The 57671-nt window shown below is 65.1% G+C and carries 51 protein-coding genes and 1 pseudogene (1 of these 52 running past the window's edge); 41 read left to right on the plus strand and 11 right to left on the minus strand.

Annotated features, from left to right (window positions below):
* The first annotated feature begins 90 nt into the window (after window positions 1-90).
* The 9 genes from dnaA to murA all read left to right on the plus strand — a co-directional run bounded on the left by dnaA (window position 91) and on the right by murA (window position 12939).
* Window positions 91-1503 carry a chromosomal replication initiator protein DnaA gene (gene dnaA / locus XH90_RS00005; protein WP_194482907.1) on the plus strand — a complete coding sequence of 471 codons (1413 nt, stop codon included), beginning with the start codon at window positions 91-93 and terminating at the stop codon, window positions 1501-1503.
* Window positions 1504-1755: 252 nt separating this feature from the next.
* A complete protein-coding gene (gene dnaN, locus XH90_RS00010) occupies window positions 1756-2874 on the plus strand; it encodes a DNA polymerase III subunit beta (RefSeq protein WP_194478617.1) in 1119 nt (372 codons plus the stop codon).
* Between the two features lie 207 nt (window positions 2875-3081).
* Window positions 3082-3447 carry an endonuclease domain-containing protein gene (locus XH90_RS00015; protein ID WP_194478618.1) on the plus strand — a complete coding sequence of 122 codons (366 nt, stop codon included), beginning with the start codon at window positions 3082-3084 and terminating at the stop codon, window positions 3445-3447.
* An 87-nt stretch (window positions 3448-3534) separates the two neighbouring features.
* Window positions 3535-4671 carry a DNA replication/repair protein RecF gene (gene recF / locus XH90_RS00020; protein WP_194478619.1) on the plus strand — a complete coding sequence of 379 codons (1137 nt, stop codon included), beginning with the start codon at window positions 3535-3537 and terminating at the stop codon, window positions 4669-4671.
* Between the two features lie 118 nt (window positions 4672-4789).
* On the plus strand, window positions 4790-5548 hold the full coding sequence (locus XH90_RS00025) for a hypothetical protein (RefSeq protein WP_194478620.1): 759 nt from the start codon (window positions 4790-4792) through the stop codon (window positions 5546-5548).
* A gap of 98 nt (window positions 5549-5646) precedes the next feature.
* The gene (locus XH90_RS00030; RefSeq protein WP_194478621.1) at window positions 5647-7824 is read left to right on the plus strand and encodes a hypothetical protein; all 2178 of its coding nucleotides are present in this window, start codon (window positions 5647-5649) and stop codon (window positions 7822-7824) included.
* Between the two features lie 136 nt (window positions 7825-7960).
* On the plus strand, window positions 7961-8647 hold the full coding sequence (locus XH90_RS00035) for a hypothetical protein (RefSeq protein WP_194482542.1): 687 nt from the start codon (window positions 7961-7963) through the stop codon (window positions 8645-8647).
* Window positions 8648-8929: 282 nt separating this feature from the next.
* Window positions 8930-11365: a DNA topoisomerase (ATP-hydrolyzing) subunit B gene (gyrB, locus tag XH90_RS00040; RefSeq protein WP_194478622.1), complete on the plus strand. Its 2436-nt coding sequence runs from the start codon at window positions 8930-8932 to the stop codon at window positions 11363-11365.
* A 278-nt stretch (window positions 11366-11643) separates the two neighbouring features.
* Window positions 11644-12939: a UDP-N-acetylglucosamine 1-carboxyvinyltransferase gene (murA, locus tag XH90_RS00045; RefSeq protein WP_194478623.1), complete on the plus strand. Its 1296-nt coding sequence runs from the start codon at window positions 11644-11646 to the stop codon at window positions 12937-12939.
* Window positions 12940-13012: 73 nt separating this feature from the next.
* Here murA and XH90_RS00050 read toward each other — a convergent pair whose 3' ends face one another.
* Window positions 13013-14233 (minus strand): integrase core domain-containing protein, encoded by a 1221-nt coding sequence (locus XH90_RS00050; protein ID WP_371748261.1) that lies wholly within the window; start codon window positions 14231-14233, stop codon window positions 13013-13015.
* A gap of 277 nt (window positions 14234-14510) precedes the next feature.
* Here XH90_RS00050 and XH90_RS00055 point away from each other — a divergent pair, with 277 nt between their 5' ends.
* The 3 genes from XH90_RS00055 to XH90_RS00065 are packed head-to-tail and all read left to right on the plus strand — an operon-like array spanning window position 14511 to window position 17034.
* Window positions 14511-15902, plus strand: coding sequence for an MATE family efflux transporter (locus XH90_RS00055; protein WP_194478624.1), 1392 nt, complete (start codon window positions 14511-14513; stop codon window positions 15900-15902).
* Complete coding sequence (locus XH90_RS00060) at window positions 15899-16387, plus strand: DUF2867 domain-containing protein (RefSeq protein WP_194478625.1); 489 nt, start codon at window positions 15899-15901, stop codon at window positions 16385-16387. The genes XH90_RS00055 and XH90_RS00060 overlap by 4 nt, the downstream gene beginning before the upstream one ends.
* Complete coding sequence (locus XH90_RS00065; RefSeq protein WP_194478626.1) at window positions 16384-17034, plus strand: 2-hydroxychromene-2-carboxylate isomerase; 651 nt, start codon at window positions 16384-16386, stop codon at window positions 17032-17034. Before XH90_RS00060 ends, XH90_RS00065 begins: the two co-directional genes overlap by 4 nt.
* A gap of 15 nt (window positions 17035-17049) precedes the next feature.
* Here XH90_RS00065 and XH90_RS00070 read toward each other — a convergent pair whose 3' ends face one another.
* Together XH90_RS00070 and XH90_RS00075 are read right to left on the minus strand one after the other, a co-directional pair.
* Window positions 17050-17442, minus strand: coding sequence for a BLUF domain-containing protein (locus XH90_RS00070; protein ID WP_194478627.1), 393 nt, complete (start codon window positions 17440-17442; stop codon window positions 17050-17052).
* 24 nt (window positions 17443-17466) lie between these two features.
* Complete coding sequence (locus XH90_RS00075; RefSeq protein ID WP_194478628.1) at window positions 17467-18582, minus strand: aromatic acid exporter family protein; 1116 nt, start codon at window positions 18580-18582, stop codon at window positions 17467-17469.
* 124 nt (window positions 18583-18706) lie between these two features.
* On the opposite strand from XH90_RS00075, the gene XH90_RS00080 reads away from it, so the two are divergent.
* Window positions 18707-20077: an MmgE/PrpD family protein gene (locus XH90_RS00080; protein WP_194478629.1), complete on the plus strand. Its 1371-nt coding sequence runs from the start codon at window positions 18707-18709 to the stop codon at window positions 20075-20077.
* 4 nt (window positions 20078-20081) lie between these two features.
* Here the strand turns inward: XH90_RS00080 and XH90_RS00085 are convergent, their stop codons facing one another.
* Together XH90_RS00085 and XH90_RS00090 are read right to left on the minus strand one after the other, a co-directional pair.
* A complete protein-coding gene (locus tag XH90_RS00085) occupies window positions 20082-21509 on the minus strand; it encodes a serine hydrolase (RefSeq protein ID WP_194478630.1) in 1428 nt (475 codons plus the stop codon).
* A gap of 145 nt (window positions 21510-21654) precedes the next feature.
* Window positions 21655-22716, minus strand: coding sequence for a helix-turn-helix domain-containing protein (locus XH90_RS00090; protein ID WP_194478631.1), 1062 nt, complete (start codon window positions 22714-22716; stop codon window positions 21655-21657).
* Window positions 22717-23002: 286 nt separating this feature from the next.
* Here XH90_RS00090 and XH90_RS00095 point away from each other — a divergent pair, with 286 nt between their 5' ends.
* The 3 genes and pseudogenes from XH90_RS00095 to XH90_RS00105 form a co-directional block, all read left to right on the plus strand.
* Window positions 23003-23920 (plus strand): pirin family protein, encoded by a 918-nt coding sequence (locus tag XH90_RS00095; RefSeq protein WP_194478632.1) that lies wholly within the window; start codon window positions 23003-23005, stop codon window positions 23918-23920.
* A 76-nt stretch (window positions 23921-23996) separates the two neighbouring features.
* The gene (locus XH90_RS00100; RefSeq protein WP_194478633.1) at window positions 23997-24911 is read left to right on the plus strand and encodes a phosphoribosylaminoimidazolesuccinocarboxamide synthase; all 915 of its coding nucleotides are present in this window, start codon (window positions 23997-23999) and stop codon (window positions 24909-24911) included.
* A 174-nt stretch (window positions 24912-25085) separates the two neighbouring features.
* Window positions 25086-25379: pseudogene (locus XH90_RS00105) on the plus strand (cyclic nucleotide-binding domain-containing protein); the annotation flags it as partial.
* Between the two features lie 42 nt (window positions 25380-25421).
* Here XH90_RS00105 and XH90_RS00110 read toward each other — a convergent pair.
* The 3 genes from XH90_RS00110 to XH90_RS00120 all read right to left on the minus strand — a co-directional run bounded on the left by XH90_RS00110 (window position 25422) and on the right by XH90_RS00120 (window position 28536).
* Entirely contained in the window at window positions 25422-26507 is a 1086-nt protein-coding gene (locus XH90_RS00110; RefSeq protein WP_194478634.1) for an SbmA/BacA-like family transporter, read from the minus strand.
* 102 nt (window positions 26508-26609) lie between these two features.
* The gene (locus XH90_RS00115) at window positions 26610-28103 is read right to left on the minus strand and encodes an NAD-dependent succinate-semialdehyde dehydrogenase (RefSeq protein WP_194478635.1); all 1494 of its coding nucleotides are present in this window, start codon (window positions 28101-28103) and stop codon (window positions 26610-26612) included.
* Window positions 28104-28215: 112 nt separating this feature from the next.
* Window positions 28216-28536 (minus strand): hypothetical protein, encoded by a 321-nt coding sequence (locus XH90_RS00120; RefSeq protein WP_194478636.1) that lies wholly within the window; start codon window positions 28534-28536, stop codon window positions 28216-28218.
* 342 nt (window positions 28537-28878) lie between these two features.
* Here XH90_RS00120 and XH90_RS00125 point away from each other — a divergent pair, with 342 nt between their 5' ends.
* The gene (locus XH90_RS00125; protein ID WP_194478637.1) at window positions 28879-30072 is read left to right on the plus strand and encodes a serine hydrolase; all 1194 of its coding nucleotides are present in this window, start codon (window positions 28879-28881) and stop codon (window positions 30070-30072) included.
* 108 nt (window positions 30073-30180) lie between these two features.
* Window positions 30181-31887 carry an AMP-binding protein gene (locus tag XH90_RS00130; RefSeq protein ID WP_194478638.1) on the plus strand — a complete coding sequence of 569 codons (1707 nt, stop codon included), beginning with the start codon at window positions 30181-30183 and terminating at the stop codon, window positions 31885-31887.
* A gap of 164 nt (window positions 31888-32051) precedes the next feature.
* Here the strand turns inward: XH90_RS00130 and XH90_RS00135 are convergent, their stop codons facing one another.
* Entirely contained in the window at window positions 32052-33053 is a 1002-nt protein-coding gene (locus XH90_RS00135; RefSeq protein WP_194478639.1) for an adenosine kinase, read from the minus strand.
* Between the two features lie 124 nt (window positions 33054-33177).
* Here XH90_RS00135 and murJ point away from each other — a divergent pair, with 124 nt between their 5' ends.
* From murJ to trmB, 15 genes are all read left to right on the plus strand, one after another.
* A complete protein-coding gene (murJ, locus tag XH90_RS00140) occupies window positions 33178-34710 on the plus strand; it encodes a murein biosynthesis integral membrane protein MurJ (protein ID WP_194478640.1) in 1533 nt (510 codons plus the stop codon).
* An 81-nt stretch (window positions 34711-34791) separates the two neighbouring features.
* On the plus strand, window positions 34792-35844 hold the full coding sequence (trpS, locus tag XH90_RS00145) for a tryptophan--tRNA ligase (protein WP_194478641.1): 1053 nt from the start codon (window positions 34792-34794) through the stop codon (window positions 35842-35844).
* Window positions 35845-36120: 276 nt separating this feature from the next.
* On the plus strand, window positions 36121-36690 hold the full coding sequence (locus XH90_RS00150; protein WP_194478642.1) for a NifU family protein: 570 nt from the start codon (window positions 36121-36123) through the stop codon (window positions 36688-36690).
* Between the two features lie 90 nt (window positions 36691-36780).
* A complete protein-coding gene (gene tsaB / locus XH90_RS00155; protein ID WP_194478643.1) occupies window positions 36781-37473 on the plus strand; it encodes a tRNA (adenosine(37)-N6)-threonylcarbamoyltransferase complex dimerization subunit type 1 TsaB in 693 nt (230 codons plus the stop codon).
* Window positions 37470-37955 (plus strand): ribosomal protein S18-alanine N-acetyltransferase, encoded by a 486-nt coding sequence (gene rimI, locus XH90_RS00160; RefSeq protein ID WP_194478644.1) that lies wholly within the window; start codon window positions 37470-37472, stop codon window positions 37953-37955. Before tsaB ends, rimI begins: the two co-directional genes overlap by 4 nt.
* A 38-nt stretch (window positions 37956-37993) precedes the next feature.
* Entirely contained in the window at window positions 37994-38449 is a 456-nt protein-coding gene (locus XH90_RS00165; RefSeq protein ID WP_128948724.1) for a Fur family transcriptional regulator, read from the plus strand.
* A 5-nt stretch (window positions 38450-38454) separates the two neighbouring features.
* Window positions 38455-39135, plus strand: a complete 681-nt coding sequence (locus tag XH90_RS00170) for an HAD family hydrolase (protein ID WP_194478645.1) — start codon at window positions 38455-38457, stop codon at window positions 39133-39135.
* 210 nt (window positions 39136-39345) lie between these two features.
* Window positions 39346-40743 carry a tRNA (N6-isopentenyl adenosine(37)-C2)-methylthiotransferase MiaB gene (miaB, locus tag XH90_RS00175; RefSeq protein ID WP_194478646.1) on the plus strand — a complete coding sequence of 466 codons (1398 nt, stop codon included), beginning with the start codon at window positions 39346-39348 and terminating at the stop codon, window positions 40741-40743.
* Between the two features lie 64 nt (window positions 40744-40807).
* Window positions 40808-41806, plus strand: coding sequence for a PhoH family protein (locus XH90_RS00180; RefSeq protein ID WP_194478647.1), 999 nt, complete (start codon window positions 40808-40810; stop codon window positions 41804-41806).
* Window positions 41807-41866: 60 nt separating this feature from the next.
* Window positions 41867-42376, plus strand: coding sequence for an rRNA maturation RNase YbeY (gene ybeY / locus XH90_RS00185; protein WP_194478648.1), 510 nt, complete (start codon window positions 41867-41869; stop codon window positions 42374-42376).
* Between the two features lies 1 nt (window position 42377).
* Window positions 42378-43496, plus strand: a complete 1119-nt coding sequence (locus XH90_RS00190) for a hemolysin family protein (protein WP_246755664.1) — start codon at window positions 42378-42380, stop codon at window positions 43494-43496.
* Window positions 43493-45106 (plus strand): apolipoprotein N-acyltransferase, encoded by a 1614-nt coding sequence (gene lnt / locus XH90_RS00195; RefSeq protein ID WP_194478650.1) that lies wholly within the window; start codon window positions 43493-43495, stop codon window positions 45104-45106. Before XH90_RS00190 ends, lnt begins: the two co-directional genes overlap by 4 nt.
* Before the next feature lie 232 nt (window positions 45107-45338).
* Window positions 45339-45752 carry a helix-turn-helix domain-containing protein gene (locus XH90_RS00200; protein WP_194478651.1) on the plus strand — a complete coding sequence of 138 codons (414 nt, stop codon included), beginning with the start codon at window positions 45339-45341 and terminating at the stop codon, window positions 45750-45752.
* Window positions 45753-45867: 115 nt separating this feature from the next.
* Window positions 45868-46995, plus strand: a complete 1128-nt coding sequence (locus tag XH90_RS00205; RefSeq protein ID WP_194478652.1) for a M20 family metallopeptidase — start codon at window positions 45868-45870, stop codon at window positions 46993-46995.
* Window positions 46992-47702, plus strand: coding sequence for a tRNA (guanosine(46)-N7)-methyltransferase TrmB (gene trmB / locus XH90_RS00210; protein ID WP_194478653.1), 711 nt, complete (start codon window positions 46992-46994; stop codon window positions 47700-47702). The genes XH90_RS00205 and trmB overlap by 4 nt, the downstream gene beginning before the upstream one ends.
* On the opposite strand, the gene XH90_RS00215 is transcribed toward trmB, so the two are convergent.
* On the minus strand, window positions 47699-48781 hold the full coding sequence (locus XH90_RS00215) for a DUF2336 domain-containing protein (RefSeq protein ID WP_194478654.1): 1083 nt from the start codon (window positions 48779-48781) through the stop codon (window positions 47699-47701). The two genes, trmB and XH90_RS00215, sit on opposite strands and share 4 nt — an antisense overlap.
* Before the next feature lie 358 nt (window positions 48782-49139).
* Here XH90_RS00215 and rimP point away from each other — a divergent pair, with 358 nt between their 5' ends.
* From rimP to infB, 4 genes are all read left to right on the plus strand, one after another.
* Window positions 49140-49898: a ribosome maturation factor RimP gene (rimP, locus tag XH90_RS00220; protein ID WP_194478655.1), complete on the plus strand. Its 759-nt coding sequence runs from the start codon at window positions 49140-49142 to the stop codon at window positions 49896-49898.
* 2 nt (window positions 49899-49900) lie between these two features.
* Window positions 49901-51511: a transcription termination factor NusA gene (gene nusA / locus XH90_RS00225; protein WP_194478656.1), complete on the plus strand. Its 1611-nt coding sequence runs from the start codon at window positions 49901-49903 to the stop codon at window positions 51509-51511.
* Window positions 51512-51534: 23 nt separating this feature from the next.
* Window positions 51535-52218 carry an RNA-binding protein gene (locus tag XH90_RS00230; RefSeq protein ID WP_194478657.1) on the plus strand — a complete coding sequence of 228 codons (684 nt, stop codon included), beginning with the start codon at window positions 51535-51537 and terminating at the stop codon, window positions 52216-52218.
* Window positions 52219-52288: 70 nt separating this feature from the next.
* A complete protein-coding gene (infB, locus tag XH90_RS00235) occupies window positions 52289-54982 on the plus strand; it encodes a translation initiation factor IF-2 (protein ID WP_194478658.1) in 2694 nt (897 codons plus the stop codon).
* Window positions 54983-54991: 9 nt separating this feature from the next.
* Here the strand turns inward: infB and XH90_RS38790 are convergent, their stop codons facing one another.
* Entirely contained in the window at window positions 54992-55276 is a 285-nt protein-coding gene (locus tag XH90_RS38790) for a hypothetical protein (protein ID WP_246755920.1), read from the minus strand.
* On the opposite strand from XH90_RS38790, the gene rbfA reads away from it, so the two are divergent.
* From rbfA to pnp, 4 genes are all read left to right on the plus strand, one after another.
* On the plus strand, window positions 55193-55582 hold the full coding sequence (gene rbfA / locus XH90_RS00240) for a 30S ribosome-binding factor RbfA (protein ID WP_246755914.1): 390 nt from the start codon (window positions 55193-55195) through the stop codon (window positions 55580-55582). The two genes, XH90_RS38790 and rbfA, sit on opposite strands and share 84 nt — an antisense overlap.
* Window positions 55579-56697, plus strand: a complete 1119-nt coding sequence (truB, locus tag XH90_RS00245; protein ID WP_194478660.1) for a tRNA pseudouridine(55) synthase TruB — start codon at window positions 55579-55581, stop codon at window positions 56695-56697. Before rbfA ends, truB begins: the two co-directional genes overlap by 4 nt.
* A gap of 2 nt (window positions 56698-56699) precedes the next feature.
* The gene (gene rpsO, locus XH90_RS00250; protein ID WP_018644188.1) at window positions 56700-56969 is read left to right on the plus strand and encodes a 30S ribosomal protein S15; all 270 of its coding nucleotides are present in this window, start codon (window positions 56700-56702) and stop codon (window positions 56967-56969) included.
* Between the two features lie 377 nt (window positions 56970-57346).
* On the plus strand, window positions 57347-57671 hold the 5' end (the start) of the coding sequence (pnp, locus tag XH90_RS00255) for a polyribonucleotide nucleotidyltransferase (RefSeq protein WP_194478661.1). The gene runs 1838 nt beyond the window's last position; the window shows 325 of its 2163 coding nt (coding positions 1-325); the start codon lies at window positions 57347-57349; its stop codon lies beyond the right edge, outside the window.

The following is a 57671-nucleotide window of genomic DNA, read 5'->3' on the forward strand; positions in this document are numbered from 1 at the left end:
ATGGATTCGCTCGAGGTCGCGCCATGCATGGCAGGAACTCTGCATGGCGTTCACCACGCAACCTTATCTCTCGAGAAAAGTTTTCAAATGATGACGACATCGGAACAGGATCGCTGGTCCCGCGTGAAGAATCGGCTGCGCTCGAACGTCGGCGAAGACGTCTATACGAGCTGGTTTGCGCGCATGGACCTCGAAGGCGTACAGGAGGAGAGCGTGCGGCTCTCGGTCCCGACCCGCTTCCTGAAGAGCTGGATCCAGGCCCATTATGCCGAGCGCGTGCTGTCGTGCTGGCAGGCCGAGATGCCGGAGGTGCATCGCATCGATCTCACCGTTCGCTCCGCCGTGCGCCCGGTCGTTCAGCCGAAGGAAGCGCCGGCGCCGGTCGAAGCGCGCCGCGCGCCTGCGCCCGAGCTGCGCTCGACCGCGACCGCGCCCGTGTCCGCCAATCATGATGCGCTCGGCGGCTCGCCGCTCGATCCGCGCCTGACCTTTGCGAGCTTCGTCATCGGCCGTTCCAACACGCTGGCGCATGCCGCCGCGCGTCAGGTCGCCGAAGGGCGCCGCGGCGACCCCGTGATGTTCAACCCGCTCTACATTCATGCCGGCGTCGGCCTCGGCAAGACGCATCTCCTGCAGGCGGTGACCTGGGCCGGCAATTCCGGCAACGAGCGCAAGGTGCTTTATCTCACCGCGGAAAAATTCATGTACGGCTTCGTCGCCGCGCTGAAGACGCAGACGGCGCTGGCCTTCAAGGAAGCGCTGCGCGGCATCGACGTGCTCGTGATCGACGACCTGCAGTTCCTGCAGGGCAAGTCGACGCAGGCCGAGTTCTGTCACACGCTGAACGCGCTGATCGATGCCGGCCGTCAGGTCGTGATCGCGGCCGACCGTCCGCCGTCAGATCTGGAAAGCCTGGACGATCGCGTCCGTTCGCGTCTGGCCGGCGGTCTCGTGGTCGAGATGGGCTCGCTCGGCGAGGAGCTGCGCCACGGCATTCTCAAGTCGCGCGTCGCAGCCGCCCGCACCCATCACGCCACCTTCGACGTGCCCGAGGAGGTGCTGCATTATCTGGCGCGCGCCATCACCCATAACGGCCGCGACCTCGAAGGCGCGATCAACCGGCTGCTGGCTCACTCGAAACTCAATAACCAGCCGGTGACGCTGGAGATGGCCGAACGCGAGGTGCGCGACCTGATCCGCCCCTCGGAGCCGAAGCGGATCAAGATCGAGGACATCCAGCGCGTGGTGGCGCGGCAGTACAATGTCAGCCGCTCGGACCTGCTGTCCTCGCGCCGGACCGCCAATGTGGTGCGGCCGCGCCAGGTGGCGATGTACCTCGCCAAGACGCTGACGCTGCGCTCGCTCCCCGAGATCGGCCGCCGCTTCGGTGGCCGCGACCACACCACGGTGCTGCATGCCGTGCGCAAGATCGAGGCGCTCGTCTCCAAGGACAACGCGCTGTCCGAGGAGGTCGAGTCGCTCAAGCGCCAGCTTCAGGAATAAACGCCTAGAGTTCTCCTCCTCGACCTCCCGCCGCCCCGGCCATGCCGGGGCGGCGCCCTTTATTTCTGGCTGTAAATCGTGGGGAACCAGCCCCCGATCCCTTGAATCCCGGGGCCATCCGCGCCACCTTGCGCGACCCTGACGGCTTTGGTCATATCGGCTCGATGACCCGGCCTTCCGGGGTCTTCGGTGCCGCGGCGCGCTGTCCTCCGCCCGGCTTTTTCCATCTTTGGGGATCGGGCGAGTAGTGCAATGAAGGTTACGGTCGAACGCGCGCAACTCCTGAAATCGCTGGGCCATGTCCACCGCGTGGTCGAACGCCGCAACACGATTCCGATCCTGGGCAACGTGCTGGTGCGCGCCGAGAACGCGAAATTATCGCTGAAGGCGACCGACCTCGATCTCGAGGTGACGGAAACGCTGCCGGCGGAGACCGCCACGGCCGGCTCGACCACCGTGCCGGCGCACATGTTCTACGACATCGTGCGCAAGCTGCCCGACGGCTCGCAAATCGTGCTGGAGGCCGACGGCGACCGCGCCGTGCTGGCGATCCGCGCCGGCCGCTCGCGCTTCACGCTGCAGACGCTGCCGGAGAACGACTTCCCCGACCTCGCCGCCGGCGATCTCTCGCATTCGTTCAATCTCGCCGCCAAGGACGTCAAGCGGCTGATCGACCGCACCCAGTTCGCGATCTCGACCGAAGAAACGCGCTATTATCTCAACGGCATCTATCTGCACGCCGCCGGCACGGCGAAGGCCGCGACCCTGCGCGGCGTCGCCACCGACGGCCACCGCCTCGCCCAGCTCGACCTGGTGCAGCCCAAGGGCGCCGAGGGCATGCCCGGCGTCATCGTGCCGCGCAAGACCGTCGGCGAGGTGCAGCGGCTGATCGAGGACAGCGAAGCCGAAATGACGATCGAGCTGTCGCAGGCCAAGATCCGCTTCACGATCGGCAACGTCGTGCTGACCTCGAAACTGATCGACGGCACCTTCCCAGACTATGGCCGCGTCATTCCGCAAGGGAACGACAAGGAGCTCGTCGTCGACAAGAAGGATTTCGAGAACGCGGTCGACCGCGTCTCCACCATCTCCAGCGAGCGCGGCCGCGCGGTGAAACTGTCGCTGTCGCCCGGCAAGCTGGTGCTGTCGGTGACCAATCCGGATTCCGGCAGCGCGACCGAAGAGCTCGAGGTCGAATACGCCTCCGACGCGCTCGATATCGGCTTCAACTCCCGCTACCTCCTCGACATCGCCGCCCAGATCGAGGGCGACGTCGCAACGCTGAGGCTCGCCGATCCCGGCTCGCCGACCCTGGTCCAGGACCGCGACGACAAGAGCGCGCTGTATGTGCTGATGCCGATGCGGGTGTGAGGGAGGTGCCGCTCCGTTCGCGACACCGTCTATGCGGAGACAACCCCTCACCCGGCTTCGCGGAGCGATGCCCTCTCCCACAAGGGGGGAGGGTAAAACGACAGCTTTCCCCGTCGCAACAAGCGCGGTGCACGTTGTTGTGCCCTCTCCCCTTGTGGGAGAGGGCATCTCCGCTGGCGGATACGCACTCAGTCAGGTGAGGGGTTCGTGCCGCGGGAGCCGTCTCATCGGCAAGTCGCCAAGCGCCTCCGCCAATTCGCGAAGAACATGCGGCACGAGCCAACCGATGCGGAAGCCGCAATGTGGCGTTTGCTGAGGGATCGTCGGCTCTCCACTTTCAAGTTTCGCCGACAGGTGCCGTTCAAAAACTACATTCTCGACTTTGTTTGTTTCGAGAAGTCTCTCGTGATCGAGATCGACGGAAGTCAACACGCTGAATCGCAAGGAGACGCGACGCGTGAGGCGGCGCTTGCCGCCGAAGGGTTTTGGACATTGCGCTATTGGAACAACGACGTGTTACAGCAGCCCGCTTCCGTATTGGAGGATATCCTTGAAAAACTCGCTCAGCGGTAACATACCCCTCACCCGTCGCCTCACTTCGTGAGGCGCCACCCTCTCCCACAAGGGGAGAGGGGAAGAATCGCCTCCATCGAACATCACATGACCCCCTCCCGCATTCATCGCCTGACGCTGACGCATTTTCGGAACTATCGGGCGGCGGGGCTCGAGGCGGCGGCTGACATGGTGGCGCTGGTCGGGCCGAACGGGGCGGGCAAGACCAATTGCATCGAGGCGATCTCGTTCCTGTCGCCGGGCCGCGGCTTGCGGCGCGCGACGCTGGAGGATGTCGCCGACAACCAGGGCGACGGGTCCTGGGCAGTCTCCGCCCAGGTCGAGGGCGCGCTGGGCCTCGCCACGCTCGGCACCGGCATCGAGCCGCCGCGCGCGGACGCTGCGGTCAACCGCCGCTGCCGCATCGACCGCGAACCGGTGAATTCGGCGGCCGCCTTCGGCGACCACATCCGCATGGTGTGGCTGACGCCGGCGATGGACGGGCTGTTCATGGGCGGTGCGTCCGAGCGGCGGCGCTTCTTCGACCGCCTGGTGCTGGCGATCGACAGCGAGCATTCCAGCCGCATCAACGCGCTCGAACGTTCGCTGCGTTCGCGCAACCGCCTGCTCGAGACCCGCAATTACGACGACCATTGGTGTGACGCGATCGAGCGCGAGACCGCCGAGCTCGCGGTCGCAGTCGCCGCAACGCGCGGCCAGACCGCGGCGCGGCTCGCCGGCATGCTCGACGCGCGTGCGCAACGATCCGCGTTTCCATCGGCACAGATCGCGCTCGACGGCTGGATGGAGAACGCGCTGCTGACCGAGACCGCGACGTCGGTCGAGGACCGTTACCGCCAGATCCTGCGTGACAACCGCCCGCGCGATGCGATTGCCGGCCGCACCACCGACGGCCCGCATCTCACCGATCTCCAGGTGATCTATGCGCCAAAAAGCATGCCCGCGCGTGATGCCTCGACCGGCGAGCAGAAGGCGCTGCTGATCGGCCTCGTGCTGGCGCATGCGACGCTGGTCGCCGAGATGACCGGCATCGTGCCGCTGCTGCTGCTCGACGAGGTCGTCGCCCATCTCGATCCCAACCGGCGCGCCGCGCTGTTCGACGAGCTGCGCAAGCTCGGCGCGCAGGTGTGGCTGACCGGCGCGGACCCGGCCGCGTTTGCCGAGATCGGCGCGGGCGGCGAAGTGTTTGACGTCGAGAGCGGACGCGTTTCCGCCCGGCGATAGCCTGATGCGTTGAACCCGGCCTAACCGGGCCGCGACTAGGACTGTGAGGCCGCTGCTGGCGGTGTCGCAGCCGTTGCGATCGCGCGAACGACACGCGCGATATCCCTGGAGAGAAGCCATGATGACGGTAAGGCGAGGGGCGAAAGCCCCGGCACGATGGCGGCTGTTCGTGTGCGGCCTCGCCCTGCTCGCAAGCGGCCTCGCCGCCGCAAGCGCAACCGGCTGGATGCCGCATCTGCCGCCGCTGTTCTCGTCGGCGCTCACGCCGGATCCCGATGCCGCCCTGCCCGCCCCGACGCGGACCAGCTATCGCGAGATCGGCACCACGAAAATGCTCGGCATCGGGGTTCCGCTGCGGACCAAGCTCACGGCGCGCATCCCCGCGCAGCTCGGCGACGTGCTCACCTTCTACCGCGCCGAGTTCGGCAAGCTCGGCTGGCAGGAGCAGCGCGACGGCGCCGTGATCGCCAGCGATCACGTCCGGCTCGCCTTCGTCACGCCGCTGGGGCCGGCGGCGCTGGCGCTTGACCGCAAGGACGAGAGCACCCTCGTCAATCTGGTGCAGCGAAACAAGGAGGCCGCGACCATGGCGCATGTGATGCCGCGGCCCGGCCGCGCGGCACTGATGTTCACCAATCTTGGCGACAAGGAAGCCGTGCTCACGCTCGACCACCATACCGTCACGCTTCCGGCTCGCGCAGGCAAGGAGCGCCCCGAGGCGCCGCTGTTCAACATGCCGCCCGGCAAATATTCATACGCGTTGAAGATCGCCGGCGGTCCGGACCGCGACACGACGATCGAGATCGCGGCCGGCGATGCCTGGGAGGTCACGGTCGGTCCCGAAGGCGATTTGTGGTCGCCGCTGCAGCTGTATTGAGCGCGCGCCGCGGGATACCGCCGTTGAACCTGTCCGGCTCCATCAACGACTAGCTGTCTGGGCCGCGCCGATTCCCGCGAAATCCAGGAGATTTGCCGATGTCGATGACCAAGCGCGGGATGCAGGTCCCGGCACGTGGGCTGCTGCTTGCATGCGGCGTTCTGCTGACGGCGAGCACCGCGCACGCGGCGCAATTCGACGCCGGCTATGTCGATCCTCACGCGGTGCCGATGCTGCCAGGCGCGATCGAGGACACCTCGCGCCCCGATCCCTACCGGGTGCAATACGGCGTACCGACCGTGGTCGCCGTGACGGCAGCTGCGGTGAAGAAGATGCTCAGCACTGAGGGCTGGGTGTCCTATGTCCGCCCGCTCGACGAGACCAACACCAATCTCGCCTTCAAGAAGGGGCGGCAGGGACTGTCGGTTTCCTTCACGCAGGGCCTCGGCCGTCCCGATCAATCCGCGGTCACCTACTCGCCAAACCGGATCTATTCGAACGTGCCGTTCCCCGAAGGCGCCGTTGATCTCGTGTTCGACGAGACGCGGCCCTATCTCGGCTGCATCGCGCCCAGCGCGTTCGATGCGACGGTGGCGTTCTACCTCAAGGAAATGGCCGCGATCGGCTGGCGCAAGCTCACGCCCGAAACAGCCGCAAGCTGGCCGAACGCAGACCTGAGCGCGCCAATCCCGAACGGCGTCCGCGCCTTCTTCGACCACCCCGATGGCGATTCGACGCAATTCTACAAGCAGAAGCCGGTGATGCTGACCCTGACCCGCCGTGACGACGCACGCACCAATGTCGACATCAGGGTCGCGCCGTTCGCACTGCCCACCGATCTCGAGGCGGGCGATGCGGCTGGCCTGCCGGAGCCGAAGCCGTTCAAATCATCCTCCGGACGAGGCAACGCCCAAACCGCAACGCGCGAGCTGATCGTCGCGGCCCTTGCCGATCTGCCCGCCGTGCTCGCCTTCTACCATCGCGAATTTGCCGCGCGCGGCTGGACCGAACAGGGAAGCGCGCCGCTTGCCCCGGGAGATGAAGTCGCGCTGAAATTCTCCTCGCCCGAGGAAAACGGCGTGCTGCACTTGGGGCGCAAATACGATTTCACGATGGTGCATTTGACCGCGCAGGTGAAGGAGAGCGTGCTCGCCGCCCGCGCCAAGGCGAAGAAGGATGCCGACGAGCAATTCATGAAGGACGCGGAGGCGATGACGAAGCAGGTGCTCGCCGAGGACGCGGCCCGTCGCAAGGTACAAGCCACCGCACTCTCGGATACGCCGCTGCAGGCGCAGGCCGGGAGCACCACGCCGGTGCCGCTGCCGGAAAATGCACAGGAGGTGGATTTCGATGGCGCCGGCGGCCGGCTCGAATTCACCACCACATCAAGCGTCAAGGCTCTCGCCACGTTCTACCGCTCATCGCTCAAGCAGGCGGGTTGGAAGGAGCAGCCGTCGGTGATCAACCAGCCGAACATGGCTGTCCTGGAGTTCGCCAGGGGCGGCAAATCGATCTCGTTCACAGTGATGCAGATGGGGCCGAAGGTGAATGTCAGCGCCGATGGCTCGGGCCTCAAGATGGCCGCAGCCAATCCTGGCTCCAAGGCCGCCTCAGCGAGCCGCGATGCGGCTAGCGCGCAGGCCAAGGCGTCCGGCTTGCTGGAGGCGGATCCTGACTCTGCACTGCCCGTGCCGAAGCAACACAGCTCGACCTCGCTTGGCACGGCAAAACTGCCCGGCATCGAGGCGCCGTTCCGCCGCGAGCTCGAAGCCAGCGTCCCGGCCGAACTCGGCGACGTGCTTGCCTTCTATCGCACCGAGCTGAAAAAACTCGGTTGGCAGGAGAAGCCTGAAGGCGCGGTGACGACCGCCGATCGCGTCCAGCTCGCCTTCGCGTCCCCGCAGGGACCGGCGATGCTGAAGCTTGGCCGCGCCAACGGCGAAACTTCGGTCAACCTCGTGCAGAAGAACCCTGAAGCCGCGACCAAGGCGGACATCATGCCGAAACCGGGTCAGGCAAAGCTCTTGCTCGGCAATATGGGCGGTCAGGACGCGCAGATCACCATCAACAAGCAGACCGTCAAGATCGTCGCTGGCGCAGGCGGTCCTCAGTCGCCGAAGGGCCCCATGCTCGATGTACCGCCGGGCAGGTACCAATATTCGCTGAAGGTGGCCGGCCGCCCGGTCCGCAGCGACACGATCGAGGTCGCCGCGGGCGACGCCTGGGGCTTGATGGTGGGGCCGACCGGCGAAGTGCTGCCGTTGCAGATGTATTGATCCCGCAGCCGTTGCCTGTGACGGCCAGGTTGAACCCATCCGGTTCGTGGGACGACTAGTCGTCGAGAGGCGGCGACCGTGTCGCGGCCGCTGCATCGCGCGGAGATCACGAGGCGCGACATCCAGGAGAGTGGGCATGGCAACGGCAGGGCGCGGGACGAAGCTCCCGGCACGGTGGCGGCTGTTGGTTTGCGGCCTCATGCTTCTCTCGGGCTGTTCGCAAGAACCGCTGACCGCAGCAGACCCCCACGCCGACCTGCCCGTGCCGACGCGAGCCAGTCACTCGAGTTTTAGCACCTCCCACGCGTCCGGCATCGAAGTCCCGCTTCGGATCGAGCTCAAAGCCCAGGTGCCCGCGGAGCTCAGCGACGTGCTCGCCTTCTACCGCGCAGAGCTCGCAAAGCGCGGCTGGCGGGAAAAGCCTGATGGCGCGATGGTCGCCGCCGATCGGGCGTTGCTCGTCTTCGCCTCCCCGAAGGGGCCGGGCATGATGACGCTCGACCGCGCCAAGGGCGAAACCACGATCGACCTGGTGCAGCGGAATACAGAGACCGCGGCCAAGGCCAACTTCCTGCCGACACCAGGACAAGCTCGGCTTATATTCGGCTATCTCAGGCCGAACGCGGCTTCGCTTGTCATCAACGATCAAACCATCGAGATCGCTGGTGGCGAAAATCATCCACAAGTGCTGGATCTGCCGCCGGGCACATATCCCTACGAGCTGCGCGCGTGGGGCCTTCTGCTGCGCGCCGATACCGTCACCCTGGCGGCAGGCGAGGCCTGGGGCCTCAGCGACGACAAGAAGCCGTCCCAGATCTACTGAACCCCTTGGCCTGTTCCGGGGCACCACAGCGCCCCGGACGAGCGTCTGCACCCCCGCAAAATCCACGTCTTCGAGGGCCAAAAACGAGCTCTCGAATCGGGCTTTGGACGAGCCCCGGAATCGGCCTTCGGACGCCTTGAAATCGGGCTCAAAAACCCCATTTCCTCAAAGGGTTGCCGGAAGATAGTTTGCGCTAGGCGCTAGCCCTCTTTCATGGCACAAATAGCCTGCAAATCAGCGCCTTCTGCGCGGCTGATTCGGGCGACATCTCGAAGGCCTCTCATGACAGAACCTGCTCGGCAGACGCCTGCCGAAAACGAGCCCTCCACCGCGAGCGAATACGGCGCGGAATCGATCCGCGTGCTCAAGGGGCTCGATGCCGTCCGAAAGCGCCCCGGCATGTATATCGGCGACACCGATGACGGCTCGGGCCTCCATCACATGGTGTACGAAGTCGTCGACAACGCCATCGACGAAGCGCTGGCGGGCCACGCCACGCGCGTCGACGTCGTGCTCAATGCCGACAATTCCGTCAGTGTGCGCGACGACGGCCGCGGCATTCCCGTCGACATCCACAAGGGCGAAGGCATCTCTGCGGCCGAGGTCATCATGACCCAGCTGCACGCCGGCGGTAAGTTCGACCAGAACTCCTACAAGGTCTCCGGCGGTCTGCACGGCGTCGGCGTCTCCGTCGTCAACGCGCTGTCGAGCAAGCTGGGCTTGCGCATCTGGCGCGACGACAAGGAGCACTACATCGAGTTCGCCCATGGCGATGCGGTCGCACCGCTGAAAGTGGTCGGCGATGCGCCGGGACGGCGCGGCACCGAGGTGACGTTCCTGGCCTCGTCCGAGACCTTCAAGAACATCGAGTATGATTTCGCGACGCTCGAGCACCGGCTGCGCGAGCTCGCCTTCCTCAATTCCGGCGTCAACATCGCGCTGTCCGACATGCGTCACGCGGTCGAAAAGCGCGAGGAGATGTATTATTCCGGCGGCGTCGAGGAGTTCGTCAAATATCTCGACCGCAACAAGACGGCCCTGGTGCCCAAGCCGATCATGGTGCGCGCCGAAGCCAACGGCATCGGCGTCGAGGCCGCCTTGTGGTGGAACGACAGCTATCATGAGAACGTGCTGTGCTTCACCAACAACATCCCGCAGCGTGACGGCGGCACCCATCTCGCCGGCTTCCGCGGCGCGCTGACGCGCCAGGTCACCGGCTATGCCGAAGCCAACGCGAAGAAGGAAAAGGTCGCGCTGACCGGCGACGACTGCCGCGAAGGCTTGACCGCCGTGCTCTCGGTGAAGGTGCCGGACCCGAAATTCTCGTCGCAGACCAAGGACAAGCTGGTGTCCTCGGAAGTGCGTCCCGTGGTCGAGAACGTCCTCAACGAGGCGCTCCAGGCCTGGTTCGAGGAGCATCCGAGCGAAGCCAAGATGATCGTCGGCAAGGTGATCCAGGCCGCCGCTGCCCGCGAAGCCGCGCGAAAGGCGCGCGAGCTGACGCGCAAGAGCCCGCTCTCGGTGTCCTCGCTGCCCGGCAAGCTCGCCGACTGCCAGGAAAAGGATCCGGAAAAATCCGAGCTCTTCATCGTCGAGGGTGACTCGGCAGGCGGCAGCGCCAAGCAAGGGCGCAACCGCGAATTCCAGGCGGTGCTGCCGCTGCGCGGCAAGATCCTCAACGTGGAACGCGTTCGTTCCGACACCATGCTGAAGAGTGAGCAGATCGGCACGTTGATCACCGCCCTCGGCACCGGTATCGGCGACGAATTCTCGATCGACAAGCTGCGCTACCACAAGATCATCGTGATGACGGACGCCGACGTCGACGGCGCCCACATCCGTACGCTGCTGCTGACGTTCTTCTACCGGCAGATGCCCGACATCATCGATGGCGGCTATCTCTATATCGCCCAGCCGCCGCTCTATAAGGTCAGCAGAGGCAAGTCCGAGCAGTACCTGAAGGACGAGCGTGCGCTGGAGGATTATCTGATCGACGCCGGCCTTGACGATTGCGTGTACATCCCCGGCACCGGCGGCGACCGGTCCGGCCGCGATCTGCGCGCGCTGGTGGATGATGCCCGTGTTGTCCGCAGCATTTTGCGCAATCTGCACAGCCGCTACAACCGCAAGGTCGTCGAGCAGGCCGCCATCACCGGCGTGCTGAATAAGTCGGTCTACGGCAACCCCGAGAACGCCACGGCCGCGGCGCAGTACATCGCGACCCGGCTGGACAGCCAGGCCGAGGAGGTCGAGCGCGGCTGGGTCGGGCAGTTCATCGAGGGCCAGGGCTTCCTGTTCGAGCGCACCGTGCGCGGCGTCAAGGAAGCCGCCATCATCGACGACGCGCTGCTCGGCTCCGCCGAAGCCCGCAAGCTCGACGAGTACGCGCCAAAGCTCCAGGACGTCTATGCCCGCTCCGGCAAGCTGCGGCGCAAGGACAGCGAGCACGTGGTGCACGGCCCGTCCGACCTGTTCGAGGCGGTCACCGACTCCGGGCGCAAAGGCATCACGCTGCAGCGCTACAAAGGCCTGGGCGAGATGAACCCCGAGCAGCTGTGGGAGACCACGCTCGACACTGACGTGCGCTCGCTGCTCCAGGTAAAGGTCAAGGAGGTCGACGAGGCCGACGACATCTTCACCAAGCTGATGGGCGACGTGGTCGAACCGCGCCGCGATTTCATTCAGGAGCATTCGCTGAGCGCGACGATCGATATTTGAGGCTTGCTTCGCCTCTTCCGCTTGCGGGAGAGGCCGATGGGCCCCGGGCGATGCGAAGCATCGTCCCGCGCGCGGCGGGTGAGGGCTTTCTCCTCGCGGGGATGTTTTCTCTAAATCTCGGCAATCCCGCCGCGGAAGCGCCCCCTCCCCCGCAAGCGAGAGATGGAGCGCACCTTCTTCGTGGTGACCATCAAGCCTGAATTGCTACCGCCCACAATTCTCGGTAGTTTCCGCCTCCAAAGCAGCCCGCCCCAACCCTACAGGACGGAGAGATCCAAGTGGCGCCCATCCAATACATCGTCGAGGGCGGTCACCGGCTCTCGGGCTCGATCGAGCCGGCCGGCAACAAGAATTCTGCGCTTCCGATCATTGCAGCCGCACTCCTCACCGAACATCCGGTGACGCTGGAGAACGTGCCGCGGATCCGCGACACCGAGACGCTGGTCGAGCTGATCCGCTCGGTCGGTGCATCTGCGGAATGGACCGCCCGCAACACGCTTCACATCCACGCCAAGAGCATCCGCGCCGCCGATCTCGATCCCGAGCTCTGCGTCCGCATCCGCGCTTCCATCCTGCTGGCAGGTCCCCTGCTCGCCCGCTGCGGCGAGGTGATGCTGCCGCCGCCGGGCGGCGACGTGATCGGCCGGCGCCGGCTCGACACCCACGTGCTGGCGCTGGAGCAGCTCGGTGCCAAGGTCACCGCGACCGACCGGCTCGAATTCCGCTGCCCCAAGCTCACCGGCGCCGACGTGTTCCTGGACGAGCCGAGCGTCACGGCGACCGAGAACGCGCTGGTCGCCGCCGTCGCCGCCGACGGCGTCACTTATCTGCGCAACGCGGCGTCCGAGCCGCATGTGCAGGACCTCGCCAATTTCCTGGCCGCGCTCGGCGCGAGGATCGAGGGCATCGGCACCAACACCATGGTCATCCATGGCCCGGCGACGCTCGGTGCTGCGACCTACCGGATCCAGCCCGACCATATCGAGGTCGGCTCGCTGATCGGCCTCGCCGCCGTGACGCGCTCGCCGCTTCGTATTGTTCGTGCCGGCGTCGAGCATTTGCGCTCGATCCGCATGGGTTTCGAGCGGCTCGGCATCGTCTGCCGCGTCGAGGGCGACGATCTCATCGTGCCGTCGAACCAGACGCTGAAGATCCAGGACGATTTCGGCGGCCACGTGCCGAAGCTGGAAGACCAGCCCTGGCCGGCCTTCCCGGCCGATCTGATGTCGATCGCGATCGTCACCGCGACGCAATGCGAAGGCGTGATCCTGATGTTCGAGAAGATGTTCGAGTCCAGGATGTTCTTCGTCGACAAGCTGATCGGGATGGGCGCGCGCATCGTGCTCTGCGATCCGCATCGCGCGATCATCGCGGGCCCCAGCCGGCTGCACGGCGCGACGCTGAGTTCGCCGGACATCCGCGCCGGCATGGCGATGCTGCTCGCCGCCGTGTGCGCCGAGGGTACCTCCACCATCAACAACGCCGACCAGATCGAGCGCGGCTATGAGCGCATCGACGAACGCCTGAACGCGCTGGGCGCGAAGATCCGCCGCGTGCCGGAGCGGAAGGGGTGAAGGGGTCTTGAGCAACCGGCGACATAGGTAACAGATCAAACCGACGACATGGGTAACACAATTCTCGTTTCGTTCAGGTCTGTTGTTGTTGGGGCTGTGGACCCTGGGGGCAACGCGCAGCGTTGTCCCCAAGTCCACGGCCTTTGCGTTTAGGGCGTCGCAGTTCGTCTGCATGGTGAGCGATGGTGCCGAGCGTGATCGGGCCGTAGCTGACTATCCAGCCATCTTCAGCTTCAGCCAGGCCGACCGGCTCACCCGCCAGAGCTGCGGTGATGTAGATGAACTTGCCGTCGAGTTTGATCTCTCCGTTGTGCCGAACCCGGCGCACCTCCCGATCTCCATACTCCGGCGAGCGCAGGATGCCGTCGAAGCGTCGCGGTGAAGCTCGATAGCGCTCGGCCGGCGTCGCATCGTCGAGTGACTGGTGCGGACGTTCTTCGTTGTAGAGCCGCTGGAAGCTGCGTAGTCGCTTCAGTTGTTCGCGCATGCTGTGCGCCGGCGGATTGGCCACATCCTGCAACAGAGTGAGATGCATGCGCTCGTGACGGCCGTTCTGCTGCGGCTTGCCCGGGGCAATGCGTTCCGGCGTCACGCCGGCCTTGATCAGTTTCACCGACAGTTGCGACAGCCCGCCCGCGCCGGTCGACGCAAAGGGAGAGCCGTTGTCCGACCGCAGGTAACGGGGCAGCCCGAACTCGCGGAAGGCCGCATCCAGCACCGGCCAGACATGGTCGGTATCCGTCCGGGAGAGGGCCTGGCAGCGCAACAGGTAGCGGCTATGAGCGTCGGTCAACGTCAGCGGTTCACACCGCTTGCCGTCGCCGGTCAGGAACCAACCCTTGAAGTCGATGCACCAGACGTCGTTGGCGGCCTCGCAACCGGCAAACGGCGCACTCGATGGCGGGCTACGCCGGCGCAGCTTGCGCTTCACCGTCAACCCCTCGCGGTCGAACAGCTCCCCGATCGTGCTCGTCGCCGGCCAAGCCGTTTTGGGCGCGGCGCGCTTCAAATAGGCCCGAACCTTCCTCGGCCCCCAGGTCGGATGTGCCCGACGCACCTCGAGGCAGCGCTCCGCGACCTTCGGGACAATTGCTTGCGGATGATGCGCCGGCGCTCGCGAACGGTCGAGCAGACCGGCAACCCCTTCCTCTTCGAAGCGCGCCAGCCACTTGTATCCAATCCGGCGGCTTACATCGAACCGCCGGCAGATCGCGGCAAACGACTCCTCGCCCTTCTCAACCGCCACCATAAAGCGCATCCGCTCTTCCACGGCACAGGTCTCCTTCCAACCCATCGGCAGGGTCCTCCCTGCCGACAGTTGACCTGTTACCCATGTCGCCGGTCTATTCTGTTACCCATGTAGCCGGTTAGGACCGTCTTTTTTCCTTCTCCCCTTGTGGGAGAAGGTGGCGCGAAGCGCCGGATGAGGGGTTCTCTCCTAGATCGTATCTGTTGAGACATACCCCTCACCCGTCTCGCCGCTACGCGGCGAGCCACGCTCTCCCACAAGGGGAGAGGGTAAGAAACCGAGGGCCATGTTTTCGTCGCCCTGCTGTGCTATTGCAGCCAACATGCTCGACACGGTCCAACCACAACAGCCGGGGCAAGCCGGCGTACAAGGCCATCTCGCGCAGGAATTCGTCGAGACGTTGCGGCTGGCCGTGCCGATGATGCTGACGCAGCTCGGACAGATCGCGATGGTCACGAGCGATCTCGCGCTGATCGGGCGCCTCGGCGAGGATTCGGTCGCCGCTGCGGCACTTGCGCACACCGTCTATTTCGTCAGCTTCACCTTCGGGCTCGGCCTGATGGCTGCGGTGTCGCCGCTGGCAGCCCAGGCGTTCGGCGCCGGCGACATCAGGCGCATTCGCCGCTCCCTGCGCGTCGGCCTGTGGGTCGCGTTCCTCATTTCACTGCCGATGATGGCCTCGCCGCTGTATGGCGAGCACATCCTGACGGCACTCGGACAGGCGCCGCATTCGGCCGCGCTGGCGCAGCGCTATCTGAATGGCCTCGCCTGGGGCATCGCGCCGGCGCTCGGCTTCATCGCGCTGCGCAGCATGATGAGCGCGGTGAACCGGCCACAGGCGCCGCTGTGGATCACGCTGGCGGCGATCCCCGCGAATTTCGCGCTGGTCTATTGCCTGATCCATGGCCTGTTCGGCCTGCCGGAGCTCGGCCTGTTCGGCGCGGGGCTTGGGACCACGCTGGTCAATCTCGGCACCTTCATCGCCGCACTCGCCATTGCGGCGTGGCGCAAGCCGTTCGCCGACTACCGTCCGCTCGCCCACCTCTGGCGGATCGACTGGCCCTTGATGCGTCAGCTGATCGCCATCGGCGCGCCGATCTCGTTTTCGCTGCTGCTGGAATACGGCCTGTTCTCCTCGGCCGCGCTGCTGATGGGGCTGATCTCGACCACAGCGTTGGCCGCGCATCAGATCGCGCTCCAGGTCACGGCCGTGCTGTTCATGATCCCGCTCGGCATCGGCATGGCCGCGACGGTGCGTGTCGGCCATGCTTTCGGCCGCGAGGATCCTGCCGGCGTCCGGCGTGCGGGCCTCGTCGCGGCAGTGCTCGGGATCGCGTTCGTATCGGCGCTGACCATTGCCATCATCCTCGGCCGATATGAGCTCGGGCGGCTGTTCTTCGGCAGCAGCGCGGCCAGCGTGCCGACGGTCGAGCTGACGGCGACGCTTCTCCTTGTCGGTGCGACCTTCTTCATCGCCGATGCGCTGCAGACCATCATGGGCGGCGCACTGCGCGGCATCAATGACACAAGGATGACATTGGTGTTCGCAGCAACAGGCTATTGGTGCGTCGGCTTCCCCATCGCCTGGGTACTGGCCTTCCATGCCGGCCTCGGCGCGGTCGGCGTCTGGATCGGGCTGTCGATCGGATCGTTCGTCTATGCCGGCCTGTTGATCTTGCGCTTTGGCATGCTGACGCGCAAAATCGCGGGATGACAGGATCCGTTCGCGAAATCACGCCCGATGTCGATGCCGGCGCTGTGCTGGCAGGGGCGCAGTTTATCGATGCGTTTCGTGCAGAGGTCGGCGCCAGGCAATTGAGCGCCCGCGAGGCCTGCACCCGAATGGTGCTGCACGGGCCGCGCTGGATCGACGGGTTGACCCGCTTGCGCAACATTCTGGTGACACCCTTCGGCTTGAAAACATCGGGTGAAGCCGCCCATGCGCCCGGCGGCCTGATCGGCTTGTTTCCGGTGGTGAGCGAGACGCCTGAGCGGCTGGTCGCCGGCTTCGACGACTATCATCTCGATTTCCGTATCGTGGTCGATGTCGCCGGCGAAGCGCCGCTCCGCCACGTCACCGTGACCACTCTGGTGAAGACCAACAATCTCCTCGGACGGACTTACCTCACGCTCATCACGCCGTTCCACAAGCTGGTGGCCCGCAGCATGATGGGATGCATCCTGGAGCCGGCGCGATGACGCTGTCCGTCGACCTCTTCTTCTCCTTTCGCAGCCCGTACAGCTATCTGGCGCTGCCGAGGACGCTGAAGCTGGTCGAGGAATATGATCTCGCGATCAACCTGCGGCCGGTCTATCCGATCGCGGTTCGCGTGCCCGGTTTCTTCAAGAAGGCCAGTCCGCAGTTTGCACGCTACATCGTGCTGGACTCCCGCCGTGTCGCCGCGCACGCCGGCATTCCGTTCCGCTTTCCACGGCCCGACCCGATCGTGCAGGACATGACGACGCTCGATGTCGCGGCAGAGCAGCCCTATATCCATCGCCTGACGCGCCTGGGAGCGATGGCGCAGCTCGACGGCCGCTCGCTCGCGTTCACATCAGCGATCGCGCCGGTGCTCTGGGATGGTTCGGTTGCCGGCTGGAACGAAGGCGATCACCTCGCGCGGGCAGCCGACAAGGCCGGGTTCGATCTCGCCACGATGGATGCGGCGATCAGCGCCGACCTGGATCGCTATGAGCAGGTGATCACCGAGAACGAAAAGGACCACGCGGCGTCAGGCCATTGGGGCGTGCCGACCTTCGTGTTCGAGAACGAGCCGTTCTTCGGCCAGGACCGCATCGATCTGTTGCTCTGGCGCTTGCAAAGCAAGGGTCTCGCGAAGCGTTAGCACCTTGATCGACGCTTACTCGGTGCCCGCGACAAAATGGTCCATGTAGTCAAGCAACTCTCTGACGTCTTGCGCGCGCACGGCGTCGGATAAAACCCTGTCTATTGCGGTTGCCCGTCCCGCATATGCCAAAGCCCAGCGCCCATACCTGCGGTGCTTGATGCTGGGAGTCGTCAGAGTTCGGACGTCCGCGTGCCTGCGATCCCTGCAAATCGAGAGCTTCATCGTAGCAAGTTTCTCGTCGGGGCCTTCGAGAAACTGGGCAAAGTGGCGACCGGAAAATATCAGCACGCCCGTGAGGCCAAGCTCTGCGTTTCTCGTTTCCGCCGTGCTTCTGATGCTGGCGATCTCGCCATCAGCGTTGTCGCCGAGCAGACTGGTGCTGACATAGACCCAGGTCGAAAACATGGCTTCGCCCTCAATCCGAATACGTCACTCGGCCACCTTCACCGGCCCGTCCACCGCCGCCTCCGACCATTCGCCGACGACGCGGTCGAGGTCGCAGAGATTCTGGTGCATCTGCTCGAGCGAGAAGCCGAGCGCGAAGAAGCGTTCGGCGGTGTCGCCGGTGTGGCCGCGGATCAGGCCGTCCTGGCGCACGGCCGCGACCGCCTCGGCGTAATGCTGAAGCGCGACATGCACGGGATGGATCGGCGGCGCACCGGCGCCTTCGCGAAGGGCATCGGCGGCCGACTTCAGGAAACGCAGGATCGCCGCGCTGACCTCTGCCAGGGGGCTGGCGAGCCTGACCTGCACCTCGGCCGGCAGCGGCACCACGGTGGCGCGGCCGATCATCACGACGTCGTGGCGCAGCCGCAGGATCGTGCGCAGCAAGGGGCCGGTGTCGGGGCCGCTCGACAGAAGCGCCGAACGCTCGCGCTCGGCCTCCGCGCCGATGGTATTCATGCCCACCATGGCGGTGCCGATGCCGTCCTGGATCCGATGCAGCGCATCGTTGTCGCGGCCACGCGTAAGACCGGCGAGCAATTCGTTGAAGGCCTCCGCGATCAGATCGAGCAGTTTCGCCGCGCTGGCGCGGATCTGCCGCACCGCGCGCGAGGGCAGCACCAGGAAGGAGACGAGCAGCCCCGTCACCGCGCCGACCGAAACCTCGCTGACACGATCGATCGCCGAGGCCATGGGATCGGCATGATGCATGCTCGGAAGCACCAGAACGATCACGGCCGTCACCGTCGCGGAGCTCAGGTTCGGGTAGATCGATGCGACGAAGGCCAGCGGCGCCACGGCCAGCACCAGCAGTCCCAGCAGGCCCGCTTCGCTGGAATAGGGAATCAGGATCGCGATCGCGCCGCCATAGATGGCGCCGCCGATCGTGCCGAGCATGTAATCGCGCGTCGCCTTCAACGAACGGCCGACGCTCATCTGGGTGACGATGATCGACGTCAGCACGGCCCAGAGCGGCAACAACAGATGCAGCGCGGTGGCGAGTGCGTAGGCCGCGGTGGCCGCGACCGTGACCCGGACCGCCAGCCCCAGCTGCGTCCTGCGCGACCAGACACGGTCGAACAACTGTCTTGCTGAAATCATCGTCTGATGTCCCGGACCCATCCTCATCCCACCAGCCAAGAGCATAGCTGATGCCCGCGGCCCCAAGGCCGCTTGAAAGGCAAAATCAGCCCGCCTAACTTGCCGGCCAAAACGAGGAAACACGATGGCCCACGAAACCGCAACGCTCGCCGCCTATGTCGCCAACCTGAAATTCGCCGATATTCCGGCGGAGGTGCTGGATCGCGCCAAGGTGCTGACGCTGGATTTCCTGGGCAGCGCCATCCGGGCGCGGAGCGAGGCGGAATCCACCCCGTCGCTGCTGAAGATGCTGGAAGCGCTCTCGCTCGACACCAAGGGCGATTCCACCGTGTTCGGCGACAGCAAGACCTGGACGCCGGCGGTCGCCGCTTTGCTCAACGGCGCACTCGGCCATTCCCTCGATTTCGACGATACCCACGCCGATTCCTCGCTGCATCCCAGCGCGCCGGTGGTTCCGGCCGCGTTTGCCGTCGGCGAGATGGTCGGCGCTTCGGGCCGCGACGTGCTGACGGCGATCGTTGCGGGCTACGAGGTCTGCTGCCGGCTCGGCAACGCGCTCGACCCGACCTCGCATTATGCGCGCGGATTCCACCCGACCGCGACGGCCGGCACCTATGGTTCGGCCGCAGCGGCGGCCAAACTGTTCGGCCTCACCGAGCCGCAGATCATCGCCGCCTTCGGCGTCGCCGGCAGCCAGGCCGCAGGCTCGCTGCAATTTCTGATGAACGGCGCCTGGAACAAGCGCTACCAGGTCGGCGCTGCCGCGATGAACGGCGTGATCGCCGCGACGCTGGCGCGCAACGATTTCGTCGGCGCGACGGAATCGGTCGAGGGCAAGCACGGCCTGCTCGCCGGCTACACCGATGACGCGCATCCCGACAAGGCCGTCGCCGGGCTCGGCAAGACCTATGAAACCATGAAGATCGGCGTCAAACCGTATCCGAGCTGCCGCTACACCCATGCTGCGATCGACGCCCTGATCGCGATGCGGCGCGAGCACAATCTGACGCCCGACCAGGTCAAGCGCGTCGAGATCGGCCTGCATCGCAACGGCATCACGCTGACAGGCGATGCCGCCACCAAGCGGCATCCGACCTCGATCGTCGGCGGCCAGTTCTCGATGTTCTTCACCGGCGCGCTCGCGCTCGACCAGGGCTCGTTCGGCTGGGACGATTACGCCAGGCTCGGCGATGCCGCCATCGACGCGCTCGCCGACAAGTTCGACGTGGTGCAGGACGACCGGCTCGAGATCGGCCGTACCCATCCCTTCGGCGCGCGCGTCAGCATCACCACTGAAGACGGTGTACATGAGCGGCTCTACGCCGATCCATCCGGAGAGCCGACGTCCTTCCCCGACGCACAGGCGATGCAGCAGAAGTTCCTGACGCTGGCGCGGCCCGTGCTGAATGCACGGGCCGACAAGTTCGCCGACGCGATCATGACGCTGGAGCGGTTCGATCGCGTGGCGAAGGCGACGGAGCTGGGGCGGCAATAGTCGCCTAGTTCGCTCCCGCGAGCTTTCCGCCCTCACGCGTCGTCGCCACGACATCGCGCACGAGATCGAACACACCATCGGCGAGCGGCGGGAAGTTCGGCGAGCGGCCGAGGCGCACGATCACCAGCTTCTCCGATGGAATCACGATCGTGTACTGACCGATCGTGCCCTTGGCGAAGAATGCATCGCGCGGCCAGCCGTGCTTCACGCGAAACTTCGCGCCAAAACTGTCGCCCTGGTTGGTCCAGAAGCCGGCGCCGGTGCCGACCCACGCATTTGGCGTGGCGGATGCCGAATAGTTCACCCATCCCTCCGGCAGAATGCGTCTGCCACCAACCACACCGTCATTGAGATAGAGCTGGCCGAGGCGCGCCCAGTCCCGCGCGGAGGCCAGCATCTCGCCGGAGCCCTCGATCGTGCCTGCAGCATCGAGCTGGAGCGTGACGTTGACCATGCCGAGCGGCGCGAACAATTCGCGGCGCGCGAAGGCGAGCGCATCGGCGGGCTTGCCGCCGGCGGCATCGCGCAGCAGATGCGCGAGGATGATGAAGTTGCCGTCATGATAATTCCACGTCGTGCCCGGTGCTGTCGCAAGCGGCGCGCGCTCGGCAAAGCTGGCCATATCGTCCTCGGCATATTTCATGGTGTTGACCGGTTCGAGCGCGGAGCCAAGCTTGGCCTCCAACGAACTTCCAAGCGCGATGCCGGCGGTGTGACGCAGCAACTGGTCGACGGTGATGGCATGGCGCGGATCGTCGGGGTTTCGCCACGCGGCGATGGGGGCGGGTCCATCCAGCTTCAGTTTGCCCTGGCGCACGAGAATGCCCGTCAGTGCCGACATCACCGACTTCGTCATGGAGAAGCCGAGCAGTTGCGTCTCCGGGCCGATGCCGTCGGCATAGCGTTCGGCGATGATGCGGCCGGCCTTCATGACGACGATCGCGCGGGTGCGGCGATATGGCGGTTGCGCGGGTTCGGTGAAGGCACGGTCGAGCGCCGCCGCCAGGCCTGCGCTTTGCGGCGGCACGAGCCCGGGGCCGGCAATCTCGGGGAGTAACGCGGGCTGCTTGTCGTCAGGCGGCAGCGCGACGTCGGCGATCCCCCGACCATGCTCGAGCGTGCAGCCGAGCCCGTCGCGGTAGACGGCATGGCTGCGGCCGATCCCGAACAGGGACACCGTGACGTCCTTGCGGGCGCGATCGACCCGAAAATCCATCGCCCAGGTGAGCAGACCCGTACCCGGCATCGCGTCGGTGGTTTCAGTGAGGTCCCGGTGGGGATCGAGGCCGGAGACGAAGATCTCCGAGCAGAGCGTGTCGGCGATGAAGCCGGTGGCGACCTTGGGCACGTCACGCGCCCGCGCCGCGCCGAGCGCGAGACCGGCGCAGGCGATGGCGGTGGTGAGGAGGACGATCTTGCGGCGACGAATCACGGGCTTTCTCCGGCTGGGGTGCGAGTGCGGGAGAGCAGGCCGGATGCGCGCGATACACGCTCGCCGGATTCGAAAATCGGTCTCATCGAAACTGACCGGGGCTGGTCGATTTCGGAATTCTAATGTAATTTCAATAACCTAAAATCTAGGCCGCATCGGCCTTGAGGCGCCGATATTCCGTCGGCGTCACGCCCGTGACCGCCTTGAAGGCGCGGTTGAACGGGCCGAGCGACTGGAAGCCGGCATCCATCGCGATGGTGATGACGGGAACCTCGGCCTGGTCGGGATCGGCGAGCGCGGCCTTGGCTTCCTCGATGCGGTGGTTGTTCAGGAAAACATTGAAGTTGCGGTAGCCGAGCCGCTGGTTGATCAACCGGCGCAGCCTGTATTCCGGAATTTTCAGCCGGGTGGCCAGCACGCCGATGGTGATGTTCTCCTGCCGGTAGATCCGCTCGTCCGCCATCAGCCGCATCAAGGCGTCGATGAGCTTTCGATCGGCGGCGTCATCGGCGGCAGGTTGACTGAAAGCGTCAGGCGGTGCGGGCTCCGCCGCCACCGGAAACAGCTCCGCCCCGTCAACCCGCATCATGGCATAGACGATCGCCGCGACGGTGCAGGCGAGCACCCCGGCATTGACGGTTTCGGCTGCAGCGCCGACATGGCGGCCGGCGACCGCGATCTGGAGCACCGCGTTCAGCCCGCCATAAAGCGCGATCGCGCAGACGATGAAGACACGAACGCGGCGGCGGCGCTCGACGAGGTCAGTCGGCCAGGAAGCGATCATCTGCCCGACCGCAAGCCCGATGAAGCCGAGCACGATCAGATTGACCACCGTCACCGAGAACCGCACATGGCCGCCGGGCGCAATCCAGACGCAGCCCGCGAAGCTGTAGGCCGCCACCAGCGCCCAGATCAAACCATGCCACCAGCGGAGGCGAAACTCGTCGTCGAACAGGGCGCGCGTGAACAGCCAGAAGACCACGATGGTGCCGGTCGATATCGCGATCAGCGGTGCATGCCAGAGCGGGACCCGCGACGTGACATCCAGCGAGTAGCTCACCACATGCGCAACCGAGCCCAGCACGAAGGCCGCACCGAGGCGGGCAGCCGGCACATTGCGAAAATCATGTAACAGCGACGCCGCCAGCACCAGCAGCAGCGCGACGCTGGCGGCGCGAAAGGCGAGGTCGAGGGCGGCAAGAGTCATCAGGAGACGTAGCTGGTCACGGTTGCACTCGACCGAACATCGTTCGTTGCGCCGGTTTTTTCAAGAACCATCCGCATTCCAAGCCTAGCAGCAGCCACCGCTGTCGTCGCCCGGCTTGACCGGGCGATCCAGTACGCCGAGACGGTTGTGATGGAATCGATGAGCTGCGGCGTACCGGATGCCCCGCTTTCGCGGAGCATGACAGCGGAGCGTGTGGTTGGCCTTTGTCGCGACGACGACGCCAAATCCTGCTAGCATCAGTCTCGATACACAGAAGGAGTCCACCATGAGCTGGCAGCCCTCCAACGATCCCGTGCTCGGCGATCCCATGTCCTGCGATGCGCTGGATCTCGTCATCGTGCCCCGCACCAGCGATCTCGGCGATGGATTCGAGGTGCGGCGCGCGCTGCCGCATGGCAAGCGGCAGATGGTCGGGCCCTTCATCTTCTTCGATCATTTCGGCCCGGTGCAGTTCGTCTCCGGCAAGGGCATGGACGTGCGGCCGCATCCGCATATCGGCCTTGCCACCGTCACCTATCTGTTCGACGGATCCATCATGCATCGCGACAGCGAGGGCAACGTGCAGGAGATCGCGCCCGGCGCGATGAACCTGATGACCGCCGGACGCGGCATCGCCCATTCCGAGCGTACGCCGGACGCGCAGCGCGCATCGGGCCAGAAGATGCTCGGCCTGCAAAGCTGGATCGCGCTGCCTGAAGGCTCCGAGGAGATCGATCCTTCGTTCCAGCACTATGCGGCGGGCGATCTGCCGATGATCTCCGAGCGCGATTTTAACGCACGGGTGATCGCCGGCTCGGCCTTCGGCATCACCTCGCCGGTGAAGATGGTCTCGCCCTGGTTCTACACCGAGGTCACGGCCGCCGCCGGCGCGATCGTGCCGCTCGACCCCGATCACGAGGAGCGCGCGATCTACGTCGTCGACGGCGAGGTCGAGATTGCGAACGAGCGCTACGAGGGGCCGCGGCTGCTGATCTTCCGTCCCGGCGACCGCATCACGGTGAAGGCGCTGAAGGCCACGCGGATGATGTTTCTCGGTGGCGATGCATTGGAAGGCCCGCGCCACATCTGGTGGAATTTCGTCTCCTCCAGCAAGGAGCGGATCGAGCAGGCCAAGCAGGACTGGAAAACCGGCCGCTTCGCCGCGGTTCCGCAGGAACATGAGTTCATTCCGCTGCCGGAATAGGCTAATCCCGCATACGGCCGTGCCATCAGGCGCGGCCGTATAACCTTTCCGAAGCCAAGTCTACGAAAGCCTTGCGATGACCACGATGCTCTCCAGCGACCTGCCCCTGACCAAGATCGGCCGCGGCAAGGTGCGCGACATCTACGCCGTCGACGACGACCGCCTGCTGCTCCTCACCACCGACCGCATCAGCGCCTTCGACGTCGTCATGGGCGAGACCATCCCGATGAAGGGCGCAGTGCTGACCCAGATCAGCGCGTATTGGTTCAACAAGCTCGAAGGCATCGTGCCGCATCACATGATCAGCGCCGACACCGACGAGATCATCGCGGCCGTGCCGGCGTTGAAACCGCATCGCGCCGAGATCCTCGGCCGCGCCATGCTGTCCCGCCGCACCACCGTCTTTCCGATCGAATGCGTGATCCGCGGCTATCTCTCTGGCTCGGCCTGGAAGGAATATGCGGCGAGCGGCACGCTGGCGGGCGAGAAGCTGAAACCCGGCCTGGTCGAGAGCGAGAAGCTCGAGCCGTCGATCTTCAGCCCCGCCACCAAGGCCGAGACCGGCCACGACGAAAACATCACCATCGCGAAGATGCGCGAAGTCGTCGGCGACGACGTCGCCTACACGCTCGAAAGCATGACGCGTGCGATCTACACGCTCGGCGAGGAGCTGGCACGCGAGCAGGGCATCATCATCGCCGACACCAAGTTCGAGTTCGGCCGCGACAAGGACGGTCGCATCATCCTGATCGACGAAGTCATGACGCCGGATTCGTCGCGCTTCTGGGCGGTCGATGCCTACAAGCCCGGCCAGCCGCAGGCGAGCTTCGACAAGCAGCCCCTGCGCGACTATCTCGACATCGAGCGCCGCGCCGGCCGCTGGAACGGCGACGCCCCGCCGCCGCCACTGCCGGCGAGCGTGGTGGACGCGACCAGCAAGCGATACCTGGAAGCGTATCGGCGGGTGACGGGGAAAGAGCTGAAGATTTAGGCCGGCTATCCATTGTCGTCCTGGCGAAAGCCAGGACCCATACCGCGAGGTCTCTCGATCGCGGACAGTGCTAATCTCGAATGACCGGTCTTCGCCAAACTCGTCCCTGGGGTAATGGGGTCCTGGCTTTCGCCAGGAGATCACGCGCAGCGCGACCGATCTTGGCGTCGAGCCCTCGAGGGCCGCGTCGGCATCATGGTTCCCGCCGATGAAGACCGCAGCACGCGCGTGCGCAGCCTCGGCCGCTACACCACGATCGGCGAAATGGGCCTGGTGTCACACGCGCCGCGCAGCGCCACCATCCAGGCCGAGGTCGACAGCGTTCTCTACGTGCTGAACACGCACCAGTTCGACGCGATCAAGCAAGAAGCGCCCGCGCTCAGCCACAAGCTGCTGACCTATTTCGTGTCGGTGATGGCGGAGCGGCTGACCTTTGCGAACCGGACGATCGCGGTGCTGCGGCGGTAGGACGCGAAAACACGTGCGGTTGGTTGACCGGGTCGGCCTGGCTCAGGACTCGGTCGCATGCCATTCGTCCAGCGCCAACATGAGTTCGGCAACCCGGTTGGCGGAGGCCGTCCATTCTGCAAGCTTGGCGTAGTTGTCCGTGAACCAGTTGAACGCGGTCTGCACGACGACGAAGGCTGCCGACGCCTGAACGACTTCGCCTAGCGTCAGCGCATCGGCCAGGTATTTGGGAAGACACAGCAGAAGACCGATCACCGGCGTGACCAGAAGACTGGTATACGTAACCAGCGTCATCCGCATCAATTGCCAGCAATAGATGCGCCAGATCGCGATCACGGCCTTCAATGCCGACACGACGGCGTGACGGCCATTCGGCCGGTCCTCGGAAATGACCTTGCCTTCAACACCCTCGCGAACATGCGTTCCGATCGCCCGCAGTTCGGCCTCCATGCGCTTGTTCTCCTCGATGACTCGCGTCAGGTGGCCGGCTGTCAACCAGATGCCGAGCGCCAGCAAGGCGGAATATGCGATCACAGCAAGGACAAGATATCCGGGAAGCGTGAAGTCCAGACCATCGAGATGAACCTGCAAATCGCCGCCGACGGACCACAGCACCCCGATGAACGTGCCGATCGTGAGCAACGACTGAAGCAGCCCGGTGACAAGATCGATCGGCAAGTCGGTTGCGACCCTGGCGTCATCGGCGATCCGATATTCCGGCGCCTCGTGGTGTCCGGCGAGGCGACCCGACCTGGCAAGGCGAGAACCTCCGAGCCAATCGTCATAGAGGCGGTTGCTTAGCCACTCGCGCCAGGAGCGCTGCAGGGTCATGCGCGCCCACACCGAGAATACGGTCAAGGCGATACTCGCCGCCGCCAGCGGCAGAAACCGGAACGCCTGGAGCAGGAGTTCGGCCTGATCCTTCCGGCCGATGGCGTTGAAGAAGTCCCGATTCCAGAAGTTCAGGCCGTATTGGGTCAGAAGTTGCAGGACAACATTGATGATCAACCCGAGGACGAGGGCCCATGCGACCCAGGCGGTGGGGCCCCGCCAATATCCCGATGCGCTTTGCCAGAAGCGGCCAAGCAGCCGCTTCTCACCTGGAGCGAAAGAGATCCTCGTCAGCATTCGCGAGCCGCAATCCTGCGTGTGCACCACCCTGCCGCTCGCGCCAAATTACGGAGTCTTGCCCGAGGCCTCTTGACCTGCGTCAAGCGACGCCAGCTGGCGCTACACTCCCGCCATCATCACGTATTTGATCTCGACATATTCTTCCATGCCGTGACGAGATCCTTCGCGTCCCAGGCCGCTTTCCTTGACGCCGCCGAAGGGCGCGACCTCGGTGGTGATCAGGCCGGTGTTGACGCCGACCATGCCCGATTCCAGCGCCTCGGCGACGCGCCAGACGCGGCCGAGATCGCGGGAGTAGAAGTAGGAGGCGAGGCCGAACGGCGAGGCGTTGCACATCGCGATCACATCGACTTCGTCCTTGAAGCGGATCACCGGCGCGAGCGGGCCGAAGGTCTCCTCCTGCGACACCAGCGAGTCGGGCTTGACGTCGGCAAGCACGGTCGGCTCGAAGAAGGAACGACCGAGCTCGCTGCGCTTGCCGCCGGTGACGACCTTGGCGCCGCGCTTGACGGCGTCCGCGATGTGGCGCTCGACCTTGTCGACCGCCTTCATGTTGATCAGCGGCCCTTGCGTCACGCCGCTCTCGGTGCCGTCGCCGATCTTCATCGCCGCGACCTTCGCGGACAGCTTCTGAACGAAGGCGTCGTAGATCTTGTCCTGGGCGTAGATGCGGTTGGCGCAGACGCAGGTCTGGCCCATGTTGCGGTATTTCGAGACGATCGCACCTTCGACCGCCGCATCGATGTCGGCGTCGTCGAACACCACGAAAGGCGCGTTGCCGCCGAGTTCGAGGCCGAGCCGCTTCACGCCGACCGAGGCCTGCTGGTAGAGAATCTTGCCGACCGCGGTCGAGCCGGTGAAGCCGACGAAACGCACGGCCGGATGCTCGCACAGCACCTTGCCGATCGGCGGCGCATCACCGGTGATGATGTTGAGCACGCCCTTGGGAATGCCGGCCTTCTCGGCGAGCACGGCCAGCGCCAAAGCCGACAGCGGCGTTTCGTTGGCGGGCTTGAGCACCACGGTGCAGCCCGCGGCCAGCGCCGGCGACACTTTTCGGGTGATCATCGAGTTCGGGAAATTCCACGGGGTGATGGCGCCGCAGACGCCGATCGGTTGCTTGATCGCGAGCAGGCGCGCATCGGGCCGCTGCGACGGGATGGTCTCGCCATAGACACGCCTCGCTTCCTCCGCGAAGAACTCGATATAAGCGGCGCCGATGTCGACCTCGCCGAGCGCTTCCGACAGCGGCTTGCCTTGCTCGGAGGTGAGGATCAGCGCGAGGTCCTCGCGATTGGTCGTGATGAGTTCGAACCATTTGCGCAGGATGTTGGAGCGCTGCTTGGCGGTATGCCTGGCCCAGGCCGGGAAGGCGCGCTGCGCGGCCTCGACGGCCTTGGTGGTATCATCCGCGCCGAGCTGCGGGACCTTTGCGATCTCGACGCCGGTGGCGGGGTTGTTCACCGCAAAAACGGGCGTGCCGACCCAGGCGCCGTCGAGGTAGCAGGCCTCCCTCAGCAGCGAAGGATCCTTCAACCGGTCACGCAAGGTGGCGGTGGCGTGCTGGGCGCGTGCGGCGGCGGTCGGCGTCATTGCGTTACTCCCTCAGGGGCATTCGGGTCGGCCCGGAATATAGGGATATCGGGTACGTAATGCACCGTCCCGCAACGCACAGCTGATGGGAGTAAAGCCGACAGCGGCGTGGTTACGCCGCGCCGCTCATATAAGTTTCGCGCCGGCCGATCATGCGCTCGGCGGCCGCCTTGGCGTCGGCCTTCGAGGAGGTCGCGCAGGTGCGATATTCGAGATCTGGCACGTCTGACGTGTCGCGGCGGCCGAACCAGGATTTCGAGCCGACCGGCAGCAGCGCCAGCGACTGCGCCAGATTGTCGACCGCTCCGAAGGAATAGAGTGCGCCGGTACCGGCGATCCGGACTTCGTAAATGCCGGGCGAGATCGGCGCTTCCAGATTGTCGCCCCGTCCGGGACGGGGATAGCGCTTCCATTCGCTCCAGGTCGAAATCATCTTAAAGTCCCCTCGCGGCCGGTTCGGCGGCCGCCAAATTTGCTTCAAATCTTAACGTCAGCCGCCGATCAGGCCGTCAGCTGAACGCCGCAACGCACAAAATGTTTCTAGTGCTTCAAACGCCTGAAACATACCGCCTGAGCCCATCCAAGGTCACGGTCAGTTGCGGCCATCCACCGCAGATTGCGAAGAAGTGTTGCAGATCAGTCGTCCCGCGTGGGGCGCAGACCGTCAAATCACGACATCGCGACCGAAGGCTGCATATCGCCACCCTTGCCGCACGACGGATGCGGGAGGACAATCCGTTCACTTCCAACAATAATCAAACCGGAGGAAACGCGTATGCAAAGCAAAGCTCAGATCGACGAGACTCTGCGCAAGACGAGCGACGCCAAGGAGATTCCCGGCGTTGTTGCGATTGCCGCCAGCGGCAGCGAAATTCTGTATCAGGGCGCGTTCGGCAAGCGCGATCTCTCCAAGCCCGACCCGATGACCGCGGACAGCGTGTTCTGGATCGCCTCGATGACGAAGGCGGTGACGTCGGCCGGCGCGATGCAGTTGGTCGAGCGGGGCAAGCTGTCGCTCGACGCGCCGATCGGATCGCTGCTGCCCGATCTCGCCAAGCCGCAGGTGCTCGAAGGCTTCGACGCCAAGGGCGAACCAAAACTGCGGCCGGCAAAGAGCGCAATCACGCTGCGCCAGCTCATGACCCACACGGCGGGCTTCTGCTACGACATGTGGAACGGCGAGTTCGCGCGCTACATGGAGAAGACCGGCACGCCGGGAATCATCACCTGCCAGAACGCGGCGCTGAAGACGCCCGTGATGACCGATCCCGGCACGCGCTGGGAATACGGCACCAATATCGATTTCGTCGGCAAGGCCGTGGAAGCCGTCAGCGGCAAGCGGCTCGACGCATATCTGCGCGACAACCTGTTTGCGCCGCTCGGCATGTCCGACACCGGCTTCAAGATCACCGACGACATGCGCAAGCGTCTCGTCGGCATGCATGCCCGCGGCGAGGACGGCCAGCTCGCTGCGATGCCATTCGAGCTCGAGCAGAATCCGGAATTCCACATGGGCGGCGGCGGCCTCTATTCAACCGCGGCCGACTACATCAAGTTCACCCAGATGATCCTGAACAAGGGCCGCGGCAACGGCAACCAGGTTCTTAAACCAGAGACGATCGCCATGATGGGGCAGAACCAGATGGGCGATCTCAACATGACCAAGATGACCAGCGCGGCGCCGCCCTACACCAACGACGTCGATCTGTATCCGGAGCAGGCGAAGAAATGGGGCCTCAGCTTCATGATCAACACCGCCAGGACCGCGGAGGGCCGCAGCGCCGGCAGCCTCGCCTGGGCGGGCCTCGCCAACACCTATTACTGGATCGATCCTGCGCGGGACGTCACCGGCGTGATCCTGATGCAGCTGCTGCCGTTTGCGGACGCGAAATGCTTGCAGGCATTCGCGGGCTTCGAGCGCGGCGTCTATGCCGGGCTCGATGCGGGCAGCGGCAAGAAGGCGGCCTAACCCCTTAGTATGAGGCGCGCGGCGTCGCGCGCCTGATCGGCAACGGATAACCTCGTGCCCGAAAGCCCTCGGCTTCAGGCACGAGGCAATGATTTCGAGGAGACGACCTTGGCGAACGATCTTGCAGGCAAAGCCGACAGTTACGTTTGCGGCATCTCGGACACGCCGCTGCTCGGCGACACCATCGGTCGCAGCCTCGACCACGCGGTACGGCGCTGGGGCGGGCGTGAGGCGCTGGTCTCGCCGAGCCATGGCGTGCGCTGGACCTGGGCGGAATTCGCCGAACGCGTCGACGCACTCGCCGCCGGCTTCCTCGCGCTCGGCCTGAAACGCGGCGAGCGGATCGGCATCTGGTCGCTGAACCGGCCGGAATGGACGCTGACGCAGTTCGCCGCCGCCAAGGCCGGCCTGATCCTGGTGACGATCAATCCCGCCTACCGGCTCAGCGAGCTGGAGTTCGCGCTGAAGAAGGTCGGCTGCGCGGCGATCGTCTCCGCGACGGCGTTCAAGACCAGCCAGTACATGGAGATGCTCAACACGCTGCTGCCGGAGCTGGCGGGCGCCAGGCCCGGCCGGCTGCAGGCGGCGCGGCTGCCCGCCTTGCGGATGGTGATCCAGATCGGCGGTCCTTCCGCGCCCGGCACGATCCCGTTCGACGAAGTCGCGCACATGGGCAAGGCGGAGCATCGCGAGCAACTCGCTGCGCTTGGTGCTGCGCTCCAGTTCGACGACCCCGTCAACATCCAGTTCACCAGCGGCACCACGGGATCGCCCAAAGGCGTGACGCTGACGCACCACAACATCCTCAACAACGGCTATTTCACGGGGCGCGCGATGCGCCTCACCGAAGCGGATCGTATCTGCATCCCCGTGCCGCTCTACCACTGCTTCGGCATGGTGATGGGCAATCTCGCCTCCGTCACGCTCGGCGCAACCATGGTCTATCCCGGCGAGGGGTTCGATCCGCTCGCGACGCTGCGCGCGATCGAGCAGGAGAAATGCACGACGCTGTACGGCGTACCGACCATGTTCATCGCCGAGCTCGATCATCCCGAGTTCAAGACGTTCAACCTGAAATCGCTGCGCACCGGCATCATGGCCGGCGCGCCCTGCCCGATAGAGGTGATGAAGCGCGTCAACACCGAGATGAACATGCGCGAGGTCACCATCGCCTACGGCATGACCGAGACCAGCCCGGTCAGCTTCCAGAGCGCGACGGACGATCCGCTGGAGCGGCGCGTCTCCACCGTCGGGCGGATTCATCCGCATGTCGAGGTGAAGGTCGTCGACCTCGAAGGCAAGATCGTCAAGCGCGGCGAACGCGGCGAGCTCTGCACCCGCGGCTACAGCGTCATGCTGGGCTATTGGGAGGAGAAGGAAAAGACCGGCGACGTGCTCGACGCCAACGGCTGGATGCACACCGGCGACCTCGCCACCATCGACGACGAGGGCTACTGCAACATCGTCGGCCGCATCAAGGATCTGGTGATCCGCGGCGGCGAGAACCTCTATCCGCGCGAGATCGAGGAGTTCCTTTACCGCCACCCCAAGATCCAGGACGTGCAGATCTTCGGCGTGGCCGACACGCGCTATGGCGAGGAGCTCTGCGCCTGGATCCGCGTCAGGCCGGGCGAGACGCTGACCGCCGAGGAGGTCCGCGCCTTCTGCGACGGCCAGATTGCCCACAACAAGATCCCGCGCTACGTCGAGTTCGTCGACGAATTTCCGATGACGGTGACCGGCAAGATCCAGAAATTCGTGATGCGGGATGCGGTGGAGCAGCGGCTGGGGCTGAAGGCGGCGAAGACGGCGTGAGGCGGCTCCGCTGCCACTCCAATCACTCTGTCATTCCCCGCGGAATCCAGTACGCCGCGGCTTCTCGATTGAACCACTGACGTCTCTGGAATACCGGGTCGCCCGGTCCTTGTGCGCAATTGCGCACTGGCCGGGCAACGACAGCGGAGCGTGAGGCGCGAACCTTAGACCGTCAGCCCGCGCTGCTGCGCCAATTCCCTCAACGACACCTGCGGCCTTGCGCCGATGTGCTGGATCACTTCGGCAGCCGCAAGCGCGCCGAGCTCGCCGCACTGCTTGTGCGAGAGATCGCGCGAGAGACCATAGAGGAAGCCGGCCGCGAACAGATCGCCGGCGCCGGTGGTGTCGACCAGCTGCGCGATCGGCGAAGCGGGCGCAGCGACGGCGTCGGTCGGCGTCACCACCACGCAGCCCTTCTCGCTACGGGTGACGACGCCGAGCTTGACGTCGCTGCGCAGCTGCTTGAGCGCGGTGTCGAAGTCGGAGGTCTCGTAGAGCGAGTGCAGCTCGGACTCGTTGGCGAACACGATGTCGGCGGTGCCGCTCCGCATCAATCCCAGGAACTCGTCGCGATAGCGGCTGACGCAGAAGGAATCCGACAGCGTCAATGCCACCTTGCGGCCGGCCTCGTGGGCGATCTTGGAAGCCTTCAGGAAGGCTTCCTTGGCGCCCGGCGGGTCCCACAGATAGCCTTCGAGATAGACGATCTTTGCAGCCGCGATCTCGGCCGGATCGATATCGGCCGGCGACAGATCCTGCGCCGCGCCGAGATAGGTGTTCATCGTGCGCTCGCCGTCGTCCGTGACCAGGATGTAGGAGCAGCCGGTGGCGGGGCCGTCCTTCGCGGGCGGCGTGTTGAAGGCGACGCCGGCGGCGCGGATGTCGTGGACATAGAGTTTGCCGATCTGGTCGTCCTTGACCTTGCCGACATAAGCGGCACGCGCGCCCAGGCTGCCGATGCCGACGATGGTGTTGGCGGCAGATCCCCCCGAGACTTCCGTCGCAGGGCCCATGTCATTGTAAATGGCGGCGGCCCGCGCCTCGTCGATCAGGGACATGCTGCCCTTGGTCATGCCGTGCTTGACCAAAAAGGCTTCATCGGTCCGGACCAGCACGTCGAACAGCGCATTGCCGATGCCGAGAACGTCATATTTCACGTCAGCCATTCACCTTGATCCTGTTTGCCGGATTGCGATACCCGCAGAAATCCGCTTCCTGTCGGCCTGAAATCCGGCTCGCGGCCTATCACGACCGGCCCCGCGCGGGCAAGCAACGGTATGATCAAAGAGCATGATCCGCTCCTTCCTGACCGTCTCGACGGGAACACTGGCCTCGCGGCTGCTGGGCTTTGCGCGCGATTCCCTGATCGCGGCGCTGCTCGGCACCGGCGCGGTGGCGGATGCCTTTTTGGCGGCATTTCAGCTCGTCAACGTGGTGCGACGCCTGCTCAGCGAAGGCGCACTGAATGCGTCGCTGATCCCGGCCTGGCTGCGCGTCCGTGAGCGCGATGGCGCGGAGGCCGCCTCCGCCTTCGCCGGACGCGTGCTGGGCACGGTCAGCGCGGCCCTGATCGCGATCGCGATCGGGATCGCGCTTCTGATGCCGCTGATCATCATGATCATCGCGCCCGGCTTCGTCGGCAGCCCCACGCTCGATCTCGCCGTCCAGAACGCCCGGCTGATGCTGCCTTATCTCGCCTTTGCCGGTCCGGTCACGGTGCTGATGGGACTTTTGAATGCGCAGGGGCGGTTTGCGCTCACGGCGTTCTCACCGCTGCTGTTCAACATCGCTCTGATTGCGGCCATCGCAATATTGCTGATCTGGCACGCCGACGCGTCCTTCGCCGCATGGATGCTGGCCGCGACTGTCGGCATCGCCGGCCTGCTGCAGCTCGTGATGCTGGGATCGCAGCGAAGCGCGCGGCTCGCAACACCACTGCGCGCAAGTTTCGACAGGGAGATGCGCGGCTTCTTCGCGAAAGCCATTCCCGGCATGATCGCAAGCTCCGGCCCGCAATGGCTGATGGTGGCCGGTGCGATCATTGCCTCCGCGACGCCTTCTGCCGTCTCCTGGCTCTATTTCGCCAACCGCCTGATCGAGCTGCCGCTCGGCATCGTCGGCGTCGCCATGGGCACGGTGCTGGTGCCGGAGCTGACGCGCGCCGTCAGCAGCGGCGACCGCGAGGCGGTGGCGCATGCAGAATCGCGCGCGCTGGAACTTGCGGTCGGGCTTGCGCTGCCCGCCACGCTCGGCCTTGCCGTGCTGGCCGAGCCGATCGTGCGGCTGTTGTTCGAGCATGGCGCCTTCGGCGCGGAGGACAGCACCGCGACCGCGCATGCACTGATGTGGCTGGCGCTGGGCCTGCCGGCGCATGTGCTGATCAAGGCGCTGTCGCCCGCCTTCTTTGCCCGCAGCGACACGATGACGCCGCTGCTCGCCACGGCCAAAGGCTTTGTGGTCGCGGTGGCGCTCGCCGTCCTGCTCGGGCACTTCTTCGGCGCGAGCGGGATCGCCGCGAGCATTGCCGCCGGCGCCTGGAGCAGCGCCGTCTCCTTACTCCGAAAGGGCACCAGCGAGTTCGGCTTCTCGGTCGATGCCGCCGCCAGCAGGCGGTTGCCGCGAATCTTGCTCGCCGCCGCCGCGATGGGCGCTCTGCTCTGGCTGACGCGGGGGCTGATGCCGGTGGAGGCCCACGGCCTGATCAGGTTCATCGCGCTGGGCTTGCAGATCGCGGCCGGGATCGCCGTCTATGGCCTGCTCTTGCAAGTCCTTGGCGCGGCGTCCTGGCGCGAGGCGGTTAACGCCTTGAAACGGTCCGCCTGACGGCGCGGCGCTCGAATTGCCCTTGACGGGGCAGCGCCGCTGTTGGAAACGACGGCCGGCGACCTCTCAGGAAAACTGACCATGCCATTCGTTGAACGGGTTTTTTCGGGCGTCCAGCCGACGGGCAATCTGCACCTCGGCAATTACCTCGGCGCGATCGTCAACTTCGTGAAGATGCAGGAAACCCACAACTGCATCTATTGCGTCGTCGACATGCACGCGATCACGCAAGGCCTCGACGTCTGGGGCGGACCGGCCGAGCTCGCGCGCAACACCCGCGAAGTGACCGCGGCATTCATCGCCGCCGGCATCGACCCGAAGAAGCACATCGTGTTCAACCAGAGCCAGGTCTCGGGCCATGCCGAGCTCGCCTGGATCTTCAACTGCGTGGCGCGCATGGGCTGGCTCGGCCGCATGACCCAGTTCAAGGAGAAGGCCGGCAAGGACCGCGAGAACGCATCCGTCGGGTTGTTCGACTATCCCGTGCTGATGGCCGCCGACATTCTGCTTTACCGCGCGACCCACGTTCCGGTCGGCGAGGACCAGAAGCAGCATCTCGAGCTCTCGCGCGACATCGCGCAGAAGTTCAACAACGACTTCGGCGACTCCATTCGCGCGCAGGGCACCAATGACGGCCTGTTCTTCCCGCTGCCGGAACCGCTGATCACGGGGCCGGCAACGCGCGTGATGTCCTTGCGCGACGGCACCAAGAAGATGTCGAAGTCGGATGCGTCGGACAATTCGCGCATCAATCTGACCGACGACGCCGACACTATCGCGCAGAAGATCCGCAAGGCGAAGACTGATCCGGAGCCTTTGCCGAGCGAAGAGAAGGGCCTCGAAGCGCGCCCCGAAGCCGACAATCTCGTCGGCATTTTCGCCGCGCTCTCGGGCCGCGCCAAGGCCGACGTGCTCCGCGAATTCGGCGGCGGCCAGTTCTCCAGCTTCAAGAACGCGCTGGCGGAACTGTGCGTCACCAAGCTCGCGCCGATCGCCGGCGAGATGAAGCGCCTCGTCGCCGATCCCGGCCACATCGACGCCATCCTGAACGATGGTTCCGACCGGGCGCGTGCCATCGCCGAAGAGACCATGAACCTCTCCAAGGACATCGTCGGCTTCATCCGCCGGCGCTGAAGTCCGGCTGCGCAGGCATCTCGTCCAGGCGCGGCGAACCCGAGTACCGTCATGCCCGGGCTTGTCCCGGGCATCCAGTTCTTGGCGCTGGCAGATGCAAGACGTGGGTGGACAGGGACACGCCCGGTCACGACGGTGCAGAACTTTTTCCGCCGGATAACCCGTTGAAATAACAGCGAAATACTCTTGCGACCCCTTGATCGTGCGTTCTCCGTCGCCATCTGCTAGGGAAGAGAGCACGCGCCGGCCTTGAACCGGCGACGTCTGGAGAAAACCATGTTCATTCAAACCGAAGCCACCCCCAATCCCGCCACGCTGAAATTTATTCCCGGCCGCGTCGTATCCGACGGCAGCCCGATGGAATTTTCGAGCCGCGAAGCCGCCGGCCGTTCGCCGCTCGCCGAAAAGCTGTTCGACGTGCCCGGCGTCACCGGCGTGTTCTATGGATCGGACTTCATCACCGTGACCAAGGCGAACGGTGAATGGCAGCAGCTCAAGCCCGCGATCCTGGGCGCCATCATGGAGCACTACATGTCCGGCGCGCCGCTGCTCGCCGACGGCGCGCTCACGAGCGATGTGGATCTCGACGACGAGGACGAGTTCTTCGACGAGGCCGATGCCGAGACGGTCGACATGATCAAGGATCTGATCGAAACGCGCGTGCGGCCGGCGGTCGCCAATGACGGCGGCGACATCACCTTCCGCGGCTTCAAGGACGGGATCGTCTATCTCAACATGAAAGGCGCCTGCTCCGGCTGCCCGTCGTCGACCGCCACGCTTCAGCACGGCATTCAGAATTTGCTGAAGCACTTCGTGCCCGACGTGGTCGAAGTCCGGCCGATGTAGCCGCGGTGCGCGAATGGCGAGCAGCGAATGGCGAATGAAACCGTTATCGGCTAGACTATTCGCGGTTCACCACTCGCCATTCGCTTTTTCATGTTGATCCTTGCCATCGATACCGCGCTGGAGGCGTGCGCGGCCGCCGTTCTCGACACCGACGCCGGTGAGCTCCTTGCGCAGGAGCAGTTGTTCATGAAGCGCGGCCATGCCGAAGCGCTGATGCCGATGATCGCACGCGTGATGCAATCGGCCGATCTCGCCTTCACGGCACTCGACCGCATCGCCGTTACAGTCGGCCCCGGCAGCTTCACCGGCTTGCGCGTCGGCATTTCGGCGGCCCGCGGACTTGCGCTCGCGGCCAAGCGACCGGCCGTCGGCCTCACTACTCTCTCGGCCTATGCGGCCGCCATCGTCGGCCAGAGTGGGCCAGACCCGGTGATCTCGGCGATCGATGCGCGGCATGATCACGTCTACTTCCAGATCGTCGGCGGCGACGGCAGCCAGCTGGTGCGGCCCGGCGTCGCGTCGATCGACGAGGCCATCGCAGCCTCGCAATTCGGCGCGCCGCATCTGGTCGGCAATGCCGCCAAAATTCTCGCCGAGCGCTGGCCGAAGGATGGACCGCAACCCATTTCGGTCGACGCGCAGCCGGCGCCCGACATCAGCTGGGTCGCATGGCTCGGTGCCGCGGCCAATCCCGATACCAATCCGGCGCGGCCGTTCTATCTCAAGGCGCCCGATGCGAAGCCGGCTGCGCTGCCTCCGCTCGCACAAGCTGTAAGCTCATGATGAGATGGCTTTCGGAATGGTGGCGCGGCGGCACTGCGGCCGTCGAGCCGGCATCCGCGCGCGACGCGGCGCGGCTGGCGCAGCTTCACGGCCAATCATTCGCGCATGGCTGGGGCGAAGCCGAATTCGAGAGCATGCTCCGCGAGAGTAACACGCTCGTCCACCGCTTGCGCCTGGGGCGCAAGATCATCGGCTTTGCAGTGTCTCGGATCGGAGCGGACGAAGCGGAAATCCTCTCGGTCGCAGTCGACCAGTCCCACCGCGGCCGTGGCCTCTCCCGCGCGCTGCTGATGACCCATCTCGGCCATCTCGCCGGGCGTGGCGTGCGCACGATATTTCTGGAAGTCGAGGAGAACAACCAGCCCGCGCGACGGCTCTATGAGAGGGGCGGATTCGTGGTGGTCGGGCGCCGCGAACGCTACTATAAGCAGGCCAACGGGGAACAATTGAACGCACTTCTGATGCGACGTGACTTGTCGTAACATTGATGGCAGAAAGCGCCCCGTCAGGCGGACCCATGATGACTGGACTCAAACCTTCTTCGGCATCCAAGGCGACCGGCATCGAAGCGCGCTGTGCCGCAACCGGCATGCGCATGACCGAGCAGCGCCGCGTCATCGCGCGCGTGCTTGCGGAAGCCGTCGATCATCCCGATGTCGAGGAATTGTACCGGCGCTGTGTCGCGGTCGACGACAAGATCTCCATCTCGACCGTCTATCGCACCGTCAAGCTGTTCGAGGATGCCGGTATCATCGAACGCCACGATTTCCGCGAGGGCCGCGCGCGCTACGAGACGATGCGCGACAGCCATCACGACCACCTCATCAATCTGCGCGACGGCAAGGTGATCGAGTTCACCTCCGAAGAGATCGAGAAGCTGCAGGCGGAGATCGCCCGCAAGCTCGGCTACAAGCTGGTCGATCACAGGCTCGAGCTCTATTGCGTCCCGCTCGACGACGACAAGCCGGCGTCTTGAGTTTCGTGCCGATAGACCTCATCATCTTCGATTGCGACGGCGTGCTCGTGGACAGCGAGGTGATCTCCTGTCGTGCCCATGCGGATGTGCTGACGCGCCACGGTTATCCCATTACATCGGAGCAGGTGTCCGAGCGATTCCTCGGCCGTTCGACCAAACAGGCCAATCTCGAGATCGAAGCCGAGCTCGGCCGCAAGCTGCCCGAGGCCTATCACGGCGATCTCCAGGACGAGCTGTTTCGCGCCTTCGAAGCCGACCTCGAAGCGATCCGCGGCATCCACGATGTGCTCGACGTCGTGACGCAACGCGTCTGTGTTGCCTCGAGCGGCTCGCATTCGCGCATGCAAGTGAGTCTCGGAAGCACGGGACTCTATGCACGCCTCGCGCCGAACATCTTTTCGTCCTCGCAAGTGACGAACGGCAAGCCGGCGCCGGACCTGTTCCTGTTCGCGGCCAGGGAAATGGGTGTCCCTCCCGAGCGCTGTGTCGTGGTCGAGGACAGCCTGGCTGGCATTGCCGGCGCACGGGCGGCCGGAATGAAGGTGCTCGGCTTTTGCGGTGGCAGTCATTGCGGAACCGGTCATGCCGAGACCCTGCGCCGGGCCGGCGCCGACCTGACCTTCGCCGACATGCATCAATTGCCGGAGCTGGTCCGGCGGGTCGCGGCGGACGCCCTGACGGGCTAGCTAGTCTCTGGCCGTCATTCAGGGGCGATGCGGCGGGACCGCGGAGCGCGGCCCGGAGCATCGAACCCGGAATCTCGTGCCAAAACCTCTGGATTCCGGCTTCGCGCTGGCGCGCGGCCCGGAATGACGGCCGAAAATGCCCCCAATCGCTGGATTTTCGGACCCCCAGCCTATATTTGAAGGCCGTCCTCCACCACACCTCCGGGTTCCATGAAGCCGCCGCGTAAGCTGCACATCAAATCATATGGCTGCCAGATGAACGTCTACGATGCCCAGCGCATGGTGGACACGCTGGCTCCGGAAGGATTCGTGGAGACTAATAACGCCGAGGACGCCGACCTCGTCATCCTCAACACCTGCCACATCCGCGAAAAGGCCTCCGAGAAGGTCTATTCCGAGCTTGGGCGCCTGCGCGTCGCCAAGGACGAGGCCGCGCGCGAGGGACGCGCCATGCAGATCGCGGTTGCCGGCTGCGTCGCGCAGGCCGAAGGTGGCGAGATCACGCGCCGCGCGCCTGTTGTCGATGTCGTGGTCGGCCCGCAGAGCTATCATCACCTTCCGGAGCTTCTGAAGCGGGCGCGCAACGAAGGCCGCGCGATCGAGACGGAATTTCCCGCCGCCGACAAGTTCGGCTTCCTGGCTCAGCCCAGGCCCGACGCGATTCGCGCGCGCGGCATTTCCGCGTTCGTCACGGTGCAGGAAGGCTGCGACAAGTTTTGCACCTTCTGCGTCGTGCCGTACACGCGCGGCGCCGAGGTCTCGCGACCCGTCGCGAACATCGTCGACGACGTCAAGCGGCTCGCCGACAATGGCGTGCGCGAGCTCACGCTGATCGGACAGAACGTCAACGCCTATCATGGCGACGGGCCGGACGGAAAAAGCTGGGGGCTCGGCAAGCTGCTGGAGCGCCTGGCAGAGATTCCCGGTATCGCGCGGCTGCGCTACTCGACCAGCCATCCCCGCGACGTCGATGACAGCTTGATTGCGGCCCATCGCGATCTCGATGCCTTGATGCCGTTCGTGCACCTGCCGGTGCAGTCGGGCTCGGACCGTATTCTCGCCGCCATGAACCGGAAACATACCGCCGATGATTACCGTGAAGTCATCGACCGTTTCCGGTCCGCACGCCAAGACATTGCTTTTTCATCAGATTTTATCGTCGGTTTCCCGGGCGAAAGTGAGCAAGATTTTCTCGCCACCCTCGCGCTTGTCACGCAAATCGGCTACGCTGCAGCCTATTCGTTCAAATACTCCGCCCGGCCGGGAACGCCGGCCGCGGATATGCAGGAGACGGTGTCCCCCGCCGAGATGGACCAGCGATTGGAGCGGCTCCAGGACTTGATCGACAGCCAGCAATCGGCCTTCAACAAGGCTGCGATTGGCTCAACGGTCGACGTGCTGTTCGAACGCCCGGCGCGCAAGGACGGCCAGATCGTCGGGCGCACCGCTTTCCTGCAGCCTGCGCATGTGATGGCTTCCCCCGACATCATCGGACAGATCCTGCCGGTCAGGATCGACAGCCTCGAGCGCTACAGCTTCCTCGGCGAGCTCGCCGCGCCGCGCGATGCGCGCGAATCCGCTTTATCATCCATCGCCACTGGAGCCTGAACCCTTGCCAAAAAGCGCATCGGATTCGTCTTCTATCGCTCCCAGCCGCAAATTTGACCGCGACATGCAAGTTCCACCCGAGACCCAGGTCGTCATCGACTTCGACGACAACCGCGCCGCATCCGCGCTGGTCGGCCCCTATGGCCAGAACCTGGCGCAGATCGAGCGCCGTCTCGGCGTCGTCGTGGACTCCAAGGGCAACCACATCACCATCGGCGGCACGCGCGACGGCTGCGACGCCGCGCGCCGCGTGCTGGAGACGCTCTACGCGCACGCCGTGAAGGGGCAGGATGTCGACCAGGGCGAAGTCGAAGGCGCGATCCGCGCCGTGATCGCGCAAGGGTCGCTGTTCGAGTTCGACGCCAAGTCGGCGAAGACCGCCTTCGACAGCATCAACCTGCGCAAGCGCCCGGTGCGCGCGCGCACGGCTGCCCAGGACTCCTACATCCGCGCGCTGAAGCGGCACGAGCTGGTGTTCGGCATCGGCCCGGCCGGCACCGGCAAGACCTGGCTCGCGGTCGCGCATGCCGCGCAATTGTTCGAGCGCAAGGAAGTCGACAAGATCATCCTGTCGCGTCCCGCCGTGGAAGCCGGCGAGCGGCTCGGCTTCCTGCCCGGCGATCTCCGCGAGAAGGTCGATCCTTATCTGCGTCCGATCTACGACGCGCTCTATGACCTCATGGACGCGCGCATCGTCGAGCGCGCGCTGCAGACCGGAGAGATCGAGATCGCGCCGCTCGCCTTCATGCGCGGCCGCACGCTGACCAACGCCGCGATCATCCTCGACGAAGCGCAGAACACGACGTCGATGCAGATGAAGATGTTCCTGACCCGCCTCGGCGAGAACAGTCGCATGATCGTCACGGGCGACCCCTCTCAAATCGATTTGCCGAACGGCCAGACCTCGGGTCTCGCCGAAGCGACCCGTCTGCTCGATGGCGTCGACGGCATTGCGCAAGTTCATTTCAAAGCCGAGGACGTGATCCGCCACGAGCTCGTGGCACGAATCGTCGCTGCCTATGAAGGGTCGCCGCAGCGGCCGCCCGCCGGCAACAAATCCTGACGAGACAACAACCGGACCAAGCGGGCGCGGATACGGCGCCCCATCGTTCCGAACAAAGCCATGTCACATCCCAACCTTCCCATCACCGAAGTCCTCGTCGTCGCCGATTGCTGGCAGAGCGAGCCCGACGCCGAAAGCGTGATCCAGCGCGCCGTCGCCGCTGCCGCCGAATCCGTCGACGAAGACGTCGCGGATGCAGAAGTGGCCGTGATGCTGACTGACGATGCCGGCATCCGCACGCTCAACAGCAATTGGCGCGGCATGGACAAGCCGACCAACGTGCTGTCGTTTCCGGCGCTCCAGCCCGAGGGCGAATGGAAGCCGGGCGATGCGCCGCGCATGCTCGGCGACATCGCGATCGCCTTCGAGACCATGCGGCGCGAGGCGGACGAGGAACACAAGCCGTTCGATCACCATTTGAGCCATCTCGCCGTGCATGGTTTCCTGCACCTGATCGGCTACGATCACGAGAACGACGGCGACGCCGAAGAAATGGAAGCGCTCGAAACCGAGATCCTGGCCCACCTCGGTATCCCCAATCCGTATGCGGACCGAGCGGGAACGCACTGAAATGCCGGATTCAGAGCCCGTTCACGACAATCCGCGCAACACGGCCAATCTGCCGGCCGTGGTCGCGCCTGGCGAGGTCATGCGCCCGACGGCGGAAGGCTGGCTGCTGCGCGCCATCCGCACGCTGTTCGGCTGGAAGGCCGGATCGGTGCGCGACGATCTCCAGGTCGTGCTCGACGCGACGACGCCGGACGACACCGGCTTTTCCGCGGTCGAGCGCACCATGCTGCGCAACATCCTCGGCCTCCACGAGCGTCGCATCGCCGACGTCATGGTGCATCGCGCCGACATCATCGCCGTGAAGCGCGACATCCCGCTCGGCGAATTGATGGACCGTTTCGAGAGCGCTGGCCATTCGCGCCTGGTCGTCTACAACGAGACGCTCGACGATCCCGTCGGCATCGTCCACATCCGCGACCTGCTCGCCTTCATGACCGCGCGCGCGCGGGTGTCGGAGGCCACCAAGACCAAGCGCAAGAAGCCGCTGCCGGCCGGGCTCGATTTGAAGGCCGTGGACCTCGCGCTGCCGCTCCAGGACGCGCGCATCATCCGCAAGCTGCTCTATGTGCCGCCGTCGATGCGGGCGATCGACCTGCTGGCGCAGATGCAGGCCACGCGCATTCACCTGGCGCTGGTCGTCGACGAATATGGCGGCAGCGACGGGCTGGTTTCGCTCGAGGACATCGTCGAGCAGATCGTCGGCGAGATCGACGACGAGCATGACAGCGACGAGCCGCCGTCGATCGTGCGGCTGCCCGACAACGCCTTCATCGCCGACGCCCGTGCCAGCCTCGACGACGTCCGCACCGTGATCGGCGAAGACTTCGTCACCGGCGAGGCCGGCGAGGAAGTGGAGACGCTGGGCGGCTATCTCGTCAGCTTCGTCGGCCGGCTGCCGGTGCGCGGCGAGGTGATCTCGGGCCCCGGCAATTACGAGGTCGAGGTGCTCGATGCCGATCCGCGCCGCGTCAAGCGGCTGCGCATTTCGACGCGAAAGGAACGCCCTGCCCCGCGCACCCAGCGCGAGAGAAGCCGCCGCGAGACCGCGCCCGAGAGCGGCCAGCCGCCTTCCGGCGAGACGCCGACCCCGCCGCCTGCCGACGGGACCGGTCCGCAGTGACCGCGTTCCAGCGATTTCGACAGATTGCACTCGCCATCATCCTGACCTGGGGATGGAAGCGCGCGCTGCTGGCGATGGCCTGTGGCGCATTCTCGGTGCTGGCGCTGGCGCCGTTCAACATCTTTCCGGTGCTGTTCATCACCTTCCCCGTGCTGGTCTGGCTGATCGACGGCGCCGGTGCAGGACGACATGGCGGCGTCCCGGCCGCGGCGCTGACCGGCTTCTGGTTCGGTCTCGGCTATTTCGTCCCCGGCCTCTACTGGATCGGCATCGCCTTCTTCGTCGACGCCGACGTATTCGCCTGGCTGACGCCGTTCGCCGTGCTGGGCCTTCCGGCCTATCTCTCGATCTTCACCGCCATCGGCTTCGCGCTGGCCCGCCTGCTCTGGACCAAGGATGCCACCCGCATTCTCGCGCTCGCAGCAAGCCTCACCGTCAGCGAATGGCTGCGCGGGCACGTGCTCACGGGCTTTCCCTGGAATGCGTTCGGCTATGCGCTGTCGGAGCCGCTGGCGCTGGCGCAGGCGTCATCCCTCATCGGCGAGTGGGGCATGACGTTCCTCGCGGTTGCGATCTTCGCAAGCCCGGCGGTGCTGATCGACCGCACGCGCGATCGGAGCCTCGCATGGCGCGTGCCGGCCGCGGCGCTCGCGCTGCTGGTCGTCATGGGCGTCTTCGGCGCCATCCGCCTGTCGCTGCATCCGACCACGATGGTCGCCGGCACCAAGCTGCGCCTGATGCAACCGGACCTGCAGCAGGACGCCAAGTTCAACTACTCCGCCAAGGCGGAGGTGATGAAAAAATATCTGGCGCTGTCGGACCGTGCATCCGGTCCCCAATCGACCGGCGTGCGCGACGCCACGATCCTGATCTGGCCGGAATCCGCTTTTCCGTTCTTCCTGACCCGCGAAGCCGACGCGATGGCGCAAATCGCCGAGCTGCTGCCCAAGGGCACGGTGCTGATCACCGGATCGGTGCGCGCCCCCGATCTGCCGCCGGGCAAGCCTATCACCCGCGCCTACAATTCGATCTACGTGATCGACCACGACGGCAGCGTGCTTGCGGTCTACGACAAGCTGCACCTGGTTCCGTTCGGCGAATATCTTCCGTTCCAGGACACGATGGAGAAGCTCGGCTTCGAGCAACTGACACGCGTCCGCGGCGGCTTCATTGCCGGCACGGTGCGGCACGTGCTGCCGCTGCCGGGTGCACCGCCGGCGCTGCCGTTGATCTGCTACGAGGCGATCTTCCCTGGCGAAGTCGGCACGCGTGACGAGCGTCCGGGTTGGATGGTGAACCTCACCAATGACGGCTGGTTCGGCATCTCGACCGGTCCGTACCAGCATCTGGAGCAGGCGCGGATGCGCGCCATCGAGCTCGGATTGCCGCTGGTCCGTTCGGCCAATACCGGCATCTCGGCGGTGATCGATCCGGTGGGACGCACGGTGGCCAGCCTCGGCCTCGGCATCGAAGGCATTTTGGATGCAAACCTGCCCACCGCAATTCCGCCCACCGTCTATGCGAGAGTTGGTGACATCCCCGCAGCCATGCTCGTCGCGCTGGCTGTGATTTTGGCGGTGCGACGCCGTGTTGCCAAACGGCACCCCTGATCGCGCGGTCGCTGGCGATTTCCGACAAGGCGGCCGGAATCCTCTGACAATCGTAGTCCGACGGTTGACAGACCGCACACGGGCTCCCCATTCTGCGCCGGCTGCGCAAGACAGCGGTGCATTGCTAAATTTCTCCGCAATGTTTCCCCAATCAGAGTGAAGTTTTGACGTCGTCGTCACCCGAGGCAATACTTTCGATTGCGCCGACGGTGGTGTTTGGAGGGCTGAGGAAATGTCGAAAGCGCCCAACCCTGTTGACAAATATGTCGGCAGTCGCGTGCGTATGCGCCGCATCATGTTGGGCATGAGCCAGGAAAAGCTCGGTGAAGCTTTGGGCCTGACATTCCAGCAAATCCAGAAGTACGAGAAAGGCACGAACCGCGTTGGCGCCAGCCGAATCCAGCAGATTGCCGAGATTCTGCAGGTGCCGGTATCGTTCCTGTTCGAGGGCGGACCGAGCGGCGTAGCCGGACCGAACGGCTTCGCGGAAGGTGCATCGCCCTCTTATGTCTCCGACTTCCTCGCCACATCAGAAGGGCTCGCGCTGACCAAGGCGTTCACCCGAATCACCGATTCGAAGCTGCGCCGTTCGATCGTCGATCTCGTCGAGCAGATCGCCGCCCGCGAAGGCCCGGACAAGCGCTGACGCGCGATTTCTTTCCGATTTGAGACTGCGCCAGTTCTGGCCTATGTCGTCATTTGCGGGCACGCTCCATGCTGCTTCCACCGAGATCATACGATACGAAGGCACAGATACGGTCATGCCGAGCTCCAATTCGTTCGATTCCCAAACTATCCTTGCTGGTATCCGCCGCTGGGTGGAGATCGAGACGCCGACGGAAGTCCCCGAGCAGGTCAACAAACTGACCTCGATGGTTGCCGATCATTATCGCGATCTGCCCGTCACGCTCGAACGCGTGGCCGGCGCCGATGGCTGCGGCGATCATCTCGTGGTGCGTTCGAGCTGGGGCCAGGACCAACCCGGTATCCTGGTGCTCAGCCATCTCGACACCGTTCACTCCATGGGGTTCATCGCGCGCCTGCCGTTCAAGGTCGAAGGCGACAGCGCGTTCGGTCCCGGCATCTACGACATGAAGGGCGGTGCCTACATCGCCTATCACGCCTTTCGCGAGCTTTGCGCTGCACCCACCCGTCCACCGCTCGGCATCACCCATTTGTTCACCTCAGACGAGGAGATCGGCAGCCCGACCTCGCGCGCGCTGATCGAAGCGGAAGGACGCAAGGCCAAATACGTGCTGGTGACGGAGCCTGCGCGCGACGGTGGCAAGATCGTCACCGGGCGCAAGGGCGTCGGGCGCTTCAAGGTTTTCATCAAGGGCGTGCCCGCGCATGCCGGCTCGCGCCCCGAAGACGGCCGCAGTGCCGTGCGCGAGCTCGCCAACGTCATCCAGACGCTGGAAGCGATGAACGATCTGAAGCGCGGCGTCACCGTCAATGTCGGCGTGGTACGCGGCGGCACACGCCCCAACGTCACACCGGAAGAAGCCTATGCCGAAGTCGATCTGCGCGTGCCTGGTGTCGACGATGCGGAAGAGTTCGTCGGCAAGATTCTTGGACTGACGTCGAAAACCGACGGCGTGACCGTGACCGTCACCGGCGAGCTCAACCGTCCGCCCTATGAGAAGGGCAATGCCGGCGCCTCGCTGTATGAGCACGCGAAGTCGCTCGCCGCCGAACTTGGTTTCGAACTGGTCGACACCCACACCGGCGGCGGCTCGGACGGCAATTTCACCGCGCCGCACACCGGCACGCTCGACGGGCTCGGCGTCGACGGCAAGGGCGCGCACACGCACTATGAGCAGCTCTACGTCTCCTCGCTCGAGCCGCGCGCAAGGCTGCTTCATCGCCTGTACCAGACGCTGCGATGAGCGAACGCAAATCAGATCCCGATCGCGCGGACGGCGAGCGGGCCTTCTTCGGACGGCGCAAGGGCCACAAGCTCAGGCAGCACCAGGCCGAACTGGTCGATCACCTGCTGCCGCATCTGTCGCTCGACATCACGGCGGACCGTCCGGCGAACGCCGCCGGGATCTTCGATCCCGCGGCCGAAGATGTGCGGCTCGAGATCGGCTTCGGCGGAGGCGAGCATCTCGCCGCGGAAGCGCAGACCTTTCCGATGACCGGCTTCATCGGCTGCGAGCCCTATGTCAACGGCATGGCCAAGATCCTCGCGCAGATCGAGGCCGCCAACATCGCCAACATCCGCCTGTTCGCAGGCGATGCGGCCGAGCTGCTGGCGTGGCTGCCCGATGCCTCGCTGTCGCGGATCGATCTGATCCATCCCGACCCATGGCCGAAACGCCGGCACTGGAAGCGGCGCTTCGTTCAGGACCGGACGGTCGCTGCGATGGCGCGCGTACTCGAGGCCGGCGGGGAGTTCCGCTTCGTCTGCGACATCGACGATTACTGCGCCTGGACACTGTCGCATCTTGCGCGCTCGCCTGATTTTCAGTGGCTCGCCGAACGCGCCGATGATTTTCGCCAGCCATGGGCGGGCTACACCATGACGCGCTATGGACGGAAGGCGGCGCGCGAAGGGCGCAAGGCAGCCTACCTGCGATTTCGCAGAAGCTAGATCGTCCGCCGGCTACGCCAGAAATTCACGACGCGATCGGCCGTCGCCGGCATCAGGCGCGTGAAATTCATCCGCGCCGATTCAAGATCGGCATCGGCCGGCGTGCGATGCGGCCCGTACCACATCAGGACCAGCGCGCGCACCGTGGGCCAGCCGAGATTCAGAACGCGGCCTAGCACCAGGATCGGATCGTAGCGGTCGCCCGAGATCAGGCGATCGAGGATTGGAAGCCTGACGCCTGACATCGCCGAGAGCGTGGCGACCGATTCCTCGTATTTGTGCGCCTTGGCAAAACCGAGCAGCGCGCTCTCGCCGAGATGTCCACCGCGATGCAGGCCGAGCACCGTGCGTTGCGCGTCCGAGAAATCGCGTCGCGGACCCGCCGGCCGCGCAGCTTCCTCGATCGCGGCCATGGCCCGCTTGATCTCGACCTGACGCACCGGATTGACCACCGTGGAAAGGCGACGGCGAATGACGTCGAGCGTGCCGTTGAGAAGTTCCTTGAGGTGATCGCCCGAGAGATCCTCGCGCTGGCCGATCTTGAGCGTCAGCACGCCATCCCGGCTCGCGCGCTTGATCAGCTCCGAATAGCCACCCGGCGAAAACATCGCGCCGGCATTGCCGGCGGCGCGGCGCACCACGTCGCGATCGCCGCGCTCGACCAGCACGTCGGTGATCTCGGTCGACAGCGTCGGCCGCTCCGTCATCGCCAGCAAATGGCCCTGACCTTTCAGCCGGGCGATCTCGACGAGAGCGGCTTCATCGAGCACGGGCGAGCGGCGCAGCACCGGGCCCGCCACCAGGATCTCGTTTTCACGGGCAAGCTGGCCGACCAGATGAGGCGGCGCATTGTCCAGCCGCGAGAAGCGCTCGGCGAGATCGACGCGCGAGGCAAGCTCCGCATGCGGGACGAGATCGATCAGGAGATTGTCGAAGAGATCGATGAGCTCGGGACGGAGTCTCGAAGCGTCCTGAAAGAACAGCGCGGCAATGGCGCTCGCGATCTCGCCACGACGCCGGGGATCACCGCGCTTGACGATATCGTCCAGTCCTGGAATGAGCGACGTGGCAACGGTCATGAAACGCAACTCGAATCTGGCACGCCGTGGGCGCGCCATAGGTCAAGCCGCCCCACAGGCGTGAAATTTAGGCCCGGTTTGTGAAGGAAGCGTTGCTCCCCGGGCGCCGCCCGAGGGGCAAAAAGCCCGCATCCGCCTGCGATGGGTCTTGTCCGGGCGGCCGGAAAGGGCTATATCAGCGCCAATTCATCTTCTCATACGATCCGCGTAGTGAGAGTGGGCCCGAAAGGACCCGCTCTTTTTTATTACCTGAACGCGGCTTGGCGGAAGATGCGTCCCGACAGGCTGTCGGGAAAGTTCCGAAGCGGGCTTTGACCTCTTAGCCAAGCGTTAACCATCGAGCGCCTTGACCCCTGATATGACCGAACCGACCACTGGTTCCACCGATGCCGAGTTGCTGGCCGAGCCGAGGCTCGTGGTCGAGCCGGGCGTCGCGGCACGGGTGTCTGCGGTCGCAGCTCCGGTGCTCGAAGGCATGGGCTACCGCCTGGTGCGGATCCGTATCTCGGGCGAGGCCGGCTGCACCGTCCAGATCATGGCCGAGCGGCCGGACGGCTCGATGCAGCTCGAGGACTGCGAGGCGATCTCGCGGGCGCTGTCGCCCGTGCTCGACGTCGCCGACCCCATCGACCGCGCCTATCGGCTGGAAATCTCCTCGCCGGGGATCGACCGCCCGCTGGTGCGCCGCTCCGATTTCGAACGCTATTCCGGCCATCTGGTGAAGGTCGAAATGGCGGTCGCCCATGAGGGGCGCAAGCGATTCCGCGGCACGCTCGGCGCCGTCGAGGGCGACCGCGTGCATCTGCATCGCGACGACGTCAAGGCGGGCGACAATCCCGACGTGCTGCTGACGATGGAAGACATCGGCGAGGCACGGCTGGTGCTGACCGATGAGCTGATCGCCGAATCCATGCGCCGCGGCAAGGCCGAAGAGCGCCAGATGCGCCGCGATCTCGGCATCGAGCCGCCGCAGGCACCGCACGCCGAGATCAGTGCGAAAACCACCAAGAACACCAAGCCGCAAAAGAAAAAGCCGGCACCGACCAATACGAAGAAACATCGCCTTGCCGCCGAACGCGCGCGGCGCGGCGAGATCGAGCCTGACGAAGGAGACTAGCCATGGCAGTCAGCGCCAATCGACTTGAATTGCTCCAGATCGCCGACGCCGTCGCGCGCGAGAAATCGATCGACCGCGGCATCGTCATTGCGGCGATGGAAGATGCCATCGCCAAGGCGGCGCGGGCCCGCTACGGCAGCGAGACCGACGTTCACGCCGAGATCGACCCGAAGAAGGGCGAGCTCCGGCTGTCGCGCCACATGCTGGTGGTCGACAAGGTCGAAAACCATTCCAACCAGATCTCGCTGATCGACGCGCAGCGCGCCAATCCGGGCGCCCAGGTCGGCGACACCATCGCAGACACCCTGCCGCCGCTCGAATACGGCCGCATCGCCGCGCAGTCGGCCAAGCAGGTGATCGTGCAGAAGGTGCGCGAGGCCGAGCGTGATCGGCAATACCAGGAATTCAAGGACCGCATCGGCGACATCGTCAACGGCGTCGTCAAGCGCGTCGAATATGGCAGCGTGATCGTCGACCTCGGCCGCGGTGAAGCCATCATCCGCCGCGACGAGATGCTGCCGCGCGAAGTGTTCCGCAACGGCGACCGCGTCCGCGCCTACATCTTCGACGTCCGCCGCGAGACCCGCGGCCCGCAGATCTTCCTCTCCCGCACCCACCCGCAGTTCATGGCGAAGCTGTTCGCGCAGGAAGTGCCCGAGATCTACGACGGCATCGTCGAGATCAAGGCGGTCGCCCGCGATCCGGGCTCGCGCGCGAAAATCGGCGTGATTTCCCGCGATTCCTCGGTCGATCCGGTCGGCGCCTGCGTCGGTATGCGCGGCTCGCGCGTTCAGGCGGTGGTGAACGAATTGCAGGGCGAGAAGATCGACATCATTCCGTGGTCGCCCGACATCGCGACCTTCGTGGTCAACGCGCTGGCGCCGGCGGAAGTCTCCAAGGTCGTCATCGATGAAGACCGCGAGCGTATCGAGGTCGTGGTCCCCGACACCAACAACCAGCTCTCGCTGGCGATCGGCCGCCGCGGCCAGAACGTTCGCCTCGCCTCGCAGCTCACCGGCTGGGACATCGACATCCTGACCGAGCAGGAGGAGTCGGAGCGGCGCCAGGCCGACTTCGAGAACTCCACCCGCGTCTTCATGGAATCGCTCAATGTCGACGAGGTGGTCGGCCAGCTGCTCGCCTCCGAAGGCTTCACCTCCGTCGAGGAACTCGCGATGGTGGACCTCAAGGAGCTCGCCAGCATCGAAGGTTTCGACGAGGAGACCGCGCAGGAGCTGCAGAGCCGCGCCCGGGAATATCTCGATCAGCAGGAGGCCGAGATCGAGGCCCGCCGCAAGGAATTGGGCGTCGAGGACGCCGTGAAGGACGTGCCCGGCGTGACCTCGAAGATGCTGGTGAAGTTCGGCGAGAACGACATCAAGACGGTCGAGGACCTCGCCGGTTGCGCCACCGACGATCTGGTCGGCTGGACCGAGCGCAAGGAAGGCGGCGAGCAGACCAAGTTCGCCGGAGCGCTCGACGGCCTCGGCATCTCCCGCGACGACGCGGAAGCCATGATCATGCAGGCCCGCGTCAAGGCCGGCTGGATCACCGAGGCTGACCTCGCCAAGCCGGCCGAAGAGGCTGACGCGGCCGAAGATCAGCCGGCTTAAGGGCGACGGAGGATGTCGCCCGGATGCTTGCCAGCGCTGACAGCGAACTTGACCATGGACCGCGGGCCGAAAGGTCCGCGACCATGCGCATGTGCGCGGTCAGCCGCGAGGTCCGGCCGATCGACGAACTGATCCGCTTCGTCGTATCGCCCCAAGGCGATATAGTTCCGGATCTCAAACGTAAGCTGCCCGGACGGGGCATGTGGGTCACGGCGTCGCGACAGGTGGTTGCGGAAGCCGTCCGCCGTCACCAATTTACCAAGGCTTTCAAGCGCGACCTGCGCATCCCCCAGACGCTTCCCGCCGACATCGAGGCGCTCCTGGTCCGGAGCGTGACCGAAGCTCTTGGGATTGCCGCCAAGGCGGGCCAGATCGTTGCCGGATTCGGCAAGGTCGAAACCGCCCTGCGGGAAGGTACGGTCGAGGTCCTGATCCACGCCAGCGACGGGGCCGCGGACGGAATCCGCAAATTGGACATGCTGGCGCGGCAAAATGCCGGAAATCGCGGTACCAGGCCGCAGATTCCGGTCGTCACCGCGCTGAAATCGATAGAATTGGATTTGGCACTTACCCGGTCAAATGTGATACATGCTGCCCTGCTCGCGGGCCCGGCGAGCAAGTCATTCCTGTCACGTAGCCAGATGCTGGTCCGATACCGGATGGCGGACGATGACAAGACTGCCGAAAAACCCGGCCAGGATTTCTGAGAGACAACGACGACCCGATAGGACGGTGCGGCAACGCACAACACTGATAAATCAGGATTAGGACTGCTGAATGGTTGATACCAAGACCCCTGACGACAAGAAGCTGAGCGTTCCGAGCAAGACGCTATCGCTCAAGCCGCGCGTCGAAACGGGAACTGTGCGCCAGAGCTTCAGCCATGGCCGCAGCAAGCAGGTCGTGGTCGAGAAGCGCGGCAAGCGCCGCATCGACGGCAGCCCTGAGCCGCAGTCGCCCACGATCGTCGCGAAGCCGGCCCCGGCCGCACCCGCGCCCACCCCGTCGCGCCCCGCGGCGCCGCCGCGCAACGCCGGCTCCGGCGTCGTGCTGCGCACGTTGACCGAGGACGAACGTTCCGCGCGCGCCAGCGCGCTCGCCGACGCCAAGGTTCGGGAAGTCGAAGAGCGCCGCCAGGCCGAGGAAGAGGCCCAGCGCCGCGCCGTTCGCGAGGCCGCCGAGCGCGCCGAACGCGAGGCTGCCGAATCCCGCCGCAAGGCCGAGGAAGAGCGTCATCGTCACGAGGAAGAAGCCAAGCGCAAGGCCGAAACCGAAGCCAAGAAGCGGTTTGGCGAAGGCGAGCAGCCGGCCTCCGGCGCGCGTCCCGCCGCAGCAGCCTCAGCCCCGGCGACCAGTGCTCCGCGTCCCGCCCCGACCGCCACGCGACCGGGAGCAACGACCACCGCGCGCCCGGCGACCACCACCACATCGCGACCGGGAGGCCCCCTGGGTCGCGCGCCCGCCGTCGCCGCCGGCCCCGACGAGGACGATGGTCCGCGCCAGATCCGTCGTGGCCCCGGCGGCGCCGCCCGTCCCGTGGTCGCGCCCAAGCCCACTCACAAGCCCGGCCCGCAGAAGGAACGCGGCCGCCTGACGGTCGTGACCGCGCTCAATGCCGACGAAGTCCGCGAGCGTTCGATCGCCTCGTTCCGCCGCCGCACCCAGCGCCTGAAGGGCCATGCCGCGAACGAGCCGAAGGAAAAGCTCATTCGCGAAGTGGTCATTCCGGAAGCGATCACCATCCAGGAACTCGCCAACCGCATGGCCGAGCGCGCGGTCGACGTCATCCGCATGCTGATGAAGCAGGGCGCGATGCACAAGATCACCGATGTGATCGACGCCGACACCGCTCAGCTCATCGCCGAGGAACTCGGCCACACCGTCAAGCGCGTCGCCGCGTCGGACGTTGAAGAAGGCCTGTTCGACCAGGTCGACGATTCCACCGACACCGAGACGCGCTCTCCTGTCGTCACCGTTATGGGCCACGTCGACCACGGCAAGACCTCGCTGCTCGACGCGCTCCGCCATGCCAACGTGGTGTCAGGCGAAGCCGGCGGCATCACCCAGCATATCGGCGCCTATCAGGTCGTCTCGCCCGAGAGCGGCAAGAAGATCACCTTCATCGACACGCCCGGTCACGCCGCGTTCACCGCGATGCGCGCCCGCGGCGCCAAGGTCACCGACATCGTCGTGCTGGTGGTCGCGGCCGATGACGGCGTCATGCCGCAGACGATCGAAGCCATCAATCACGCCAAGGCGGCACGCGTGCCGATCATTGTTGCCATCAACAAGATCGACAAGCCCGATGCCAAGCCCGAGCGCGTCCGCACCGAACTGCTCCAGCACGAGGTTCAGGTCGAATCCTTCGGCGGCGACGTCGTCGACGTCGAAGTGTCCGCCAAGAACAAGACCAATCTCGACAAGCTGCTCGAGATGATCGCGCTCCAGGCCGAAATCCTCGACCTCAAGACCAATTCGGAGCGTCCGGCCGAAGGCACCGTGATCGAAGCCAAGCTCGATCGCGGCCGCGGTCCGGTTGCGACCGTGCTGGTCCAGCGCGGCACGCTTCGCGTCGGCGACATCATCGTCGCCGGTGCCGAAATGGGCCGCGTTCGCGCGCTGATCTCCGATCAGGGCGAGACGGTGCAGGAAGCCGGCCCCTCGGTGCCGGTCGAAGTGCTCGGCTTCAACGGTCCGCCGGAGGCCGGCGATCGCCTCGCGGTGGTCGAGAACGAAGCCCGCGCCCGCCAGGTCACCAGCTACCGCGCGCACCAGAAGCGCGAGAACGCGGCTGCCTCGATCTCCGGCATGCGCGGCTCGCTCGAGCAGATGATGTCGCAGTTGAAGACGGCGGGCCGCAAGGAATTCCCGCTGATCGTCAAGGCCGACGTGCAGGGCTCGCTGGAAGCGATCCTCGGCTCGCTGGAGAAGCTCGGCACCGACGAAGTCGCAGCCCGCATCCTGCATGCCGGCGTCGGCGGAATCTCGGAATCCGACGTCACGCTCGCGGAAGGCTTCAACGCCGCGATCATCGGCTTCTCGGTTCGCGCGAACAAGGAGGCCGCTGCGGCCGCCAAGCGCAACGGCATCGAGATCCGCTACTACAACATCATCTACGACCTCGTGGACGACGTGAAGAAGGCGATGAGCGGCCTGCTCGCGCCGACCTTGCGCGAAACCATGCTGGGCAACGCCGAGATCCTGGAGATCTTCAACATCTCCAAGGTCGGCAAGGTTGCCGGCTGCCGCGTCACCGACGGCACCGTGGAACGCGGCGCCAATGTGCGCCTGATCCGCGACAACGTCGTCGTGCACGAAGGCAAGCTGTCGACGCTGAAGCGCTTCAAGGACGAAGTGAAGGAAGTCCAGTCCGGTCAGGAATGCGGCATGGCCTTCGAGAACTACCACGACATGCGTGCCGGTGACGTGATCGAGTGTTACCGCGTGGAGACGATCCAGCGCTCCCTGTAAGTCCAAATCTTACCGAAGCGCCCGGATCTTTTTGAACTGAAATTGAGGAAGTGCGATGGCCGGAGTTTTTCCGGCCATCAGCGCCTCATTCGTTTCAACAGGACAAACGACAATGCTCGTGTCCCAAACGCGGGCACGACGAGGTGATTTCCGACCATGCCGCGCCATCATCAGAAAAAGAGTTCCGCGCCCGGCGGCTCGCAGCGACAGCTGCGAGTCGGCGAGCAGGTTCGCCACGCGATAGCCGATATTCTGGCGCAAGGCAGCGTACATGATGCGGATCTCGAGGGTCACATCATCACCGTGCCGGAGGTGCGGATGTCGCCCGATTTGAAGCTCGCGACAATCTACGTGATGCCGCTCGGTGGCCGCGACACCGAGCTCGTCATCGCTGCGCTCGATCGCAACAAGAAATTCCTGCGCGGCGAAGTCGCGCGGCGCGTTAACCTGAAATTTGCACCTGACATTCGCTTCCGCGTCGACGAACGATTCGACGAAGCGGAACGGATCGAGAAGCTTTTGCGAACACCTGCGGTGCAGAAGGACTTGGACAAGAATCCGGAACAGGATCCGGATACGGATCGGGAAGAAGAACGATGATGATGGACCCGGCTCACGGCACGATCGGCAGCGATGAGGCCGATACGCGCGAGGTGCAAAAGAATAATTTTGCAGATGCCGGCGGCAATGCAGAGCCGCATCAGGAGGCGCGCCGCGTCAACAACGATCCGCGCGCGAACAAGCAGAAGGGCAATCAGGTGCGCCGCGACCGGCGCGACGTGCACGGCTGGGTCGTGCTCGACAAGCCCATCGGAATGACCTCGACGCAGGCCGTTGCCGTGCTCAAGCGCCTGTTCAACGCCAAGCGCGCGGGCCATGCCGGCACGCTCGACCCGCTCGCCTCGGGCGGCCTGCCGATCGCGCTCGGCGAGGCCACCAAAACGGTTCCCTTCGTCATGGACGGCCGCAAGCGCTATCGCTTCACCGTGTGCTGGGGCGAGGAGCGCGACACCGACGACATCGAGGGCCAGGTCACAGCGACCTCGGACCAGCGTCCGACCCGGGAGGCCATCGAAGCCCTGCTGCCCCGTTTCACCGGGGTGATCGAGCAGGTTCCGCCGCGCTATTCGGCGATCAAGGTTCAGGGCGAGCGGGCCTATGACCTCGCCCGCGATGGCGAAGTCGTGGAACTGGCCGCCCGGCCGGTCGAGATTCATCATTTAACCCTTGTGGATCAACCGGATAACGACCGCGCCGTATTCGAGGCCGAGTGCGGCAAGGGGACTTATGTCCGGGCGCTCGCCCGCGATATGGGCCGGATTCTGGGTACTTACGGCCATATCTGCGCGCTGCGGCGGACCCTGGTCGGCCCATTCAGCGAAAATAACATGATTCCGCTGGATCAGTTGGAGGCTTTGTGCGATAGAGCCGCGTCCGGCGAGGGAAGCCTCGCCGACGCGCTGATGCCCGTTGAGACCGCGCTGGACGACATCCCGGCACTGGCCGTCACTCGGGCTGATGCGGCAAGGCTCCATCGGGGCCAGGCCGTTTTGTTGCGCGGACGGGATGCGCCCACAAGTAGCGGCACAGTCTATGTCACGGTGGCAGGCCGTCTTTTGGCGCTTGCCGAAGTTGGCAATGGCGAAATCATCCCCAAGCGTGTGTTCAACCTGACCGGCTTGACTGCCTCAACCGGTCGCAACGAGAGAAATTGACGATGTCGATTGCCGCAGAACGCAAAGCGGAAGTCATCAAGACGAATGCCACCAAGGCCGGTGATACCGGCTCGCCCGAGGTTCAGGTCGCGATCCTGTCGGAACGCATCAACAACCTGACCAACCACTTCAAGACCCACGTGAAGGACAACCATTCGCGTCGTGGGCTCCTGAAGCTGGTCTCGACCCGCCGCTCGCTCCTCGACTACCTGAAGAAGCGGGACGAGGCGCGGTACAAGGCGCTGCTCGAGAAGCACAACATTCGTCGTTAAGAGTTCTTGCGCGCGCCACCGGCGCGCGTTTTTGCGCGTGGTTTCGAGCGAAAGCGTTTGTTTCAAGGTTTTTGATCGAGGCTCACGCGTACGTCCGGTGCGGGCCCATGAGGCTCCGCATCCGGAGCACGATCAGCGAAGACCGCGGTTCGGTGTTCGCGTTCGTGCCGACTGACAGTCCAGCAGCAATCCGGCGGCTGGGCGCAACGGGCAAGGTGCCCGTATGACCCGAAAGGATGGACGCCATCCGACATCCAAAAACCATGGCAGGATCGCAGGACGCTGATCGCCCGCTCCGGTCAGCGTCCTGCAATCTTGACATGGTTTTTGTTTTTCGAGCCGTCCCTTCTTTCGAGAACCCATGAAAGAAGACCTCTATGTTCAATAAGCATTCAGTCGAGATCGACTGGGGCGGACGCCCTCTCAAGCTCGAAACCGGCAAGATCGCACGCCAGGCCGACGGCGCCGTCATCGCCACCTATGGCGAGACGGTGGTGCTCGCCACCGTCGTCGCGGCGAAGGCGCCGCGTGAAGGCGTCGACTTCCTGCCGCTGACCGTCGACTACCAGGAAAAGACCTACGCAGCTGGCCGCATTCCCGGCGGCTATTTCAAGCGCGAGGGCCGTCCGACCGAGAAGGAGACGCTGGTCTCCCGCCTGATCGACCGTCCGATCCGTCCGCTGTTCGTCGACGGCTGGCGCA

It is taken from the genome of Bradyrhizobium sp. CCBAU 53338 (assembly GCF_015291665.1).
GTDB lineage: Bacteria > Pseudomonadota > Alphaproteobacteria > Rhizobiales > Xanthobacteraceae > Bradyrhizobium.

What these genes read in the sequence shown, in the direction of transcription:
- dnaA (WP_194482907.1), top strand. Translation starts at nt 91, where the DNA reads ATGACGACATCGGAACAGGATCGCTGGTCCCGCGTGAAGAATCGGCTG.
- dnaN (WP_194478617.1), top strand. Translation starts at nt 1,756, where the DNA reads ATGAAGGTTACGGTCGAACGCGCGCAACTCCTGAAATCGCTGGGCCAT.
- recF (WP_194478619.1), top strand. Translation starts at nt 3,535, where the DNA reads ATGACCCCCTCCCGCATTCATCGCCTGACGCTGACGCATTTTCGGAAC.
- XH90_RS00025 (WP_194478620.1), top strand. Translation starts at nt 4,790, where the DNA reads ATGATGACGGTAAGGCGAGGGGCGAAAGCCCCGGCACGATGGCGGCTG.
- XH90_RS00030 (WP_194478621.1), top strand. Translation starts at nt 5,647, where the DNA reads ATGTCGATGACCAAGCGCGGGATGCAGGTCCCGGCACGTGGGCTGCTG.
- XH90_RS00035 (WP_194482542.1), top strand. Translation starts at nt 7,961, where the DNA reads ATGGCAACGGCAGGGCGCGGGACGAAGCTCCCGGCACGGTGGCGGCTG.
- gyrB (WP_194478622.1), top strand. Translation starts at nt 8,930, where the DNA reads ATGACAGAACCTGCTCGGCAGACGCCTGCCGAAAACGAGCCCTCCACC.
- XH90_RS00050 (WP_371748261.1), bottom strand. Translation starts at nt 14,233, where the DNA reads ATGGGTTGGAAGGAGACCTGTGCCGTGGAAGAGCGGATGCGCTTTATG.
- XH90_RS00055 (WP_194478624.1), top strand. Translation starts at nt 14,511, where the DNA reads ATGCTCGACACGGTCCAACCACAACAGCCGGGGCAAGCCGGCGTACAA.
- XH90_RS00060 (WP_194478625.1), top strand. Translation starts at nt 15,899, where the DNA reads ATGACAGGATCCGTTCGCGAAATCACGCCCGATGTCGATGCCGGCGCT.
- XH90_RS00065 (WP_194478626.1), top strand. Translation starts at nt 16,384, where the DNA reads ATGACGCTGTCCGTCGACCTCTTCTTCTCCTTTCGCAGCCCGTACAGC.
- XH90_RS00070 (WP_194478627.1), bottom strand. Translation starts at nt 17,442, where the DNA reads ATGTTTTCGACCTGGGTCTATGTCAGCACCAGTCTGCTCGGCGACAAC.
- XH90_RS00075 (WP_194478628.1), bottom strand. Translation starts at nt 18,582, where the DNA reads ATGATTTCAGCAAGACAGTTGTTCGACCGTGTCTGGTCGCGCAGGACG.
- XH90_RS00080 (WP_194478629.1), top strand. Translation starts at nt 18,707, where the DNA reads ATGGCCCACGAAACCGCAACGCTCGCCGCCTATGTCGCCAACCTGAAA.
- XH90_RS00090 (WP_194478631.1), bottom strand. Translation starts at nt 22,716, where the DNA reads ATGACTCTTGCCGCCCTCGACCTCGCCTTTCGCGCCGCCAGCGTCGCG.
- XH90_RS00095 (WP_194478632.1), top strand. Translation starts at nt 23,003, where the DNA reads ATGAGCTGGCAGCCCTCCAACGATCCCGTGCTCGGCGATCCCATGTCC.
- XH90_RS00100 (WP_194478633.1), top strand. Translation starts at nt 23,997, where the DNA reads ATGACCACGATGCTCTCCAGCGACCTGCCCCTGACCAAGATCGGCCGC.
- XH90_RS00110 (WP_194478634.1), bottom strand. Translation starts at nt 26,507, where the DNA reads ATGCTGACGAGGATCTCTTTCGCTCCAGGTGAGAAGCGGCTGCTTGGC.
- XH90_RS00115 (WP_194478635.1), bottom strand. Translation starts at nt 28,103, where the DNA reads ATGACGCCGACCGCCGCCGCACGCGCCCAGCACGCCACCGCCACCTTG.
- XH90_RS00120 (WP_194478636.1), bottom strand. Translation starts at nt 28,536, where the DNA reads ATGATTTCGACCTGGAGCGAATGGAAGCGCTATCCCCGTCCCGGACGG.
- XH90_RS00125 (WP_194478637.1), top strand. Translation starts at nt 28,879, where the DNA reads ATGCAAAGCAAAGCTCAGATCGACGAGACTCTGCGCAAGACGAGCGAC.
- XH90_RS00135 (WP_194478639.1), bottom strand. Translation starts at nt 33,053, where the DNA reads ATGGCTGACGTGAAATATGACGTTCTCGGCATCGGCAATGCGCTGTTC.
- murJ (WP_194478640.1), top strand. Translation starts at nt 33,178, where the DNA reads ATGATCCGCTCCTTCCTGACCGTCTCGACGGGAACACTGGCCTCGCGG.
- trpS (WP_194478641.1), top strand. Translation starts at nt 34,792, where the DNA reads ATGCCATTCGTTGAACGGGTTTTTTCGGGCGTCCAGCCGACGGGCAAT.
- XH90_RS00150 (WP_194478642.1), top strand. Translation starts at nt 36,121, where the DNA reads ATGTTCATTCAAACCGAAGCCACCCCCAATCCCGCCACGCTGAAATTT.
- tsaB (WP_194478643.1), top strand. Translation starts at nt 36,781, where the DNA reads ATGTTGATCCTTGCCATCGATACCGCGCTGGAGGCGTGCGCGGCCGCC.
- rimI (WP_194478644.1), top strand. Translation starts at nt 37,470, where the DNA reads ATGATGAGATGGCTTTCGGAATGGTGGCGCGGCGGCACTGCGGCCGTC.
- XH90_RS00165 (WP_128948724.1), top strand. Translation starts at nt 37,994, where the DNA reads ATGACTGGACTCAAACCTTCTTCGGCATCCAAGGCGACCGGCATCGAA.
- miaB (WP_194478646.1), top strand. Translation starts at nt 39,346, where the DNA reads ATGAAGCCGCCGCGTAAGCTGCACATCAAATCATATGGCTGCCAGATG.
- XH90_RS00180 (WP_194478647.1), top strand. Translation starts at nt 40,808, where the DNA reads ATGCAAGTTCCACCCGAGACCCAGGTCGTCATCGACTTCGACGACAAC.
- ybeY (WP_194478648.1), top strand. Translation starts at nt 41,867, where the DNA reads ATGTCACATCCCAACCTTCCCATCACCGAAGTCCTCGTCGTCGCCGAT.
- XH90_RS00190 (WP_246755664.1), top strand. Translation starts at nt 42,378, where the DNA reads ATGCCGGATTCAGAGCCCGTTCACGACAATCCGCGCAACACGGCCAAT.
- XH90_RS00200 (WP_194478651.1), top strand. Translation starts at nt 45,339, where the DNA reads ATGTCGAAAGCGCCCAACCCTGTTGACAAATATGTCGGCAGTCGCGTG.
- XH90_RS00205 (WP_194478652.1), top strand. Translation starts at nt 45,868, where the DNA reads ATGCCGAGCTCCAATTCGTTCGATTCCCAAACTATCCTTGCTGGTATC.
- trmB (WP_194478653.1), top strand. Translation starts at nt 46,992, where the DNA reads ATGAGCGAACGCAAATCAGATCCCGATCGCGCGGACGGCGAGCGGGCC.
- XH90_RS00215 (WP_194478654.1), bottom strand. Translation starts at nt 48,781, where the DNA reads ATGACCGTTGCCACGTCGCTCATTCCAGGACTGGACGATATCGTCAAG.
- rimP (WP_194478655.1), top strand. Translation starts at nt 49,140, where the DNA reads ATGACCGAACCGACCACTGGTTCCACCGATGCCGAGTTGCTGGCCGAG.
- nusA (WP_194478656.1), top strand. Translation starts at nt 49,901, where the DNA reads ATGGCAGTCAGCGCCAATCGACTTGAATTGCTCCAGATCGCCGACGCC.
- XH90_RS00230 (WP_194478657.1), top strand. Translation starts at nt 51,535, where the DNA reads ATGCTTGCCAGCGCTGACAGCGAACTTGACCATGGACCGCGGGCCGAA.
- infB (WP_194478658.1), top strand. Translation starts at nt 52,289, where the DNA reads ATGGTTGATACCAAGACCCCTGACGACAAGAAGCTGAGCGTTCCGAGC.
- truB (WP_194478660.1), top strand. Translation starts at nt 55,579, where the DNA reads ATGATGATGGACCCGGCTCACGGCACGATCGGCAGCGATGAGGCCGAT.
- rpsO (WP_018644188.1), top strand. Translation starts at nt 56,700, where the DNA reads ATGTCGATTGCCGCAGAACGCAAAGCGGAAGTCATCAAGACGAATGCC.